The 57305-nt window shown below is 69.4% G+C and carries 39 protein-coding genes, 1 tRNA gene, 1 other RNA gene and 22 pseudogenes (2 of these 63 only partly in view); 31 read left to right on the plus strand and 32 right to left on the minus strand.

Annotated elements, in window-relative coordinates:
* The 3 genes from KAE78_RS13960 to KAE78_RS13975 form a co-directional block, all read right to left on the minus strand.
* Window positions 1-28 carry the 5' end (the start) of a pseudouridine-5'-phosphate glycosidase gene (locus KAE78_RS13960; RefSeq protein ID WP_223171241.1) on the minus strand. The gene continues 881 nt to the left of window position 1, outside the view, so the window shows 28 of its 909 coding nt (coding positions 1-28); its start codon is at window positions 26-28; the stop codon falls past the left edge of the window.
* 135 nt (window positions 29-163) lie between these two features.
* Window positions 164-781, minus strand: a complete 618-nt coding sequence (locus tag KAE78_RS17975) for an HNH endonuclease family protein (protein WP_262927872.1) — start codon at window positions 779-781, stop codon at window positions 164-166.
* The gene (locus KAE78_RS13975) at window positions 664-2076 is read right to left on the minus strand and encodes a DUF262 domain-containing protein (RefSeq protein WP_223171242.1); all 1413 of its coding nucleotides are present in this window, start codon (window positions 2074-2076) and stop codon (window positions 664-666) included. The genes KAE78_RS17975 and KAE78_RS13975 overlap by 118 nt, the downstream gene beginning before the upstream one ends.
* Window positions 2077-2254: 178 nt before the next feature.
* Here KAE78_RS13975 and KAE78_RS13980 point away from each other — a divergent pair, with 178 nt between their 5' ends.
* Together KAE78_RS13980 and KAE78_RS13985 are read left to right on the plus strand one after the other, a co-directional pair.
* Complete coding sequence (locus KAE78_RS13980) at window positions 2255-3028, plus strand: hypothetical protein (RefSeq protein WP_223171243.1); 774 nt, start codon at window positions 2255-2257, stop codon at window positions 3026-3028.
* A gap of 204 nt (window positions 3029-3232) precedes the next feature.
* Window positions 3233-3736, plus strand: coding sequence for a DUF3145 domain-containing protein (locus KAE78_RS13985; RefSeq protein ID WP_223171244.1), 504 nt, complete (start codon window positions 3233-3235; stop codon window positions 3734-3736).
* 141 nt (window positions 3737-3877) lie between these two features.
* On the opposite strand, the pseudogene KAE78_RS17980 reads toward KAE78_RS13985, so the two are convergent.
* The 8 genes and pseudogenes from KAE78_RS17980 to KAE78_RS14030 all read right to left on the minus strand — a co-directional run bounded on the left by KAE78_RS17980 (window position 3878) and on the right by KAE78_RS14030 (window position 12971).
* Window positions 3878-5116 (minus strand): annotated as a pseudogene (locus KAE78_RS17980) (beta-ketoacyl-[acyl-carrier-protein] synthase family protein).
* Between the two features lie 82 nt (window positions 5117-5198).
* Window positions 5199-5447, minus strand: a complete 249-nt coding sequence (locus tag KAE78_RS14000) for an acyl carrier protein (RefSeq protein ID WP_223171245.1) — start codon at window positions 5445-5447, stop codon at window positions 5199-5201.
* Between the two features lie 61 nt (window positions 5448-5508).
* Window positions 5509-6510, minus strand: a complete 1002-nt coding sequence (locus KAE78_RS14005) for a beta-ketoacyl-ACP synthase III (RefSeq protein ID WP_223171246.1) — start codon at window positions 6508-6510, stop codon at window positions 5509-5511.
* A pseudogene (locus tag KAE78_RS14010) lies at window positions 6507-7426 on the minus strand (ACP S-malonyltransferase). Before KAE78_RS14010 ends, KAE78_RS14005 begins: the two are co-directional and overlap by 4 nt.
* Before the next feature lie 87 nt (window positions 7427-7513).
* Window positions 7514-8682: pseudogene (locus KAE78_RS14015) on the minus strand (PucR family transcriptional regulator).
* 48 nt (window positions 8683-8730) lie between these two features.
* Window positions 8731-11455 (minus strand): annotated as a pseudogene (gene aceE / locus KAE78_RS14020) (pyruvate dehydrogenase (acetyl-transferring), homodimeric type).
* 158 nt (window positions 11456-11613) lie between these two features.
* A complete protein-coding gene (locus KAE78_RS14025) occupies window positions 11614-12726 on the minus strand; it encodes a glycosyltransferase family 2 protein (protein WP_223171247.1) in 1113 nt (370 codons plus the stop codon).
* Complete coding sequence (locus tag KAE78_RS14030) at window positions 12663-12971, minus strand: glycosyltransferase family 2 protein (protein ID WP_262927680.1); 309 nt, start codon at window positions 12969-12971, stop codon at window positions 12663-12665. The genes KAE78_RS14025 and KAE78_RS14030 overlap by 64 nt, the downstream gene beginning before the upstream one ends.
* A gap of 85 nt (window positions 12972-13056) precedes the next feature.
* On the opposite strand from KAE78_RS14030, the gene KAE78_RS14035 reads away from it, so the two are divergent.
* Window positions 13057-13129 (plus strand) — tRNA-Val (locus tag KAE78_RS14035).
* On the opposite strand, the gene KAE78_RS18905 is transcribed toward KAE78_RS14035, so the two are convergent.
* Window positions 13089-14057: an EamA family transporter gene (locus KAE78_RS18905; protein WP_317451930.1), complete on the minus strand. Its 969-nt coding sequence runs from the start codon at window positions 14055-14057 to the stop codon at window positions 13089-13091. The genes KAE78_RS14035 and KAE78_RS18905 overlap by 41 nt on opposite strands.
* Window positions 14058-14126: 69 nt before the next feature.
* Between KAE78_RS18905 and KAE78_RS14045 the strand changes: the two genes are divergently transcribed.
* Window positions 14127-14987: a LysR family transcriptional regulator gene (locus tag KAE78_RS14045; protein ID WP_223171248.1), complete on the plus strand. Its 861-nt coding sequence runs from the start codon at window positions 14127-14129 to the stop codon at window positions 14985-14987.
* A gap of 7 nt (window positions 14988-14994) precedes the next feature.
* Here the strand turns inward: KAE78_RS14045 and KAE78_RS14050 are convergent, their stop codons facing one another.
* Both KAE78_RS14050 and KAE78_RS14055 read right to left on the minus strand, forming a co-directional pair.
* A complete protein-coding gene (locus tag KAE78_RS14050; protein WP_223171249.1) occupies window positions 14995-16014 on the minus strand; it encodes a zinc-dependent alcohol dehydrogenase family protein in 1020 nt (339 codons plus the stop codon).
* Window positions 16015-16028: 14 nt separating this feature from the next.
* Window positions 16029-16868 (minus strand): aldo/keto reductase, encoded by an 840-nt coding sequence (locus KAE78_RS14055; RefSeq protein WP_223171250.1) that lies wholly within the window; start codon window positions 16866-16868, stop codon window positions 16029-16031.
* 55 nt (window positions 16869-16923) lie between these two features.
* On the opposite strand from KAE78_RS14055, the gene KAE78_RS14060 reads away from it, so the two are divergent.
* From KAE78_RS14060 to KAE78_RS18910, 4 genes and pseudogenes are all read left to right on the plus strand, one after another.
* Window positions 16924-17544, plus strand: a complete 621-nt coding sequence (locus KAE78_RS14060) for a zinc ribbon domain-containing protein (protein WP_223171251.1) — start codon at window positions 16924-16926, stop codon at window positions 17542-17544.
* Complete coding sequence (locus KAE78_RS14065; RefSeq protein WP_262927681.1) at window positions 17541-17654, plus strand: hypothetical protein; 114 nt, start codon at window positions 17541-17543, stop codon at window positions 17652-17654. Before KAE78_RS14060 ends, KAE78_RS14065 begins: the two co-directional genes overlap by 4 nt.
* Entirely contained in the window at window positions 17651-18127 is a 477-nt protein-coding gene (locus KAE78_RS14070) for a reverse transcriptase-like protein (protein WP_223171252.1), read from the plus strand. Before KAE78_RS14065 ends, KAE78_RS14070 begins: the two co-directional genes overlap by 4 nt.
* A gap of 4 nt (window positions 18128-18131) precedes the next feature.
* Window positions 18132-19881: pseudogene (locus KAE78_RS18910) on the plus strand (bifunctional 3'-5' exonuclease/DNA polymerase).
* Window positions 19882-19950: 69 nt separating this feature from the next.
* Here the strand turns inward: KAE78_RS18910 and KAE78_RS14080 are convergent.
* From KAE78_RS14080 to KAE78_RS14090, 3 genes are read right to left on the minus strand one after another with little or no spacing between them, the layout of a single operon-like run.
* Entirely contained in the window at window positions 19951-20958 is a 1008-nt protein-coding gene (locus tag KAE78_RS14080) for a DUF4012 domain-containing protein (RefSeq protein WP_223172507.1), read from the minus strand.
* Window positions 20907-21650 (minus strand): hypothetical protein, encoded by a 744-nt coding sequence (locus KAE78_RS14085; RefSeq protein ID WP_223171253.1) that lies wholly within the window; start codon window positions 21648-21650, stop codon window positions 20907-20909. The genes KAE78_RS14080 and KAE78_RS14085 overlap by 52 nt, the downstream gene beginning before the upstream one ends.
* Window positions 21651-22322: a cell wall protein gene (locus KAE78_RS14090; protein ID WP_223171254.1), complete on the minus strand. Its 672-nt coding sequence runs from the start codon at window positions 22320-22322 to the stop codon at window positions 21651-21653. It abuts the gene before it with no gap.
* Window positions 22323-22515: 193 nt separating this feature from the next.
* On the opposite strand from KAE78_RS14090, the gene rnpB reads away from it, so the two are divergent.
* Window positions 22516-22872: RNase P RNA component class A (rnpB, locus tag KAE78_RS14095), an RNA gene on the plus strand.
* 182 nt (window positions 22873-23054) lie between these two features.
* Here rnpB and ppgK read toward each other — a convergent pair.
* Window positions 23055-23705, minus strand: a pseudogene (gene ppgK, locus KAE78_RS19960) (polyphosphate--glucose phosphotransferase); the annotation flags it as partial.
* A 66-nt stretch (window positions 23706-23771) separates the two neighbouring features.
* On the opposite strand from ppgK, the gene KAE78_RS14105 reads away from it, so the two are divergent.
* The 3 genes and pseudogenes from KAE78_RS14105 to KAE78_RS14115 all read left to right on the plus strand — a co-directional run bounded on the left by KAE78_RS14105 (window position 23772) and on the right by KAE78_RS14115 (window position 28312).
* The gene (locus KAE78_RS14105; protein WP_223171255.1) at window positions 23772-23993 is read left to right on the plus strand and encodes an SPOR domain-containing protein; all 222 of its coding nucleotides are present in this window, start codon (window positions 23772-23774) and stop codon (window positions 23991-23993) included.
* A 3-nt stretch (window positions 23994-23996) separates the two neighbouring features.
* Window positions 23997-25332: pseudogene (glnA, locus tag KAE78_RS14110) on the plus strand (type I glutamate--ammonia ligase).
* Window positions 25333-25339: 7 nt separating this feature from the next.
* Window positions 25340-28312: pseudogene (locus KAE78_RS14115) on the plus strand (bifunctional [glutamine synthetase] adenylyltransferase/[glutamine synthetase]-adenylyl-L-tyrosine phosphorylase).
* 6 nt (window positions 28313-28318) lie between these two features.
* Here KAE78_RS14115 and KAE78_RS14120 read toward each other — a convergent pair.
* Complete coding sequence (locus KAE78_RS14120) at window positions 28319-28690, minus strand: hypothetical protein (RefSeq protein ID WP_223171256.1); 372 nt, start codon at window positions 28688-28690, stop codon at window positions 28319-28321.
* A 114-nt stretch (window positions 28691-28804) separates the two neighbouring features.
* Window positions 28805-30228: pseudogene (gene glnA, locus KAE78_RS14125) on the minus strand (type I glutamate--ammonia ligase).
* Between the two features lie 124 nt (window positions 30229-30352).
* Here glnA (KAE78_RS14125) and KAE78_RS14130 point away from each other — a divergent pair.
* Window positions 30353-30781 carry an RDD family protein gene (locus tag KAE78_RS14130; RefSeq protein WP_223171257.1) on the plus strand — a complete coding sequence of 143 codons (429 nt, stop codon included), beginning with the start codon at window positions 30353-30355 and terminating at the stop codon, window positions 30779-30781.
* Window positions 30782-30785: 4 nt separating this feature from the next.
* Here KAE78_RS14130 and KAE78_RS14135 read toward each other — a convergent pair whose 3' ends face one another.
* Complete coding sequence (locus KAE78_RS14135) at window positions 30786-31265, minus strand: ATP-dependent zinc protease (protein ID WP_223171258.1); 480 nt, start codon at window positions 31263-31265, stop codon at window positions 30786-30788.
* 24 nt (window positions 31266-31289) lie between these two features.
* Here KAE78_RS14135 and KAE78_RS14140 point away from each other — a divergent pair, with 24 nt between their 5' ends.
* Window positions 31290-32477 (plus strand): RimK family alpha-L-glutamate ligase, encoded by a 1188-nt coding sequence (locus tag KAE78_RS14140; protein WP_223171259.1) that lies wholly within the window; start codon window positions 31290-31292, stop codon window positions 32475-32477.
* A gap of 15 nt (window positions 32478-32492) precedes the next feature.
* Here the strand turns inward: KAE78_RS14140 and KAE78_RS14145 are convergent, their stop codons facing one another.
* The gene (locus KAE78_RS14145; protein ID WP_223171260.1) at window positions 32493-33203 is read right to left on the minus strand and encodes a DUF4191 domain-containing protein; all 711 of its coding nucleotides are present in this window, start codon (window positions 33201-33203) and stop codon (window positions 32493-32495) included.
* Between the two features lie 131 nt (window positions 33204-33334).
* On the opposite strand from KAE78_RS14145, the gene KAE78_RS14150 reads away from it, so the two are divergent.
* A complete protein-coding gene (locus KAE78_RS14150; RefSeq protein ID WP_223171261.1) occupies window positions 33335-34618 on the plus strand; it encodes a hypothetical protein in 1284 nt (427 codons plus the stop codon).
* A 12-nt stretch (window positions 34619-34630) separates the two neighbouring features.
* On the opposite strand, the gene sucB is transcribed toward KAE78_RS14150, so the two are convergent.
* The 3 genes and pseudogenes from sucB to KAE78_RS14165 form a co-directional block, all read right to left on the minus strand.
* On the minus strand, window positions 34631-36361 hold the full coding sequence (sucB, locus tag KAE78_RS14155) for a 2-oxoglutarate dehydrogenase, E2 component, dihydrolipoamide succinyltransferase (protein WP_223171262.1): 1731 nt from the start codon (window positions 36359-36361) through the stop codon (window positions 34631-34633).
* A 65-nt stretch (window positions 36362-36426) separates the two neighbouring features.
* Window positions 36427-37795, minus strand: a pseudogene (gene lpdA, locus KAE78_RS14160) (dihydrolipoyl dehydrogenase).
* Window positions 37795-39268, minus strand: a pseudogene (locus tag KAE78_RS14165) (leucyl aminopeptidase). Before KAE78_RS14165 ends, lpdA begins: the two co-directional pseudogenes overlap by 1 nt.
* Window positions 39269-39380: 112 nt before the next feature.
* On the opposite strand from KAE78_RS14165, the pseudogene KAE78_RS14170 reads away from it, so the two are divergent.
* From KAE78_RS14170 to KAE78_RS14180, 3 genes and pseudogenes are all read left to right on the plus strand, one after another.
* Window positions 39381-40330, plus strand: a pseudogene (locus tag KAE78_RS14170) (proteasome assembly chaperone family protein).
* A 169-nt stretch (window positions 40331-40499) separates the two neighbouring features.
* Window positions 40500-41786 (plus strand): RNA polymerase sigma factor, encoded by a 1287-nt coding sequence (locus KAE78_RS14175; RefSeq protein ID WP_223171263.1) that lies wholly within the window; start codon window positions 40500-40502, stop codon window positions 41784-41786.
* Window positions 41786-42479 (plus strand): annotated as a pseudogene (locus KAE78_RS14180) (coenzyme F420-0:L-glutamate ligase). Before KAE78_RS14175 ends, KAE78_RS14180 begins: the two are co-directional and overlap by 1 nt.
* Before the next feature lie 25 nt (window positions 42480-42504).
* Here KAE78_RS14180 and KAE78_RS14185 read toward each other — a convergent pair.
* A complete protein-coding gene (locus tag KAE78_RS14185) occupies window positions 42505-42984 on the minus strand; it encodes a sugar-transfer associated ATP-grasp domain-containing protein (protein WP_223172508.1) in 480 nt (159 codons plus the stop codon).
* Between the two features lie 6 nt (window positions 42985-42990).
* Between KAE78_RS14185 and KAE78_RS14190 the strand changes: the two genes are divergently transcribed.
* Window positions 42991-43140: a hypothetical protein gene (locus KAE78_RS14190; protein ID WP_223171264.1), complete on the plus strand. Its 150-nt coding sequence runs from the start codon at window positions 42991-42993 to the stop codon at window positions 43138-43140.
* Between the two features lie 64 nt (window positions 43141-43204).
* Here KAE78_RS14190 and KAE78_RS14195 read toward each other — a convergent pair whose 3' ends face one another.
* On the minus strand, window positions 43205-43534 hold the full coding sequence (locus KAE78_RS14195) for a hypothetical protein (protein ID WP_223171265.1): 330 nt from the start codon (window positions 43532-43534) through the stop codon (window positions 43205-43207).
* A gap of 382 nt (window positions 43535-43916) precedes the next feature.
* On the opposite strand from KAE78_RS14195, the pseudogene KAE78_RS19965 reads away from it, so the two are divergent.
* The 5 genes and pseudogenes from KAE78_RS19965 to KAE78_RS14210 form a co-directional block, all read left to right on the plus strand.
* Window positions 43917-44306, plus strand: a pseudogene (locus KAE78_RS19965) (sugar-transfer associated ATP-grasp domain-containing protein); the annotation flags it as partial.
* A 128-nt stretch (window positions 44307-44434) separates the two neighbouring features.
* Window positions 44435-44656: a sugar-transfer associated ATP-grasp domain-containing protein gene (locus KAE78_RS19970; RefSeq protein WP_411155959.1), complete on the plus strand. Its 222-nt coding sequence runs from the start codon at window positions 44435-44437 to the stop codon at window positions 44654-44656.
* Window positions 44657-44696: 40 nt separating this feature from the next.
* Window positions 44697-45344: an alanine racemase C-terminal domain-containing protein gene (locus KAE78_RS14205; RefSeq protein WP_223171266.1), complete on the plus strand. Its 648-nt coding sequence runs from the start codon at window positions 44697-44699 to the stop codon at window positions 45342-45344.
* Complete coding sequence (locus KAE78_RS19975; protein WP_411155960.1) at window positions 45332-45673, plus strand: alanine racemase; 342 nt, start codon at window positions 45332-45334, stop codon at window positions 45671-45673. The genes KAE78_RS14205 and KAE78_RS19975 overlap by 13 nt, the downstream gene beginning before the upstream one ends.
* A gap of 17 nt (window positions 45674-45690) precedes the next feature.
* Window positions 45691-46382, plus strand: a pseudogene (locus KAE78_RS14210) (alanine racemase).
* Window positions 46383-46402: 20 nt separating this feature from the next.
* On the opposite strand, the gene KAE78_RS14215 reads toward KAE78_RS14210, so the two are convergent.
* Window positions 46403-46621, minus strand: coding sequence for a hypothetical protein (locus KAE78_RS14215; protein ID WP_223171267.1), 219 nt, complete (start codon window positions 46619-46621; stop codon window positions 46403-46405).
* A 178-nt stretch (window positions 46622-46799) separates the two neighbouring features.
* Here KAE78_RS14215 and KAE78_RS14220 point away from each other — a divergent pair.
* Window positions 46800-48879: pseudogene (locus KAE78_RS14220) on the plus strand (type IIA DNA topoisomerase subunit B).
* A gap of 59 nt (window positions 48880-48938) precedes the next feature.
* Here KAE78_RS14220 and KAE78_RS14225 read toward each other — a convergent pair.
* A pseudogene (locus tag KAE78_RS14225) lies at window positions 48939-51378 on the minus strand (DNA topoisomerase (ATP-hydrolyzing) subunit A).
* Window positions 51379-51602: 224 nt separating this feature from the next.
* Here KAE78_RS14225 and KAE78_RS17990 point away from each other — a divergent pair.
* Window positions 51603-52598: pseudogene (locus KAE78_RS17990) on the plus strand (alkaline phosphatase family protein).
* A gap of 12 nt (window positions 52599-52610) precedes the next feature.
* On the opposite strand, the gene KAE78_RS19980 reads toward KAE78_RS17990, so the two are convergent.
* On the minus strand, window positions 52611-52898 hold the full coding sequence (locus tag KAE78_RS19980; protein ID WP_411155961.1) for a hypothetical protein: 288 nt from the start codon (window positions 52896-52898) through the stop codon (window positions 52611-52613).
* Window positions 52895-53629 (minus strand): septation protein SepH, encoded by a 735-nt coding sequence (gene sepH / locus KAE78_RS14240; protein WP_411155962.1) that lies wholly within the window; start codon window positions 53627-53629, stop codon window positions 52895-52897. The genes KAE78_RS19980 and sepH overlap by 4 nt, the downstream gene beginning before the upstream one ends.
* 188 nt (window positions 53630-53817) lie before the next feature.
* Between sepH and KAE78_RS14245 the strand changes: the two are divergent.
* Window positions 53818-54107: pseudogene (locus KAE78_RS14245) on the plus strand (DUF4193 domain-containing protein).
* Between the two features lie 15 nt (window positions 54108-54122).
* On the opposite strand, the gene KAE78_RS14250 reads toward KAE78_RS14245, so the two are convergent.
* On the minus strand, window positions 54123-54596 hold the full coding sequence (locus tag KAE78_RS14250) for a DUF3093 domain-containing protein (RefSeq protein WP_223171269.1): 474 nt from the start codon (window positions 54594-54596) through the stop codon (window positions 54123-54125).
* Window positions 54597-54607: 11 nt separating this feature from the next.
* Here KAE78_RS14250 and dut point away from each other — a divergent pair, with 11 nt between their 5' ends.
* The 4 genes and pseudogenes from dut to KAE78_RS14270 form a co-directional block, all read left to right on the plus strand.
* Window positions 54608-55084, plus strand: a complete 477-nt coding sequence (gene dut, locus KAE78_RS14255) for a dUTP diphosphatase (protein ID WP_223171270.1) — start codon at window positions 54608-54610, stop codon at window positions 55082-55084.
* Window positions 55081-55666 (plus strand): annotated as a pseudogene (locus tag KAE78_RS14260) (DUF3710 domain-containing protein). Before dut ends, KAE78_RS14260 begins: the two are co-directional and overlap by 4 nt.
* 40 nt (window positions 55667-55706) lie before the next feature.
* A pseudogene (locus KAE78_RS14265) lies at window positions 55707-56424 on the plus strand (DUF3159 domain-containing protein); the annotation flags it as partial.
* Window positions 56425-56520: 96 nt separating this feature from the next.
* A pseudogene (locus KAE78_RS14270) lies at window positions 56521-57305 on the plus strand (aconitate hydratase); it runs 2114 nt beyond the window's last position.

The following is a 57305-nucleotide window of genomic DNA, read 5'->3' on the forward strand; positions in this document are numbered from 1 at the left end:
CGTCGCCGATGCGAAGGATGTCGGTCATGCTGACAGCATCGCATGTCGTGATCCGCGGCCGCCGTGCCGCCGCGGCACTACATCACATTGCCGATGTAGGAGTACTTGACGAAGACCTCGCTGGCGATGCCCGACTCGATGAGGACTCCCTGGAGGGCGCCCATCATGTAGTTGGAGTCCCAGCCCATGTAGAGGAAGTGGCCGTCGCCGAGCTCGTCCCACTGGCCGTTCCATGCCATGTCGTCGTAGATCGGGCCGCCGCGGCGTGCGCTGTACGCGATCGCGGATGCACGGTCGTCGGTCCAGGCGCGGCGGAACACCCGGTTGAACAGGTGCTTGACGTCCTTGACCTCCCAGTGCTCGCCGCGGTACTCGACGTAGGCGAACTCGCGGTCCCAGCCTGCGGGCCAGCCGCGCCGGCGCACGGCGTCGAGGACGGGGTGAGGCCGTCGTCGTCGATCTCGGGCAGCGCGGGGCGCGCCCAGATCCGCACGAGGTCGTCGGTCAACGCCACGGTGCGGGCGGAGATCGCCGCCGTTCCCCAGGCGTCGTACTCCGCCAGCGCCGCGGTGGCCGGAACCGCGCTGCGGGTATAGGCCTCGGCGCGCTTGTCGGGGAAGGAACCGCCGAACACGCGCTCGGCGAGGGGCTGCTCGAGCAGCGTCAGGTTGCCGAGCGTCGGCGCGAGTGCGCGATGACTGTTCTGCTCGTCCTCGCCGAGGTCGGTCCATGAGCGCGTCCCGTCGCCGGACCACGAGTCGCCGGGTGCGAGCGGGACGATGTGCTCCACGTCGAAGCCGTCGAGCGCGTCCACCTCGAGCAGTCGGCCGAGCACATAGGCCGGATGCGGGAGCGCGCCGTACTTGAGCACGGCGCGGACCCGCTCGTCCGAGGGGGTGATCCGTGCGACCGCGCGCATGAGCGCATCCCGGCCCTTCGCGTGCGCGCGGCAGAGCCGGGCGATGAGCCGCTCCGTCGGCAGCCCGACGATCGTGCGGCGCAGATACAGCGCCTGGATCCACTCGAGCACCTCGATGAGGTCGTCGCGGGTGATCGCTCCCGCGCGGTGATCGTGGTAGACGCGCATGACGAGGGGAAGGCGGCACGGCCGAAGGTGCCGATGAAGGCGAGCTGGCGGCGGATGCCGGCATCCGACTCCAGAGACGGATCCAGGAGGATCCGGTAGATCTCGGCGTACTCGCGCCAGATCGCGGCATCCGACCTCAGGCGCTCCAGGTCGAAGCGCGGGAAGCTCTGCCGGAAGGCGCTGTACACGCCGTGCTCACCGGCGGCGGCGACCTCGCGCCCGGTCGTCATGACCAGATAGTGACGCCAGAACGTGCCGATCGTCTCGCCCGTGGCGCGCTCGATCGGCAGCCAGTACTCCTCTTCGATCGCCAGCTGCTCGGCGTGCGACAGGCCCATGAGCACGTAGTTGTGGATGAGCTCGTGGTCGCGCAGCGGCTCTCCCGTGGAGTTCAGGCTCTCGAAGATCTGCTGCGCGTTGGCGGCGGCTCCGAGCGTGATCGAGACGTGCTCGAGCCTCTGCAGACCGCGCCAGATGCGCGGCGCCTCGTCGGCGTGCACCTGGCTGCGAAAGAAGGCGTAGTTGTCGTCGAAACGCGATTCGCGGTCGCTCTCGTCGCGCTCGAGCACGACCGACTCGTACAGTTCCGCCCAGGCGTGATGCGGGCGCAGTTTGGTGCGGTCGGGGTCATCGGCCCTCACGAGCACGCGTCGCAGCTCGGCGGCCATCTCGGGGTCGCTCTCGCGCACCGAGTGGTGGAGAGCGGCGATGAGGAGCATGAGGGTCGTGATGCGCTGCTGCCCGTCGATGAGGATGAGGTCGGCATCCGTCGGGGAGCTCTCCCGCGCGGAGAGGATGGAACCCAGGAAGTGGCGGTGGGCGTCGTCCTCGTCCGCCACCGCGCGGATGTCGCCGAGCAGCTGCTCGCAGCCTCCGATGTCCCACCGGTACTGGCGCTGATAGACCGGGACGACGATCGTCGTGGAATCCTGCGAGAGCCATTCGATCGTGCCGACGGCGGTCGCCTCGACGTTGGTGGCGCTGGTCATGCTCGCGGGTCGTCCTCCTCGGTGCTGCGGCCTCTCGAGGGGTGGCCCCGGACGCCGCAGACAGTCTATTCGGATACTCACGGCCGTTCCCGAGGCGAGCGGGAATGTCGCTGTTAGGCTTACCTAAGCGGGCCTGTTAAAACGTGCTGGCCCCTGTGGAAAGGACATGAGGAACCTCATGGGATACATCAAATCGGCTGCGCTCGAGGACAAGGGATTCGTCGTTCTCGACAGCTACAACAAGGAAGTCGACCCGAAGGAATGGCTCGACATCGAGTACGTGGACTGGAAGTCCTCGGGTGACACCCGCTTCGCGCCGCTCGCGAGCGCCAAGGGTGAGATCGAGTGCAACGGCTTCTGGAACCACAAGCCGCCGCGGACCGACAAGGACGGCGTCTGGATCGATTCGCAGACCGCCATCGCGCCGACCCTGACCGAGCGCGCCAAGGAGCCGGGCGCCAACGTCGGTCGCTGCCGCATCATCGAGCTGCAGCCCACGCCCTACGGCGAGTGCCTCTACAACCTCCACCAGGACGACAACAACCGACTGAACCCCGACGGCACCGGGTGGGTCGTCCGCGGCTTCTTCAACCTGACCGACGACAAGGACAGCTACTTCGTCCTGCGCGAGAACCGCACCGACCCGAGCATCGAGTACCGCATCGCGCTCCCCGCAGGAGCCCAGCTCATCGTCGACACGCAGCGCCTCTGGCACGCGGCCACCCACAACGGCACTGAACCGCGCTACTGCCTGATCACCTCGTGGACCTCCGGTCCCGAGCTCGACGCCTACATCGAGAAGTACAACGGCACCGACGACGTGCCCAATGTCGAGGTCCCGCAGGACGTGCTCGAGGCCGGCTACGCCGAGCAGGCCCGCAAGGATGCCGCGCGCGCGGCCTACTACGCCGCCAAGGGGCAGCAGGTCAAGCAGGCCATGAGCGAGGCCTGATCCTCGCACGTCTCGCCAGGAGGCCTCGACCCGTGCGGTCGGGGCCTCCGCTCGTGAGCCGTGCGGCCGGAGGCGCGGAACGCGCCGAATCACACTCTTGTCATTCCGGCATCCGATGAGGGATAATCACCGTATAACCGCATAGCACGCCACTCTCGTGGAACAGGTCGTTGGGGAAGACGCACCTGAAGAAACGGAGAGATCATGGCGACGGCACAGGCACGCGGAGTGGTGTTCATCCACTCCGCCCCTCGCGCGCTCTGCCCCCACCTGGAGTGGGCGGTCGGACGCGCTATCGGTCGTGCGGTGAATTTCGACTGGAGAGAGCAGCCGGTCCTGAGCGGCGCTCAGCGCGCCGAGTTCTACTGGGACGGCCCGGCCGGCACCGGTGCGGCTCTGGCCACGGCGATCCGCGGCTGGGAGCACCTGCGGTTCGAGGTGACCGAGGACCCGACGCCCCGCAGCGACGGGGGACGCTGGCTGCACACGCCCGATCTGGGCATCCACTACGCCCAGACGGATGCCGCCGGCAACATCGTCATCGGCGAGGATCGTATCCGCTATGCCATGGAGATCGCCGCCGGCAACGTCGTCGAGCTCCAGCGCGAGCTCGACATCGCCCTGGGCGCCGCCTGGGACGAGGAGCTGGAGCCCTTCCGCCACGCCTCCGACGACGCGAGCGTCGTCTGGCTGCACAAGGTCGGCTGACATGACTTGAGGCGGCAGAGGCGCGACTACCGGACGTCGGCAGGGAGAACCCCGGCTGCCGGGAAAGCGAATCGCGCCGCCTCACACGACGAAGGCCTCGCCCGGATCCGTCCGGGTCGAGGCCTTCGTCGTGAGCGGGTCTCAGCCGGTGTAGTCCGTGAAGGCGACGACGGCGTTGTGCCCGCCGAATCCGAAGGAGTTCGAGATCGCCAGCTGCGGGCCGTCGTCCAGTGGCTGCGGCGCACTCGACAGACGGAACGGCACCTCGGGGTCCTGTTCGGTGAGGTTGATCGTCGGGGGCGCGACGCGGTCTCGGATCGCGAGGATCGTGAAGACCGCCTCCAGTGCGCCGGTGCCGCCGAGCAGGTGACCCGTGGACGCCTTGGTCCCCGAGACGGGGATCTCGTCGACGCGATCGCCGAAGACGGCCTTCAGCGCGGTGTACTCGTTCGGGTCGCCGACGGGCGTCGAGGTCAGGTGGGCGTTGACGTGCGTGACCTCGTCGGCGCTGCGGCCGGCGGTCTCCAGTGCTTCGCGCACGGCCCGGGCGGCGCCGGTGCCCTCGGGATCGTTCGCGGTGATGTGGTACGAGTCGGCGGTGACGCCGCCGCCCACGATCTCGGCGTAGATCTTCGCACCACGCGCCTTGGCGTGCTCCTCGGTCTCGAGGATGAGCACGGCGGCGCCCTCGCCCATGACGAAGCCGTCACGGGTGACGTCTCCGGGACGTGAGGCGGTGGCGGGGAGTCGTTGCGGCGCGACAGGGCCTGCATCGAGGAGAACGACGCGATCGTGACCGGATGGATCACCGACTCGGTACCACCGGCGATGATGACATCTGCCAGACCCTCGCGCAGGTGTTCGAGGGCGCCCACGAGGGACTCGGTGCTGGATGCGCAGGCGCTGGCGACCGTGCGTGCGAAGGCGCGCGCGTGGAAGTGCAGCGAGAGGTTGCCGGCGGCGGAGTTCGGCATCAGCATGGGGACCGTCATCGGGAGGACCCTGCGGGGGCCCTTCTCGCGCAGCGTGTCCCAGGCGTCCAGCAGCGTCCACAGGCCGCCGATGCCGGTCGCGAAGTCGACGCCCAGGCGGTCGGGGTCGACCTCGGGCTGCCGGCATCCGCCCATGCTTCGAGCGCGGCCACCAGCGCGAACTGCGAGGAGGGATCCAGTCGCTTGGCGACCGGCCGCTCGAGAACGGTGTCGGGCCTCACCTTGGCCTGTGCGGCGAAGGTGACGGGCAGGTTGTACTGCTCGACCCAGTCGTGCTCCAGCGTGCTGGAGCCCGACTCTCCGGCCAGGAGCGCGGCCCAGCTTTCCGGGGCGGTGCCGCCGATCGGGAGGAGGCACCGATACCGGTGACGACGATGCGCTTGGTCATGCAGCTGATCCTTCGTGAAAGAGCAAGGGAGGCGACGTGGATGCCACCCCGGCCGTGGGCCGGGAGTGGCATCCGCTCGTCGTCACTCCTGGTTGGAGGCGATGAAGTTGACGGCGTCCGCGACGGTCTTGAGGTTCTTGACCTCGTCGTCGGGAATGGTGACGCCGAACTTCTCTTCCGCGTTGACGACGATCGTCATCATCGAGATCGAGTCGATGTCGAGGTCGTCGGTGAACGACTTCTCGAGGGCGACCTCGTCCGCGGCGATGCCGGTCTCGTCGGTGACGAGCTCAGCAAGACCTGCGAGCACCTCTTCGTTGGTGAAAGCCATGAGTTTTCCTCTTTCTTACGGGTGTGTACCGGTGAACAGTCTAGGGAACGGGCGGGGTCTGTCAGGGGAGGACGACGACCTGCGCCGCGAAAACCAGCCCGGCACCGAAGCCGATCTGCAGCGCGAGACCGCCGGAGAGCTCCGGGTTCTCCTCGAGCAGGCGGTGGCTGGCGAGCGGGATGGAGGCGGCGGAGGTGTTGCCGGTGGTTTCGATGTCGCGGGCGATGACCGTCGTCTCGGGGAGCTTGAGCTGCTTGGCGAACTCGTCGATGATGCGCAGGTTCGCCTGGTGCGGGATGAAAGCGGCGAGATCGGATGCCGTGACGCCGGCCTTCTCGAGCGCCTGGCGCGCAACCTTGACCATCTCCCAGACGGCCCAGCGGAACACGGTCTGCCCCTCCTGGCGGAGGGTCGGCCAGGGCACCTCGCCGTCGCGGAACTGGGTCAGGGTCGCGTTCATGCCGACGGCGTCGGCCTTCGAGCCGTCCGAGCCCCAGACCGCAGCCCCGATGCCGGGCGTGTCGCTCGGTCCGACGACGGCGGCGCCGGCGCCGTCACCGAGAAGGAAGGAGATGCTGCGGTCGGCGGGGTCGACGATGTCGGAGAGCTTCTCCGCGCCGATGACGACCGCGTAGGTCGCGGCGCCCGAACGGATGAGGGCGTCGGCCTGGGTCATCGCATAGGCGTAGCCGGCGCACGCGGCGTTGACGTCGTAGGCGGCCGCGGGGTTCGCGCCGATGCGGTCGGCGACGATCGCCGACACCGACGGACTCTGCTTCGGGTTGCTGATCGTCGCGACGATCACCAGATCGATGTCCTCCGGGGCGACGCCGGACCTGGCGACGGCCTCGGCCGCGGCGTCCGTGGCGAGATCGATGGCAGAGGTCTCGGCGACCGCACGGGTGCGCGTGACGATGCCGGTGCGCTGGCGGATCCACTCGTCGCTCGAGTCGATCGGCCCGATCAGGTCGTCGTTGGGGACGGCGACCTCGCCGCGTGCCGCCCCGTACGAGTAGATGCGCGTGTGCGCGGCACCCTGGTCCTGCTTCAGCGTCGCACTCATGCGGCTTCTCCGTTCAGCAGCGCGACGGCTGCGTCGAGGTCATCGGGGGTCTTGACGGCGACCGTCGGCACACCGCGCAGGCCGCGCTTGGCGAGGCCGACGAGGGCGCCGGCGGGAGCCAGCTCGATCAGGCCCGTCACGCCGGCCGCCGCGAAGGAGTCCATGCACAGATCCCAGCGCACGGGCGAGGAGACCTGACCGACCAGCAGATCGAGGGCGGCGGCACCGCCGTCGACCACGGACCCGTCGCGGTTGGTCCACAGGGTGATGTCGGGGTCGGATGCCGAGACGCCGTCGACTGCCGCGCGCAGCGCCGCCACGGCCGAGGCCATGTACGAGGTGTGGAAGGCGCCCGCGACCTGGAGCGGGATCACGCGCGCGCCGCGCGGGGCTTCGGCCGTGAGCTCGGCCAGGGCGGGCAGGGCGCCGGCGACGACGAGCTGACCTCCGCCGTTGTAGTTCGCGGGGAGAGCTGAAGCTCTTCGAGGCGGGCGAGGACGTCCTCCTCGCTACCACCGAGGACGGCGCTCATGCCCGTCGGGGTCTCGGCTGCCGCATCCGCCATCGCACGCCCGCGCACGCCGACCAGTCGCATGCTGTCTTCGTCGGAGAGGACGCCGGCCTGCACCAGGGCGGCGAGCTCGCCGACCGAGTGTCCGGCCACACCGTCGGCGCGGCGTCCTGCGCGCTTCTCCAGTTCGGTGGCCGCCACGAGGCTCGCAGCGACGATGAGCGGCTGCGCGACCCGCGTGTCGCGGATGGTGTCGGCATCCGACTGCGTGCCGTGGGCGATCAGATCGACCTGTGCGGCGTCGGAGTAGGCGGCGAGCTTCTCGGCGGTGGAATCCAGTTCGAGCCACGGGGCGAGAAAGCCCGGCGTCTGCGAACCCTGACCAGGACTGACGATGACGATCACCTGTTCAGTCTGCCAACGATCGAAAGTGCGTGCTGGCTGGACCATCACAATATTGCAAAGTTCCGTTGTGGGGATCGCACAGATGCCTCAGCGAGAGCGACGCGGCAGCGGACGTTTGCGCACCGGCTCGGTGCCGATCGACCCCAGGATGAGCGCCGTCTGCAGGATCAGCGCCTCCCGTGGTCCGGTGGCGTCCCACCCGATCACCTCGGAGACGCGCTTGAGACGGTAGCGCACCGTGTTGGGGTGGACGAAGAGCTCCCGGGCCGTGGCCTCGAGGGAGCGGCCGTTGTCGAGGTAGCTCCACAGGGTGGTCACCAGGTCGGTGGAGTGCGCCTGCAGCGGGCGGTAGATGCGGTCGATGAGCGTCTGCTTCGCCAGGGGGTCGCCGGCGAGGGACCGCTCGGGAAGCAGATCGTCGGCCTCCACCGGTCGCGGAGCGCCGCGCCAGGCGCGGGCGACGGCGAACCCGGCCAGCGCGGCGCGCGCACTCTGTCCGGCATCGACGAGCGCGGAGGCTGCTGGTCCGACGACGACGTGCCCGGGGCCGAAGGACCCTTCCAGGCGCGTGGCGATCTCGCCGAAGGTGAGTTCGTCAGCAGATTCGGCCCCCGGGGCCTGAGCGCGTCCGACGACCAGCACGAGGCGGGAGCCCTGCACGCCGATCAGCACGTCGACGGACAGCTTGCGCGCCGTGCGACGCACCTGGTCGACGTCGAACTGCGGGGGCGTCGTACCCACGATCACGCAGACCTCGCCGTGGCCGTGCCAGCCGAGGGCCGCGATGCGGCTGGGGAGCTCCTCATCGGCCTCGCCCGTGAGGATCGAGTCGACGACGAGGGCCTCCAGACGCGCGTCCCACAGTCCGCGTGCCTCGGCCGCCCGCGCGTACACGTCGGCGGCGGCGAAGGCCACTTCGCGCGAGTACAGCAGGATCGCCTCGCGCAGGCTGTCGTCCCTGCCGCGCACACGCTCCTCGGTCACCTCGACGGTGACCCGGATCAGCTGCAGCGTCTGCTGCAGGCTCACGCTGCGCAGCAGCTCGCGGGGGCTGCGGCGAAGATGTCCGCGGCGATCCAGGGCGTCGAGGTCGGGTCCTCGTACCACTGGATGAACGACGTGATGCCGGCCTGGGCAACGAGACCGACCGCGGAGCGGCGCGCCGGAGGCATGTCGCCGTACCAGGGCAGCGACTCCTCCAGTCTCTGGATCGTCGCCGTGGCGAGATCACCGGAGATACGGCGCAGCCATGCCAGCGTCGCAGCCTTGTCCGCCGATGCGGTCGGGGAGGCGTCACCGGCGGCTCAGCTCTCACCGCCGGCGTTGCCCGTGGTGCCGGCGTTCACGTCGTGCAGACGGTACTTCTCGATCGCCTGAGCGACGAGAGCGCGATCGACGATGCCTTCCTCGGCGAGGGACAGCAGCGTGCGCACGACGATCGACGGCCCGTCGATCTTGAAGAAGCGCCGCGCCGCCGCACGGGTGTCCGAGAAGCCGAAGCCGTCGGCGCCGAGCGTCGCGAAGCGCTGCGGGACCCAGGGACGGATCTGGTCCTGCACGGCGTGCATGAAGTCGCTCACCGCGACGACCGGACCCTCGGCGCCCTGGAGCTTCTGCGTGAGGTACGCGGTCTGCGGCTCCTCGTCGGGGTGCAGGAGGTTGTGCTCATCGGCGGCGAGGCCGTCGCGGCGCAGCTCGGTCCAGGAGGTGACCGACCAGACGTCGGCGGTCACGCCCCAGTCGTTCTTGAGCAGCTCCTGGGCCTCGAACGCCCACGGCACACCGACGCCGGAGGCGAGCAGCTGGGCACGGGGACCGTCGCCCTCGCCGACGGAGACGCGGTGGATGCCGCGCAGGATGCCCTCGGCATCGACGTCCTCCGGCTCGGCGGGCTGCACGAGCGGCTCGTTGTAGACCGTGATGTAGTACATGACGTCGGGATCCGGGTGGTTCCCGCCGTACATCCGCTCCAGGCCGTCCTTGACGATGTGCGCGATCTCGTAGCCGTAGGCCGGGTCGTAGGAGACCGTGGCCGGGTTGGTCGCCGCCAGCAGGTGCGAGTGGCCGTCTGCGTGCTGCAGGCCCTCACCGGTCAGGGTGGTCCGGCCGGCGGTGGCTCCGATGATGAACCCGCGCGCCATCTGGTCGCCCGCCGCCCACTGGGCGTCGCCCGTGCGCTGGAAGCCGAACATCGAGTAGAAGACGTAGACCGGGATGAGCGGCTCGCCGTGGGTGGCGTAGGACGTCCCGGCGGCGGTGAACGCGGCCAGTGCTCCGGCCTCGTTGATGCCCACGTGCACGATCTGCCCCTGCGGGCTCTCCTTGTAGGCCAGCAGCAGCTCGCGGTCGACCGAGGTGTAGTGCTGCCCGTTCGGGTTGTAGATCTTCGCGGTCGGGAAGAACGCGTCGATGCCGAAGGTGCGGGCCTCGTCCGGGATGATCGGCACGATGCGGTGGCCGAAGTCCTTGGCACGCAGCAGATCCTTGAGGAGACGCACGAAGGCCATCGTCGTGGCGATCTCCTGGGTGCCCGATCCCTTCTTGGGAAGGGCGTAGGCGGAGTCGTCCGGCAGCGTGAGGCCGACATGGGTCGACCGGCGCTCGGGCAGGAATCCGCCCAGGCCCTTGCGGCGCTCGAGCATGTACTGGATCGTCTCGTCCTGCTCGCCCGGGTGGTAGTACGGCGGAAGGTACGGGTTCTCCTCGAGCTGCGCGTCCGAGATCGGGATGTGCATGGCGTCCCGGAACGTCTTGAGGTTCTCGAGCGTCATCTTCTTCATCTGGTGCGTGGCGTTGCGGCCCTCGAAGTGGGGACCCAGGCCGTAGCCCTTGACCGTCTTGGCGAGGATCACGGTGGGCTGGCCCTTGTGCTCCTGCGCGGCCTTGAAGGCGGCGTAGACCTTCCGGTAGTCGTGGCCGCCGCGGCGCAGCGCCCAGATCTGGTCGTCGCTGAGGTCGCGGACCAGAGCGGCGGCGCGCTCGTCACGGCCGAAGAAGTGCTCGCGCACGTAGGCGCCCGATTCGGCCTTGTAGGTCTGATAGTCGCCGTCGGGGGTGACGTTCATGATGTTGAGCAGGGCGCCGTCGCTGTCGCGGGAGAGCAGGTCGTCCCACTCGCGCCCCCAGATCACCTTGATGACGTTCCAGCCGGCGCCACGGAAGAACGACTCCAGCTCCTGGATGATCTTGCCGTTGCCGCGCACCGGGCCGTCCAGGCGCTGCAGGTTGCAGTTGATCACGAAGTTCAGATTGTCGAGGCGCTCGTTGGCGGCGACCTGGAGCTGACCGCGGCTCTCGACCTCGTCCATCTCGCCGTCGCCGAGGAACGCCCAGACCTGCTGGTCGCTCGTGTCCTTGACGCCGCGGTTGGTGAGGTACTTGTTGGTCATCGCCTGGTGGATGGCGTTGATCGGACCGAGGCCCATCGAGACGGTGGGGAACTGCCAGTAGTCCGGCATGAGGCGCGGGTGCGGATACGAGGGGATGCCGTGGGAGCCTGCGACTTCTCCTGACGGAAGCCGTCGAGCTGGGCTTCAGTGAGGCGACCCTCGAGGAAGGATCGTGCGTAGATGCCGGGGAGGCATGTCCCTGGATGAAGATCTGGTCGCCGCCGCCGGGGTGGTCGGCGCCGCGGAAGAAGTGGTTGAATCCGACCTCGTAGAGCGCGGCGGAGGAGGCATAGGTCGAGATGTGCCCGCCGACGCCGATGCCGGGTCGCTGTGCGCGGTGCACCGTGACCGCGGCGTTCCAGCGGATCCAGGCGCGGTACCGACGCTCGAGCTCCTCGTCACCGGGGAACTCGGGCTCGTTCTCCGCGGCGATCGTGTTGATGTAGTCCGTGGTCGGGACCATCGGCACGCCGAGGTGGAGCTCCTTGGACTTCTTCAGGAGGCTCAGCATGATCTCGCGCCCGCGCCCCGGATCCTTCGCTGCGACGAGCTCCTCGAGCGACTGCTGCCACTCGCGCGTCTCGTCCGGATCGCTGTCGTGAGGTCCCTGCGAATACGGATCCTGGTCGTGAACGGTCACAGAGCGAACCTTTCGTCGTGATGGCAGATCATGCCAAGGAAACGGGATGCGTCGTGGGAAGCCTTGTCGGCTCGGCACAACGAACGCGGAACTCAGCCTAGCCCCTTCGCAGGCATCGGCACGGCGGCGGCGGAGCGGGATCGACCTCGCCGCGTGGATCAAGACCTCAGATCGAGGCTGACGCCGGCCTGACCGGCCGAGAGGATCCGCACACCGGCGCGCGTCTCGTCCAGGGGAGAGGCCGAGACGATGCGCACGCGGCTGCCGCTGCTCGCGCGGCCGTCACCGGCGACGGTCCACATCGCGACGCGATCGCCGCCGTAGCGCAGAACGTCGGCGAGGGGAAGTCGAAAGCGGAAGCGGTGCGGACCCTCGGCATCGACGCGCTCTCCGGTGATCGCCGTCTCCGCCGACGATCGGTATCCCGCCAGAAGGAGCGTGGCGGTGGAGCCTTCGCCGAAGAGCGGCCTCCGCGTCTGCGGAGCGAGCTCGACGATGAGCTCGAGCGCGCCGTCGTCGGCGGCGGATCCGGTGAGCGTCGCCAGATGAGCGAGCTGTCGCTCGGCGCGGACGAGTCTGTTCATCCCCCGGAGATCGCCGTCGCGCAGGAGCGCGATCTTGCGCCGATCCGTCGGGTGCACGTGGGCGGCATCGGAGGCGGGAGGGACCAGGTCGCGCAGAAACGCCCGGTGGAGCGAGACCCACTCGCGTCGGCGCAGCGGATGGGTGAGGCGCCAGCGGCGGGGCGTGTAGAAGCGCAGCCCCTGGCGTCCGAAGAACTCGGCGATGAGCCGGGTCGCGCGATCCTGATCGGGGATGCCCTCGCGCAGCGTGCCGGCGATGACCCGGCAGGAGTCCACGTACTTCGCCGGGCGGAAGGAGCGGCTGGAGATGTTCTCACCGCGGCCTGCGGCGAAGAAGTAGAGGGTCCGATGTCCGCAGTAGGCGATGCGGCGCGCGCGCACGTAGGCCCGGGTCATGAAGATCCCGTCCTCGAGACGCACCTCGCCCTCGGGGAAGCGCAGCCCGTGGCGCTCGATCATCTCGCGGCGGATCAGTTTCTGCGGGGTGAGCGTCTCCATGGCGCGTCCGAGTTCGATGTCGCCATGCGGGTGCCGGAGGAACAGCGGCACGATCCTGCGTCCGCCCGTCCCGCGGAGGCGGGGGATGACGACGTCCACAGGTTCTGGCGAGTCGGATTTCTGCGTCATCTCCAGCATCTCCCGCAGCGCGCGCGGATCGAGGGTGTCGTCGCCGTCCAGGAAGAACACGAACTCGCCGCGGGCACGATCCAGTCCCGGTTCCTCGGAGTTCCCGGCCAGCCGCTGTTGCGCTCATGGAGCACCGTGACCCTGTCGTCGCGCTCGGCGAAGTCATCGAGCAGTTCGCCGGAGCCGTCCGTGGAGCCGTCGTCGACGACGATGAGCTCGAGATCGCGCATATCCTGCGCGAGTGCCGATTCGAGCGCTTCTCGCAGGTGGGGCATCTCGTTGTACACCGGCATGATCACGCTCACGACGGGTGCGGGCTCTGCACGCTCAGGGGGCACAGGCTCAGGCTAGCGTCGGACGGGCCGAAGCGCCGGGTAATATTCCTGTGAGGGGCCTTTAGCTCAGCTGGTAGAGCGCCACGTTTACACCGTGGATGTCGTCGGTTCGATCCCGGCAGGGCCCACTTCAGTCCGTTCTCGACGCACGACCCCGGATGCGCGACCCCACGTCGACACGACGACGTTGCTGGTGACGATGAGCGCGATCCCGGTGATCTCGGCCGCATCGAGTCCCTGGCCGAGCATGAGCCAGCCGATCGCGGCGGCCCAGACCGGGGCGATGCTGGAGAGCGCGCCGAACAGGGCCGCGGGGACGCGCCGGAGGATGAGCATGTCGGCGGCGTAGGGGATGGTCGACGCCAGCACTCCGCAGGCCGTCGCGAGCAGGAGCGCGCCGATGGTCGGTGGGTGGAAGGCGAACCAGAGCCCCGCGATCGGCACCCAGATCGCGCCCGTGAGCAGACTGGCCACGGCGGTGCCCTGGAGGCCGGGCAGGTGCTGTCCGAGTGAGCGGTTGAGGAGGATGTAGCAGCCCCAGCATCCGGCGGCCACGAGGGCGAGGGCGATTCCGAGGAGGTCGGTCGTCGCGCCGGGCTGGGTGATCATGACGATGCCGGCGCCGGCCAGCAGTGCGCATCCGACGTGCAGGAACGACCGCGCACCGAGGATCGCCACGGTGAGAGGGCCGAGGAACTCCAGCGTCATCGCCAGCCCGAGCCCGATGCGCTCGACGGCGGCGTACAGGCAGAAGTTCATCAGGCTGAAGACCACGACGAGGCCGAGGATCGGCATCCACTGGTCGCGACTGAGCCCGCGCAGACGCGGCCGCACCACGGGGGTGAGCACGAGCGCGGTGATCACCTGCCGGACCGCGACCACGCCGACCGGGCCGATGACGGGGAACGCCAGGGCGCCGAGGCCCGCGCCGACCTGGTTCGAGGCGGAGGCGCCCAGGAGCATGGCGATGCCCGCGAGGCGCTGCCGAGGCGTCGCCGTCGCCGCGGACAGCGCGGGCGCGACGGCAGGCCGTGCATCGGTGTCGCGGGTCTCCATGGGCACGAGGCTAGGACGGCGGTCATCATTCGCCTAGTGCATATTTTGCAGTTGCCATACGATTTGGTTATGGACTGGAACCTCCGGGAGCTGCGGGTCTTCGTGACGGCCGCAGAGACCGGATCCTTCACGGATGCCGCAGCCGAGCTGTTCATCTCCCAGGCGGCCGTGTCGCGCACCATCGCCGCGTTCGAGCGGACCGTGGGCGAACGCGTCCTGCGCCGCATCCCGCGCGGCTGCGAGCCCACCCACACGGGCCGCCTCCTGCTCCCTCACGCCCGTCGCGTGCTCGCCGAGGCCGATCGCTTCAGCGACTTCCTCCGCGACCGTCACGGGGTGCTGCGCCTCGGCTACGCCTGGGCGGCACTCGGGCGTCACACGGCCCGTCTGCAGCGGGAGTGGGCGACGCGCGCCGTCGACAGCGACCTCGAGCTGATCCGTCACAACTCGCCGACGGCCGGCCTCGCCGAGGGGCGGTGCGATGTCGCGGTCGTCCGCCGCCCGCTGGACGACGCCCGCTTCGACTCGGTCGTGATCGGCCTCGAGCGCCGCCTGGTGGCGTTCGCCTCGGATGACTCGCACTGGGCGCGGCGGCGGCAGCTGAGCCTGTCGGAGTTGGCCGAGCGCACCGTCATCATCGATCCGCGCGCGGGCACGACGACCGAGGCGCTCTGGGCGGGCCTGGACCGGATGCCGCGCTTCATCGAGTCGACGGACGTCGACAGCTGGCTCGACGCCATCATCGCCGGACGCGGCATCGGCACGACCGCAGAGGCCACGGCGCATCACCATGCACGCCCGGGCGTCACCTATCGCCCGGTCAAGGATGGGCCGCGCATCCCGGTGCGGCTCGCCTGGTGGCGCGATCAGCAGCCCCGCGGCCTCGGTGAGCTGATCGATGCGGCCACGGCGCTGTACGCCGACGGCTGAGCGGGATTCAGGGCGTGAGCAGCACCTTGATCGCCCGGCGCTCGTCCATCGCCGCATAGCCCTCAGCCGCACGCTCCAGCGGGAGGGTGAGGTCGAAGACGCGGCCCGGGTCGATCTTGCGTTCCCAGATGAGCCGGATGAGCTCGGGCAGGTACTGCCGCACCGGCGCCGGCCCGCCGTGCAGGTGCACGGTGGAGTAGAACAGGGAGCGCCCGGACAGCTCGACGCCGTGCGAGACGCCGACGAAGCCGACGTGTCCGCCGGGGCGGGCGGAGCGGATGGCCTGCTTCATCGACTCCTGGGTTCCCACGGCCTCGATCACCGAGTGCGCACCGAGACCGCCGAGCAACTCCGTGACACGGGCGACGCCCTCCTCACCGCGCTCTTCGACGATGTCGGTGGCGCCGAACTCCCGCGCGAGGGCCTGCCGGTCGGCGTGCCGCGACATCGCGATGATGCGCTCCGCGCCCAGATTCTTCGCCGCGAGGATCGCCAGAAGGCCCACCGCACCGTCGCCCACCACGACGACGCTCTTCCCCGGTCCTGCCTGGGCGGCGACGGCGCCGAACCAGCCCGTTCCGAGCACATCCGAGGCTGCCAGCAGGGAGGGGACGAGGTCGGCCTCGGGAGCGCCGGGGGTGGCGACGAGCGTCCCGTCGGCCAGCGGCACGCGGATGCGCTCGGCCTGCGTGCCGATCGACCCCATCGGCACGACGTGCACGCACCGTGACTGGTAGCCGGCGCGGCAGATCTCACAGGTGTTGTCGGATGCCATGAACGACCCGATCACAAAGTCGCCGACCTCGATCGTGGCGACATCCGGGCCGATCTCCTCGACGACGCCGACGTACTCGTGGCCCATGGGCGCATCGGCGACCACGTCCGCACCGCGGTAGGGCCAGAGATCCGAGCCGCAGATGCAGGTGGCGACGGTGCGGATGACGGCATCCGTCGGTTCGATGATCCGGGGATCGTCACGATCGACGACGCGTACGTCGCCGGGTCCGGCCATCACGACACCGCGCATGGGAGTCCTTCCGCTCAGAGCTCTTCGTGGGTGGCCGGGTCGCCGTCGAACAGGCGCCCGTCGGGTCGGCCGAGCGCCGTGATCGCGTCGACCTCGGCGGCGTCCAGCGCGATCGCGGCCGCGGCGAGATTGGCGGCGCGGTGCTCGGGCGACGAGGCCTTCGGGATCGAGACCACGCCCCGGGCGATGTGCCACGCGAGGACGACCTGGACGGGCGAGGCGTCGTGTGCGGCGGCGATCTCGAGGACGACCGGTTCGTGGACGATGTCTCTCGCCTTGCCGAGCGGGCTCCACGCCTCGGTGATGATGCCGCGTTCGGCGTGGTACTCGACCGCCGCTTCCTGAGGGAAGTAGGGGTGGATCTCGATCTGGTTCACGACCGGTCGGATGCCCGTCTCCCGTTCGATCCGCTCGAGATGCTCGGGCAGGAAGTTCGACACCCCGATCTGACGGACGATGCCGCGCTGCTGCGCCTCGACGAGCGCGGTCCAGGCTTGGACGTATTCGTCGCGTCGCGGATTCGGCCAGTGGATCAGATGCAGGTCGAGCGCGTCCAGACCGAGCCGGTACACGCTCTCCTCGATGCTCGCGCGTGCGCGGGTCGAGGCGTGATGACGACCCGGCAGCTTGGAGGTGACGATGACCTCGTCGCGGGGGACGGCGGCATCCGACACACCGCGACCGACGGCGCCCTCGTTCTCGTAGTTGAACGCCGTGTCGACCAGGCGGTAGCCGGATTCGAGGGCAGTCGCGACGGCGGTGGCGCCCTCGGCACCGCGCAGACCGTAGGTGCCGAGTCCGATCGCGGGGAGGGTGAAGCCGTTGTGCGCGGTGAACAGCGGAAGGGAGGACATGGACGCTCCTTCGAATCGTCCCCTCAGCCTACCCAGCACCGCTAAGTTGGAAAGTGTGAACGCGAGTCCCGAACACCAGCGCCTCCTGCTCGACATCGCCGAGATCGATCGGAAGCTCAGTCGCGCCGAGAAGGCCCGCACCAACCCCGCGCAGGGCCCGCGCATCAAAGAGCTCGCGGCGCAGCGTCAGGAGCAGGTCCGCGAGCTGACGCAGCTGACCGGAGTCCTGGAGGACGCCCGCGCGGAGCTCACCCGCTTGGAGTCGGATGTCGCACTCGTCGAGCAGCGTCGGGACCGCGACGCGCAGCGGCTGGCGACGACCAGCAGCCCCAAGGACGCCCAGGCGCTCGAGCACGAGCTGGCGAGCCTGGCGAAGCGTCAGAGCGACCTCGAAGACGCCGAGCTTGAGGTGATGGCCCGCGTGGAGGAGGCCGAGGCGGCTGTCGCCGCGCAGCAGGCGAACATCGACCAGACCACTGCCGAGGGCACGGAACTGACCTCCGCGGCCAAGGCCGCGATCGCCGCAGCGACGGCGGAGGGGAACAGCTGTCCCGGGACCGGACGGCGCTCGTCGCCGCGGCTCCGGCGGATCTCGTCGCGGAGTACGAGCGCCGGGCGGCACGCGGTGTCGGAGTCGGCCTTCTGCGCCGCGGCACGTGCGAAGGCTGCCAGATGATGCTCTCAGGCACCGACATCAGCAAGATCCGACAGGCCGCACCGGACGCGGTGCTGTCGTGCCCGGAGTGCGGCGGCATCCTCGTACGCACCGAGGAATCCGGGCTATGAGCCGGCGTCTCCTCGTCGAGGCGGACGGCGGTTCTCGCGGAAATCCCGGGCAGGCGGCGGGCGGCGCCGTCGTCATCGATCCGGATGGCGGCGAGCTCCTCGCCGAGGTCGGCGTGTACGTGGGGATCGCGACGAACAACGTCGCCGAGTACCAGGGCATGATCGCCGGGATCGCCGCGGCCTTCGCCCGTGACTCCGCGGCGTCCGTCCGCGTGCGCATGGACTCCAAGCTCGTCGTCGAGCAGATGTCCGGACGCTGGAAGATCAAGCACCCCGACATGCGCGAGCTCGCTCGCACCGCCCACGAGCTCATCGCCGGGCGCGATGTCACCTTCGAATGGGTCCGACGGGAGGACAACGCCCGCGCCGATGCCGTCGCCAACGAGTCGATGGATCGCCGGGAGAGCTTCCAGCGCGACCACGACGGGGTGACGCCTGCGGCATCCGACCCCGATGGACCGACCCTCTTCTGAGCCCATGGGCATCGTGCCGGCCTCGGGTGAGGCCGCGTCGACGGCGCCGCACGGGGAACCCGGTGCACTGCTGATTCCGGAGCGTTCGTCGGACGATGCGGTCGTCGTCACCGTCGTGGAACTGGATTCCGCAGGCGCCGAGATCGCTCGGGCGCAGCACGAGCCGGCGGAGGCGATCGCCGCCGTGCGCGCCGCAGAGGCCTCGGGCCCGCCACGCTGGGTGCTGCGCCGCACCGGGGAGCTCCTCCCCATGCTGCTGCGGGCGGGCGTCGTCGTCAGCAAGGTCTGGGACCTGGACCTCTGCCACGAGATCATCCGCAACGCCGACCGCACGGACCGACCGCTGCCGCCCTGGACGCGCCCGCCCGTGGAGGAGCAGTCTGCGGAGCCGGCGCTCTTCGAGCTGTCGGAGGCGGCAGATGAGGCTACCGGAGACGACATCGAGACGGATGCCGCGGCGAGCCTTGCGCAGTTCCGCGCCCAGCGGGAAAGAGCGGCTCAGGATCCGCGGCTGCTGCTCCTCTGCCATGCGGAATCCGCCGGCGCGGTCGTCGCCGAAGAGATGCGTGTCGCCGGCGTGCCCTGGGACGCCGGCGTGCATGACGAGTTGCTCACGCGGATGCTCGGACCCCGTTCGTCGGCGACCGGGGTCCCGGCGCGGATGGCCGAGCTCGCGGCGGAGGTGCGGATGCATCTGGACGACCCTCGGCTCAACATCGACAGCCCGCCCAAGCTGCTGCGCGCTCTGCATCGGGTCGGCATCCTGGTCGGCTCCACGAGCCGGTGGGAGCTTGCCGAGCACGAGCATCCGGCGATCGAGCCGCTGCTCGCCTACAAGAAGCTGTCGCGCCTCCACACGGCGAACGGCTGGGGTGGCTGGCGGAATGGGTGCACGAGGGCCGGTTCCGGCCCGTCTACGTGCCCGGCGGCGTGGTCACCGGGCGATGGGCCTCGTCCGGCGGCGGCGCGCTCCAGCTGCCTCGCAGTCTACGTCCGGCCGTGCGAGCGGATCCCGGCTGGAGGCTCATCGTGGCCGACGTCGCCCAGCTCGAGCCTCGTATGCTCGCCGCGATGTCCGGCGATCTGGCCATGGCGGAGGCCGCGCGCGGCACCGATCTCTACGAGGGCGTCGTGGCCTCCGGGGCGGTGACGAACCGCGAGGAGGCGAAGTACGCCGTGCTCGGGGCGATGTACGGTGCGACGTCGGGCACGGGTGGGCAGCTCGTCCCTCGGCTGCGTCGGGTGTTCCCGCGCGCCATGCGTCTTGTCGACGATGCCGCTCGGAGAGGGGAGGACGGCGGCACGGTGACGACCTGGCTCGGGCGCACGGCACCGCCTCCCTCGCGCGAGTGGCTCGCCGTGCAGCAGCGGGCGAGCAGCGCGGACGCGAACGCCGGCGACGAGCAGCGGGCACGACGGCTCGCCGCCGAGCGGGGCGCTTCACCCGCAACTTCGTCGTCCAGGGCACCGCCGCGGAATGGTCGCTGATCTGGCTCGCCGAGATCCGGCATCGTCTCGCGCAGCTGCCGGCCGCGGAGACGGCCGCCGCGGCATCCGGTCCGGTGTTCGCGCACCGTGCGCATCTGGCCTTCTTCCTGCACGACGAGGTCATCGTGCACACCCCCGCCGAGCAGGCGGAAGCCGCGGCCTCCGCGGTCCGGGAGGCCGCCGCGACGGCGACACGGCGGCTCTTCGGCGGCTTCCCGCTGGAGGTTCCCCTGGATCTGCGCATCGCCGAGACGGCGCAGAAGTGATGCGGATCACCCGCAGGGGTCTGCGGCGATCCTGACGTCGGGGCGTTGAGGAGGGGGTGTGCACGATGGTCAGGTGCTCGGCATCCGCCGACGGGATGAGGAAGCGGTACTCCAGGGAGCCGCTCTGCCCGGGGAGAGCAGCAACTGGGCGCTGACGGAGGGGTGACCGGCGTCGACGGCTGTCGTGATCTGTGCGGGGGCGCCGTTTTCGGACACGGCGCCGAAGAAGGCGCCGACCGGTGCCGCGACGGTGATCTTGGTGCCGATGTCGCCCGCGGGAACCCCGTAGTAGCCGCCTCCGGTGACGCTGACGGGAAGGCTCGCGACGGAAGGGTCTCCGTCGTGATGCAGCGTCACCGTCACGACGACCTCGCGGTGCGCGTCGTCGCGGCATGATCCGAGCGCGGCGGTGATCTCGGTGCGCAGCAGCCGTGCCATCTTGCCGCCGGTGCGGTCGTTGAAGTAGACGGCGAACGCACCGTCCCCGGCCGCGGCCTGACGTGCGGACGGACCGCCGAGCGTGCTCGAGGCGAGGACGGCCGCGGTGTCCGCATCCGCGCTCCAGACGGTCAGGCTGCCCGCGGCGGCCGGCTCCGCCAGAGCGCGCAGGAGGGCCATGGGCTCGACGTCCCCGGCGACGAGCTGATCGACGAGCGCGATCACCGCCGACTCGAAGAGGTCGGTCTGTTCGCCCGGATCGAGCGTTCGGTAGGGCTCGACCAGCAGCGTCTCGATCATGTTCTCGGCGGTGAGCGGTTCCTGCCCACCCAGCGGGATCGGACCGGTCACCGAGAGCAGGGCGCGGAGCACCGCGGGATCGACGGAGATGATCGTGTCAGGCGGGCTCCCGGTCAGATCGTCCCACCAGTGCGATACGAGAGCCGCGGTCGTCTCGAAGTCGGCCGCCATGGACGCGTTCTGCACGTAGCGGCCGAGGACGTTGCCATAGAGCGCCACGGTGCTCTCGGGCACGTCGAGGATCGGCTCTGCGAAGTGGGGGAAGATCGAGGAGTCGGCCTGCCGGGTCAGGGTGAGCGCGCCGGCATCCGCACGGAGCTCGGCGAAGGATCCGGAGATGCCGCCCCCGTGCGGAGCTCGGCCGTGTTCTGGAACATGATGAGAATGGTCTGAGGCTCATCGAGCCCGAGAACCGTGGGGATCACTTCGCTGGCCGCGGCTGCGCCGCTGATCATCGGCTGCAGCTCGCCGAGCGCGTCCTGCAGGGAACGGATGCCGCCGGCGACCGGAGAGAGAAGCGTCGTCGTGTCGATGCCGTGGATCGCGGCGGACGCGCTCTCGACGGTCGCCGTCGCCTCCACGAGATCGTCGGAGAACTCGCGGAGCAGCGCGACATCGACGATCGCGCCCTCGGACCTCTCCTGGAGACGCTGACCAAGGTCGCCGGCGAGCGGCACGATCGGTGCCAGCGCGTTCACCTGCGCGCCGGCGATGCGGATGGCCGCGAGGTCGTCGCCCAGCAGGGGAAGCGCCTCCGCGGCGCGCCAGAGCGGATCGGAGGTGAGCTCGGCGGCGCGGCGGCTGTGATCGGTGAACTCGGGGGCCAGCGCGAGGAGCGCATCCGCGTCGCCGCGGGCGGCGGCATCGCGCACGTCACCGGCGAGCGGGACGAGTGCCTCGAACTCGCCTTTGGCGAGCAGGGCGCGCGCTCCTACCCAGGCGACGGCAGCGACGAGCGCGAGGGCGACCCCGACGACGGCGAGCACGATCCAGCGGCGCGGGCGTCGCGCCGCTGGATCAACGACAGCCATTCAGGACCGCGTGGAACGGCGATGCGAGATCAGCAGAGCCGCACCGCCGAGGAGAGCGACGCCGCCGACGAGCACGATCGGCAGGATCGCGGCGTTGAGGCCGGTCGCAGCCAGTCCGTCTCCATCGACATCGCCGCCGGTGCTGCCGCTGAGCACCTCACCGGACGGGCCCGAAGCGCAGTTCGGCGTCGCGGGCGGGTACGACAGCGGTACCGACAGCGATGGGTTCACCTCGATCGTGGCGGTGATGCTTCCGCGCGTCCACGCGAAGTTCCCCGTGGTCTCGACCCAGGTGCCGTTCTCGAACACCCAGCCGGGCCAGCCGTTCGCCTCGCCGTTCGCGTCGATCGAGGCACCGGGCCAGAGGACGCGTCCGGAGAGGGCGCCGTCCTGCAGCGACCCCAGCGGGATCGTCGTGCTCTGGCCGCTGCCGCTGAGCACGAGGCTCACCGCGGCGTTCTCGGTTCCGGGCTCGGGATCGTTCAGGACCACGTCGAAGTTGATCCATGCGACATCGGCCTCACACACCCCGCTGGCCGTGGAACCCGCGAGCGTGGGCTCGCCGGGCGGCGGCGGAGTGTATCCCTCGTCGGTCTCTCCGAAAGCTGCGGTCGGTGCGCTCAACGCGAGCGCTGCTCCGAGCGCAAGCGCGGCAAAAACACTCTTCTTCATCTGTGCCTCCCCAATAGGCATTGACGCGAGCCAACTCCCCAGTTGCCCGCAAGTTCTCACTATACGCCGCCGAGGGCCTGCGCGGGGAGTGAATTTCACGCGCTTCGTCATACTCGGCCTGTTTCCGCTGGATCACCGGCTCGACGGTGCCCGGCGGGGTCCCAGCCGCATCCGATACGATCGGCAGCAGGAATGGGTCGGCCGGACGGTCGCGTTGCGGGTGACCGCACCGAGGAACGTCCGGGCTCCACAGGGCAGGGCGGTGGGTAACACCCACCCGGAGCAATCCGCGAGACAGTGCCACAGAGAGTAGACCGCCCCGGCGACGGGGTAAGGGTGAAAGGGTGGGGTAAGAGCCCACCAGGGCCGTGGTGACACGGCCCGCTCGGTAAACCTCGCCCGGAGCAAGGCCAGACAGAGGATGACGACGCTGCCCGCCGAGTCCTCGGGTAGGCCGCTGGAGCGGCACGGCAACGTGTCGCCGAGAGAGATGACCGTCGAAGGGGCGTACGCCCCGGAACAGAACCCGGCGTACAGGCCGGCCCATTCCCTCTCCGATGGAGCATGCTGCTCGCGTTCAGAGCACGTCGGCTGCGCGGTCTCGTCGCGAAGGGGCCGCGCGCCCGGAGAGGGCGTGGGATCAGTCCGCCGCGAGCGAGGCCGCGCCGATGATCCCGAGGAGTTCCGGTGGATCGCCGGGATGATCGGGGTGTTCAGCTTCAGCAGCGGCAGGAAGCTCTCGGGGTGCTTGGACACGCCGCCGCCGACGACGAAGAGGTCGGGCGAGAAGAGGAACTCCACATGGCTGTAGAAGACCTGCAGCCGCGCCGCCCAGTCCTCCCAGTCCAGTTCGTCGCGCTCCTTGGCCGAGTAGGCCGCCCAGCGCTCGATGGAGTCGCCGTCGTGGTCGAGGTGGCCGAGCTCCGTGTTGGGCACGAGCACGCCGTTGTAGAGGAAGGCGGAGCCGATCCCGGTGCCGAGCGTGGTCAGGATCGTCAGACCCTTCGCACCGCGGGCGGCACCGTGGCGCACCTCGGCGACGCCGGCGGCATCCGCGTCGTTGACGAAGTGGATGTTGCGCCCGAGGCCCTTCTCGAAGAACTTCTCCGCCTCGAAGCCGACCCACTTCTTGGAGATGTTCGCCGCGGAGAGGGTGCGTCCGTCCTTGACGATCGCGGGGAAGGCGACCCCGAGAGGAAGCGAGGACTCGGTGACCTCGAGCGTGTCGAGCACGCTGAGGACCGCGGCGAGCACGTCGTCGGGCGCGGCTCCCTTGGGTGTGGGGACCTTGATGCGGTCTGATTCCAGGGTGCCGCGGTCGAGATCGACGAGTCCTGCTTTGATCCCGGTACCGCCGATGTCGACGCCGATCGCATGTGCCATGTTCACAGCCTAGCCAAGAGCGGCGCGCCACTAGGATCGTGTCAGGCGCTCACGATCGGAGATGCGATGTCCAACGGCGAAGAGAAGTACTGGTACAACCTGGCCACGGGCGAGGTCGAGCGCGGCTTCGAGTCGCCGGCCATCGACCGTGCCGGCCCCTTCGACAGCGCGGAGGAGGCGGCGCGGGCACCGGAGATCCTGCGGGAGCGCTCGAAGGCCTGGGCCGAGGAAGAGGCCGCGGAAGACCAGTGGGGCAGTGCCGCGGGCGCTGCCGACGACGGAGAGTAGGGAATGGACAAGCAGCGGGATTTCGTCCTCCGGACGATCGAAGAACGAGGCGTGAAGTTCGTCCGCCTCTGGTTCACGGATGTCATCGGCACGCTCAAGTCGGTCGCGATCGCGCCGGCCGAGGTCGAAGGCGCCTTCGCCGAGGGGATCGGTTTCGACGGATCCGCGATCGAGGGCTTCACACGCGGCTTCGAATCGGATCTGCTCGCCCAGCCCGACCCCACGACGTTCCAGACCCTGCCGTGGCGCGGTGAGATCGATCCGACCGCACGGATGTTCTGCGACCTGACCACGCCGGACGGTCAACCGGCGGTCGGCGATCCGCGCAACGTGCTCAAACGCGCGCTGGCCAAGGCCGCGGATGCCGGATTCACCTTCTACACGCATCCGGAGATCGAGTTCTATCTGCTCAAGTCCTCGAAGTTCGGCCAGGACGGGCCCGAGCCCGTCGACTCGGCCGGCTACTTCGACAACGTGCCCGGCGGGACCGCGCACGACTTCCGGCGCCGTTCGGTGCGCATGCTCGAAGATCTGGGCATCTCGGTGGAGTTCAGCCATCACGAGGCCGGGCGCGGCCAGAACGAGATCGATCTGCGCTATGCGGACGCCCTCACCACGGCCGACAACATCATGACCTTCCGCACGGTCATCAAAGAGGTCGCGATCGAGCAGGGCGTCTACGCGACGTTCATGCCCAAGCCCTGAGCGATCAGCCCGGCAGCGGCATGCACACGCACATGTCGCTCTTCGAGGGCGACCAGAACGCCTTCTACGAAGAAGGGGCGAAGTACCAGCTCTCCAAGACCGGACGACACTTCATCGCCGGGCTTCTGCGGCACGCGAACGAGATCGCGGCCGTGACCAACCAGTTCGTCAACTCCTACAAGCGGCTCTGGGGCGGCGACGAGGCGCCGAGCTTCGTCACGTGGGGGCACACGAACCGTTCGGCTCTCGTGCGCGTGCCGATGTACAAGCCGAACAAGAGCCAGTCCTCGCGTGTCGAGTATCGCGGGCTCGACTCGGCCACCAACCCCTATCTCGCCTATGCGCTGCTGCTCGCGGCCGGGCTCAAGGGCATTCAGGAGCAGTACGAGCTCCCGCCCGAGGCCGAGGACAACGTCTGGTCGTTGACGGATGCGGAGCGGCGCGCCCTCGGCTACGGCTCGCTGCCGGCGAGCCTCGACCACGCGCTGGAGTACATGGAGAACTCCGAGCTCGTCGCCGAGACGCTCGGCGAGCAGGTGTTCAACTACGTGCTGCGCAACAAGCGCAAGGAGTGGGAGGGTACCGTGCGCAGGTTACCCCGTTCGAGCTGAAGAACAACCTCGAGATGCTCTAGCGGCGCGATGGCCCGCCCCGACGCTTCCTTCTCCCTCTCCGCCCTCGCAAGGCGGGGCTTCGCCGAACTCAGCGAAGCCTCCGCCATGCTCGACGAACTCGCCCAGCTCACGGGCGTGCCCCGCGATGAGCTGCTCGGCGATCTCGAAGCCGCCGATCCGGATGCGGCGCTGACCGGCCTCGTCCGCGTGGCGAGGCGCGATCCTAAGGCGCTGGGGGCGCTTCTGGGGAGGCGGAGACGCGCGGACGACTCTGGCAGGTGTTCGGCGCCTCGCCGGGACTCGCGGCCTTCTTCCTGCGGCATCCCGCCGAGATGTCGGTGCTGAGGACGGTCGGTCATGTGCTGCCGAGCGCCGAGACGCTGCGCGAACGCCTGCTCGGGGCGGTGGGCGCGGACGAGGGCTTCGCCGCATCCGGGAGGAATCCAGCTGGGATCTCCTGCGCGTCGCCTACCGCCGCTCGCTCGCAGAGATCGCCGCGATCGACATCGCCCTGCCCGATGCGGCGGCGTCGATCCGCGAGCTCACGGCCGCGCTGTCGGATGCCGCATCCGCCGCTCTCGAAGCATCCCTCGCGGTCGCACGCACGCGGGTCGCCGCCTCCGTCGGTCACGACGTCGTGGCCGCGACCCGGTTGGCGATCATCGGCATGGGAAAGGCCGGCGCGCGGGAGCTCAACTACGTCAGCGACGTGGACGTCATCTTCGTCGGCGGCACGAGCGACGAGTCGGTCGCCTCGGAGTCGCGCGCGATCGACATCGCCACCAAGCTCGCCCGTGAGACGATGCGCGGGCTGTCCGGCATGGCCGTGGAGCCTCCGCTCTGGGAGGTGGACGCCGCGCTGCGCCCCGAGGGCAAGCAGGGCGCGCTCGTGCGCTCGCTCGCCTCGCATGTGGCCTACTACGACCGCTGGGCCAGCAGCTGGGAGTTCCAGGCGCTGCTGAAGGCGCGGCCGATGGCCGGCGACGTCGGGCTCGGCGAGGAGTATGTCGCCGCGATCGTCCCCAAGGTCTGGACGAGCGCCGCCCGCGACGACTTCGTGGAGAGCGTGCAGAGGATGCGGCAGCGCGTCACCGATCACATCGATCCCGAGGATGCGCCGTACCAGATCAAGCTCGGCGAGGGCGGACTGCGCGACATCGAGTTCACCGTGCAGCTGCTGCAGCTCGTGCACGGGCTCACCGACGAATCGCTGCGCACCCGCGGCACGCTGGAGAGCCTGGACGCCCTCGTCACCGGCGGATACATCGGGCGGATGGATGCGGCCGCCTTCGCGCGTCACTACTCCCTGCTGCGTCTCATGGAGCACCGTCTGCAGCTGTGCGAGCTCTCGCGCACCCATCTGCTCCCGCGCACCGAGGAGGGGCTGCGCGTGCTCGGTCGGGCGACCGGCCATGCCGACAGCGCCCAGGGCATGAGCGAACTGTGGGAGCGCACCCGGCGCGAGGTGCGCGAGATCCACACGAAGGTGTTCTACCGGCCGCTGCTGGCGGCCGTCGCCGGTCTGCCGGAGGAGGAGCGGACGCTCTCGACCGATCAGGCCCGCGACCGTCTTGCGGCCATCGGCTTCCGCGACCCCGCAGGCGCCCTCGGGCACATCCGCGCCCTGACGAGCGGTCTGAGCCGGAAGGTCACGATCCAGCGGCACCTGATGCCCGTCATGGTGCGCTGGTTCGCCGACGGCGCCGACCCCGACTACGGTCTGCTGGCCTTCCGCCGGATCAGCGAGCGTCTGGGGGACACCCCTGGTTCCTCCGGGTGCTGCGGGATTCCGCCGGTGCGGCGGAGCGTCTGACGCGGCTGCTGTCCTCCTCGCGGTACATCGGCGAGCTCATGGAGTGGATCCCCGAGTCGGTGGCGTGGCTCGATGCCCCGGAAGCGCTGCGGCCTCGTGGCGCTGCGGCGCTCGATGAGGAGGCGCGGGCGATCCAGACCCGTCACGACGACGTGAAGGATGCGTCGAAGGCCGTGCGGGCGCTCCGGCGCAGGGAGCTGCTGCGCACGGCGATGGCCGGTGTTCTGGGCGTCCTGACGATCGAGGAGGTCGCCACGGCGCTCACCGAGATCACCGAGACGACCATCCAGGCGGCGCTGCGCGCGGTGCTGCGCGATGTCGTGCCGGCCGAGGACGACGCCCTCGACTTCGCCGTGATCGCCATGGGCCGCTTCGGCGGGTCGGAGCTGGGGTTCGGGTCGGATGCCGACATCCTCTTCGTCTTCGACGCCAACGGCGTCGACTCGCAGCGGGCGCAGACGCTCTCGGCCAAGGTTGTCGCGCAGCTGCGCGAGCATCTCACCGACAACCGGGTTCCGCTGGAGCTGGACGCCGGCCTGCGGCCCGAGGGGCGCAACGGCCCCATGGTGCGCTCACTGGACGCCTACACCGAGTACTACCGACGCTGGTCGCTCTCCTGGGAGGCGCAGGCGCTCTTGAGGGCGCGCGGTGTCGCGGGAAGCCACAAGCTCATCGACCGTTTCACGACGCTGGCCGACTCCGTGCGCTATCCGGCCGCGCTGACGGCGACCGAGCTGTCCGAGATCAAGAGGATCAAGGCGAGGGTCGAGGGCGAGCGGCTGCCGCAGGGCGCCGACCCGCGCCGTCACCTCAAGCTCGGTCCCGGCACGCTCAGCGACGTCGAGTGGCTCGTGCAGCTGTTCCAGCTGCAGCATGCGCATCGGATGCCGGGACTGCGCACGACGTCGACCCTCGGCGCCCTCGAGGCGGCGGTGGAAGGTGAACTGCTCACCGAGGAAGAGGCCCGTTTGCTGCGGGAGGCGTGGCTGCTCTCGAGTCGGCTCCGCTCGGCGATCACCATCCTCACCGGGCAGACCAGCGACACGTTGCCGGCCGACCGTCGCCTTCTTGACGGCATCGGCCGCATCCTCGGCTATCCGCCGCGTTCGGCGACCCAGGTCGACGAGGACTACCACGCGGTCACCCGGCGCTCCCGCCGGGTCTTCGAGAAGCTCTTCTACGGCTGACCGTCGTCACCCGGAGGGTCGGGCGTCGACCGGCACCGTCTGCGACATGTCGGTCCAGACCTCGGTCATCTCGATGATCCTGTTCCCGTCCAGCAGGACGAAGGTCGCGCAGGCGTAGTGCTCCAGCCCGTTCCCGCCGCGTCCGGTCACATGCGAACGGCAGGCGGCGCGATCGTCGGCGCCGAGGATCTCCTCCACGCGCAGCCGGTCGAATCCGGGGTACTCGGCGTTGAGTCGGATCCAGGCGGTGCGATCGAACTGCTCTCCGGTGTGGACATAGCGGCAGGAGAAGCCGGGGTGCAGATACTGTTCGAGGTCGCCCCAGCGGCGTTCGTCGATCGCCGTCATGAGTTTCGTCAGTACATCGGCGGCAGGCATGCATCCCAACCTACCGCCGAGGCCGGCGCCGGATCGCAGGAGGCGCCGCCGCATCCGAGGGACACGATGAGGCCCGCCCCGGAACCGGGACGGGCCTCATCGCTGCTGTGTGCGTCAGACTCCGTAGTACAGCTCGTACTCGAAGGGGTGCGGACGCTGCGCGATCGGCAGGATCTCGTTCTCGTACTTGTACTCGATCCAGGTCTCGATGAGCTCCTTGGTGAACACGCCGCCCTCGAGCAGGAAGTCGTGGTCCTCCTCGAGCGCCTTCAGCGAGTCCAGCAGCGAGTTCGGCACCTGGGGATGTTCTTGGCCTCCTCCGGGGGAAGCTCGTACAGGTCCTTGTCGATCGGCGCCAGCGGCTCGATGCGGTTCTTGATGCCGTCCAGGCCCGCCATGAGCTGCGCGGCGAAGGCGAGGTAGGGGTTGCCCGAGGCGTCCGGCGCGCGGAACTCGATGCGCTTGGCCTTGGGGTTGGAGCCCGTGATCGGGATACGGATGGCCGCCGAGCGGTTTCCGGCCGAGTAGACCAGGTTGACCGGCGCCTCGAAGTGCTTGACGAGACGGTGGTAGCTGTTCAGCGTCGGGTTGGTGAAGGCGAGCACGGCGTGTGCGTGCTTGAGCAGGCCGCCGATGTACCAGCGAGCGGTGTCGCTGAGCTGGCCGTAGCCGGCCTCGTCGTAGAAGAGCGGCTTGCCGTCGTTCCAGAGCGACTGGTGGGTGTGCATGCCCGAGCCGTTGTCGCCAAAGAGGGGCTTCGGCATGAAGGTGGCGGACTTGCCCCACTCCTCGGCGGTGTTCTTGACGATGTACTTGAACTTCAGGATGTCGTCGGCGGCGTGCACCATCGTGTCGAACTTGTAGTTGATCTCGCCCTGGCCTGCGGTGCCGACCTCGTGGTGCGAGCGCTCGACCTCGAGACCGGCGTCGATGAGCTTGAGCACGATGTCGTCGCGCAGGTCGGCGTGCTTGTCGACGGGGGAGACGGGGAAGTAGCCGCCCTTGAATGCGGTCTTGTTGCCGAGGTTTCCGCCCTCTTCCTTGCGGCCGGTGTTCCACGCGGCCTCGTCGGAGTCGACCTTGTAGAAGCTGTGACCGGCGGTGACGCTGTACCGCACCTCGTCGAAGATGTAGAACTCCGCCTCGGGAGCGAAGAAGGCCGTGTCGGCGATCCCGGTGGAGGCGAGGTACTTCTCGGCCTTCTTGGCGACCTGACGCGGGTCCTTGCCGTAGATCTCGCCGGTGCGGGGGTTGTAGATGTCGAAGACCATGATCAGCGTCTTCTCCGCGCGGAAGGGGTCCAAGTACGCGGTCGAGACGTCGGGGATCAGCTGCATGTCCGACTCGTGGATGCTCGCGAACCCACGGATCGAGGAGCCGTCGAAGAGCTGTCCATCCGTGAAGAAGGCCTCGTCGACAGCTGATGCCGGGATGTTGAAGTGCTGCTGCACGCCGGGCAGGTCGGTGAAGCGGATGTCGACGAACTTGACGTCGTTCTCCTTGATGTAGCTGAGGACCTCGGAGGAATCGCTGAACATTTTTTGGGCTCCTGAATCGGGAGAGGGCGGGCTGGAAGGCCACTCAGCACACTAGGGGGAGGGGTTTCCCCGGAGTGACCGCTATGTTTCGAACTTATTACACAGCCGTCGATAGGCTGGACACATGACGCGTGCCGAGAACAGCTATCCCGGAGAGCGCCTCGGTCTCCCCGAATCTGGTCCCGGCAGCATCGCCCACCTCGGGCGGCGCGTCATCGCCCTCATCCTGGACTACTCGGCGGCGACGATCCTCGCGGTCGCCTTCTTCGGCTACGACCCCTGGGCTCTTCCCGGTGAGGCCGGCTGGACGCACTTCGCGCCGATGCTCGTCTTCGCCGCGATGCAGATCGTGTTCATCCCCACGATCGGCGGCAGCCCCGGGCATCGGGTGCTCGGCATGCGGCTGATCCGCGCGGGAGGCGGATGGACGGGGCTCTGGCGACCGATCGTGCGCACCGCGCTCCTGCTGCTGGTGATCCCTGCCGTCGTCTGGGACGCCGATCATCGCGCTCTGCACGACAAGGCCGCAGGCACGGTCCTCGTCCGGGCCTGAGGCTCTATGCCCGGCCGCGGTTGCGGCGACGCGTGTGCTTCGGCGCCCTCCCGCCCACGAAGGATCTCGATGGGTCCACGAGGAAGCCCTGGCGGAGCGTCTGACGGCCGATCAGCATGCGGAAGCCCATCTCGTCGCGGTTGGTCAGGGTGACCTCCGCGGTCACGTCGTGGCCTGCCAGCCGCAGCGGCAGCAGCACGACGACGCGTCGCTGGGCGTGCCCGGAAGAACTGCGGACATCACGGCGATCATGCACCGGGCACTCGATCTCGGTGATGTCCTCGCGGCTCTCCTGCCAGGGGCGCACCTGGAAGCGCACCCACTCCTCGCCGTCCCGGGTGAACTCGACGATGTCGAAGGCGTGCAGGGAAGAGCTGCGGGCGCCCGTGTCGATCTTCGCCTTGATCCACTCGATGCTCGTTCCGGGCAGACTGACCCACTCGCGCCACCCGATCAGCGTGTTTGAATTGGAGGACCGACTCACCCCTTCATCCTGGCAGGAACCCCCGTGAAACTCGCCGTTCTCTCCCGTGCGCCGCAGTCCTACTCCACGCAGCGGCTTCGCGCGGCCGCGCTGCAGCGCGGCCACAGGGTGAAGGTGCTCAACACGCTGCGCTTCGCGATCGACCTGACCGCCGACGAACCCGACCTGCACTACCGTGGCAGGCAGCTCAGCGACTACGACGCGATCCTGCCCCGCATCGGCAGCTCGATCACCTACTTCGGCACGGCCGTGGTGCGTCAGTTCGAGCAGATGGACGTGTACACGCCGAACACCGCCAACGGGATCAGCAGCGCGCGGGACAAGCTGCGCGCGAATCAGATCCTCTCCCGGCACAACATCGCGATGCCGCCGACGGCGTTCGTGCGCAATCGTGCCGATGTGCGGCCGGCGATCGAGCGGGTCGGGGGCGCCCCCGTCGTCATCAAGCTTCTGGAGGGTACTCAGGGGATCGGTGTGATCCTGGCGCCGCAGGTGAAGGTCGCCGAGGCCATCATCGAGACCCTGCACTCCACGAACCAGAACGTCCTCATCCAGAAGTTCATCGCCGAGAGCCGCGGGCGCGACATCCGCGCGCTCGTCGTCGGCGACCGCGTCGTGGCGGCGATGCGTCGCGTCGCGGCGGGCGACGAGTTCCGCTCCAATGTCCACCGCGGCGGCACGGTCGAGCCGGTCGAGCTCGACCCCGTCTACGAGCAGACGGCCGTGCGCTCCGCCCAGATCATGGGACTGCGCGTCGCCGGCGTCGACATGCTCGAGGGCGAGGACGGCCCCCTGGTCATGGAGGTCAACTCCTCACCGGGGCTGCAGGGCATCGAGACGGCGACGAAGCTGGATGCAGCGGGAGCCATCATCGACTACATCGCCAATCAGGTGGGATTCCCGGAGATCGACGTGCGTCAGCGCCTGACCGTCTCCACCGGCTACGGCGTCGCGGAGCTGCTCGTGCACTCGGACGCCGACCTGGTCGGCAAGACGCTGGGGGAGTCGGGCCTGTGGGAGCGCGACATCACGGTGCTGACTCTGCATCGGGGCGTGCAGGTCATCCCGAACCCCCGAAAGAACGTCGTCCTCGAAGCCGAGGATCGGCTGCTGTGCTTCGGCAAGCTCGAGGAGATGCGCTCGATGATCCCCGAGAGGCGCCGTCGCCGAGCGCGGGTGCGCCGGCTGCCGAAGCAGCCGTTGGCCGAGTAGAGCGCCGAGCCGGAGTCAGCGCGGGCGGGGCGCGCGCATCTTCGTCGGGTCGATCCCCTTCGGGATCGGCAGCGACGCGAGCGACTGCGAGACGGAGTCGACGCGGCGGATGACCGCGGCCATCGTCGCCTTGTCGAGCGCCTTCGGAAGCTTCTTGATCGTCTTGGAGAGCTGGGAGATGTGCACGTCGTCGTCGCCGTCGCCGACGTAGAGGACCGTCACGGGCACGCCGTGGGCGACGCGCTGCGCCTTGGAGCGCTCTTCGTTGACGAGACGGGTCAGACGACCTCGGGCGCCCTCTCCGACGATGACGATGCCGCCTCGGCCGATCGCGCGGTAGACCGCCTCCTGGGTCTTCGGGTTGATCCCGACGGGCATCTCAGAGGCCTGCCACCTGCGACCGAGGCTCGTGGAGACGACGTGTCCGGCGGCACCGGGCATGCCGTCGAGCTTCTTGTACATGACCTTGGTCGACAGACGCGTCATGAGGAACAGCGCGGCCAGGAGGCCCACCATGAGGCCGGTGATGCCCCACAGCAGCAGGTTCCACCAGCGCAGCGGCGGGATCAGGTAGCCGACGACGAGGCCGAGACCGATGCCGAGCAGCACGAAGGCGGCCTGCATCCACGGCATCCAGGTGTAGACCTCGCGCGTGAACCGGAAGAGGGACTTGATCTGCGAGAAGAAGCCGGGACGCTTCTCTGGTTCGGGTGCGCGCTTTGCCATGCATCAAGGATACCGAGTCAGATCGGATGCCGAGTCCGGGCTCTTCTCCACAAGAAGGGTTTTCCTCTCATCCGTCCACAATCGCCCGGATCCCGCCCCATCGACGCTCGGCTTCGCGTGGGATGAGGAGCATGACTGCATCCACCGCCATCTGGATTCGCTCCCATCGCGTGATCCGACGTCTGCCGGTCGGTGAAGGGCCGTTCGCAGGGACGCTCGTCACCGACGGGGACGGCGTCGCCGTCGCCGTGCCCTCGGACTGCCCCGCGGCCTCGTCCTCGTGGCGCTGGGCAGGAGCGGAGCACATCGCCGCACCGCACGACATCGCCCTGGCGGAGCACGGCGGCGAGGTGCTTCTGCCGTGGTGCAGCGAACCCGTCGGCACCTTCCTCGCGCGGCGTGCCGCCGCATCCGAACCTCTTGCCCCGGGCGAGATCGGCACACTCGTCGTCAGCATGCTGCGGGGCCTTGCCGAGCTGGGCGCGGACGCGGCATCCACGTCCGGGCGATGGTGGCTCACTCATGAGGTGCGGCCGGTTCTCGTGATCGAGGAGGGGCAGCGCGCGACCGAGGCCATGGCCGAGGTGATCACCCGGATCGTCGAGATGGCCTCGGACCGGCGGCTGTCCCGGGTGCTGAACGATCTCGTCACGGCGCTGGAGCATCCGCGAACCCTGGCCCGCGAGGGGGAGCGCTGGGAGGCGGAGGTGCTCGAGTGCGCCGCGCCGCGCCCGCTCCGGACCGACGTGTACGCCCCTGCGGTGGTCCGCGGACTGGATCGGCCGCGGGATCGCCGCGGCGAGACCTCGGTCGGCGGAAGCGATCGGATGCCGTGGAAGGACGCCCTTCTCGCGCGGACGGACTCCCTGCGCATGCGGCTTCGCGCGGTTGCGGCGCGGATGCCGGTCGGCGAGCGTTCCGCGGGCTCACCGCGCTCCCGACGGCCGCTCGTCGTCGCCGCCGTGGCCGCGACGGCGGTGATCATCGGGGGCCTGTTCTGGCCGGGATCCGGAGAGGAGCCTTCGGCGGTCGCGCGAGAGGTCTCTGCCGCCGACGCCCCGTTGCTGCCCGCCGAGGAGGCGCCGGAGGCCGTCGCCCCTGCGGAGGTGCTGGCCGACGCGGCGGACCCGCTGGGGGCGTTGCCGCTGCTGCTGGATGCGATCGTGGGATGCGCTCAGCGTGCGGTCGAGGAGTGTCCGGAGGCCGTGGCCGAAGGCTCCTCGGTGCCGATCGACGCGGTCGCCGAGCGGGCCGTCGCACGAGAGGTGTCGACGCTCGTCGAGGACTACGGGGACGTCGCGGCGCTGCGATTCTCCACGACCGACGACGAGCCGGATCTCATCGTCGTGGTCTCCCGCAGAAACGACATCTGGCTGGTCCGGGACGTCTACGACGCCCTGGACCAGCCAGAGTGAGGGTGATGCGGCTCAGACGCCCAGCTGACCGGCGAAGTCGGCCGCCTGCAGGCGGGCCTTGACCGCGCCGAGGAAGCGGGCGGCATCCGCTCCGTCGATGATCCGGTGATCGTAGGAGATCGCCAGGTACACGTAGGAGCGCACGGCGAAGGCATCGACGCCGTCGACGCTCACGACACCCGGGCGCTTGACGACCGTGCCGGTGCCGAGGATCGCCGACTGCGGCTGGAAGACCAGCGGCGTGTCGAAGAGTGCCCCGCGGGAACCCGTGTTGGTGACCGTGAACGTTCCGCCGGCGAGCTCGTCGGGCTTGAGCTTGTTTTCGCGCGTGCGCGCCGCGAGATCAGCGATCTCGTGAGCGATCTGGGCGAGGTTCTTCGTGGCGGCATCACGCAGCACCGGGGTGAGCAGGCCGCGCTCGGTGTCGACCGCGATCGAGATGTTCTCGGTGTCGGGGTAGACGATCTTGTCGCCGTCGACCGTGGCGTTGATGATCGGGAACGCCTGCAGCGCTTCCGCGGCGGCGAGCGTGAAGAACGGCAGGAACGACAGCTTGTCACCGGTCTTCTGCTGGAACTCGGCCTTCACGCGGTCGCGGTAGGCGGAAAGCGCCGTGACGTCGACCTCGACGACCGTCGTGAGCTGCGCGGTCTGCTGCAGCGATGCGACGGCACGTTCGGCGACCACCTTGCGCAGGCGCGACATCGGCTGCGTCGTGCCGCGCAGGGGCGAGACCTCCAGAGGAGCGGGCGCTGCGGGAGCCGCGGCGGCCGGTGCGGCCCCCACGCCTTCTGCCGCCTTGAGGACGTCTTCCTTGCGGATGCGTCCGCCGACACCGGTGCCGGACACGGTGGTCAGGTCGACGCCCTGCTGGGCGGCGAGGCGGCGCACGAGCGGCGTGACGTAGAGGTTGTCGCTCTCGGTCGGCAGGCTCAGCTTCGGAGCCGCGGGTGCGGCAGGGGCTGGAGCGGCTGCCGGCTCTGCGGCCTGGGCGGGCGCGCTCTCCTCGGCTTCCGCCGCGGGCGACGGCTCGGCGGCTGCCGGCGCCTCCGCGGCAGGAGCGGCCTCTGCGGCCGGTGCGGCAGGCTCCGCGGGTGCGGCAGGAGCGGCGCCGGCGGCACCGACACGGGCCAGCACGGCGCCGACCTCGACGGTCTCGTCCTCGGAGACCAGGATCTCCTGGATGACGCCGGCCACGGGCGAGGGGATCTCGGTGTCGACCTTGTCGGTGGAGATCTCCAGCAGCGCCTCGTCGACGGCGATCTCGTCGCCGACCTGCTTGAGCCAGCGGGTGACCGTGCCCTCGGTGACGCTCTCGCCGAGCTCGGGGAGGGTGATGTCGGTCGCGTCGCCGCCACCGGAGGCCGGTGCGGCCGCGGGCTGCTCTGCGGCAGGCTCCGGCGCGGGGGCTGCCTCGGGCTCTGCGGCCGGTGCGGTCTCGGCGGGCGCGGCCTCGGCCTCAGCAGGTGCAGCGTCGGCAGCAGGCGCGGCATCCGATGATCCGCTGCCGTCGCCGATGCGCGCGAGGATCGCGCCGACCTCGACGGTCTCGTCTTCGGCGACGACGATCTCCTCGAGCACGCCCGAGATGGGCGAGGGTATTTCGGTGTCGACCTTGTCGGTGGAGATCTCCAGCAGACCCTCGTCTGCCTGGACGGTCTCGCCGACCTGCTTGAGCCAGCGGGTGACCGTACCCTCTGTGACGCTCTCACCGAGAGCCGGGAGGACCACGGGTGTGCTCATGTCGGAGTCTCCTTCAGGAAGTTTTGTGACGTGTTCAGCTTAGTGACCAGAATGGCGGCACGCATTCACAGCGCGTGCAGAGGTTTGCCCGCGAGGGCGAGGAAAGCCTCACCCAGGGCTTCGCTCTGGGTGGGGTGTGCGTGGATGAGGGGGCGATGTCTTCGGGGTGCGCCTCCCAGCTGACGGCGAGCTGACCCTCGGTGATCAGCTCACCCACGCGGTCGCCCAGCAGATGCACGCCCAGGACGGGGCCGTCCTTCTTGCGCACGACCTTCACGAGCCCGCCCGTGCCGATGATCTCGCTCTTGCCGTTGCCGGCGAGGTTGTAATCGTAGGAGACGATCGCGTCGGCGCCGTGCTCTGCCGCCGCCTGCTCCTCGGTGACGCCGACGGAGGCGACCTCCGGGCTGGAGTAGGTGACCCGGGGATCTGGCTCTCGGGCACGCTCACCGGTTCCAGCCCGCGATGCGCTCCGCGACGGCGATGCCCTGGAGGAAGCCGCGGTGGGCGAGCTGGAGCCCGGGGGTGATGTCGCCCACGGCCCAGACGTGCTCCACAGAGGTGCGCAGGTCCTCGTCGACGACGACGAAGCCGCGGTCGGTCGTGACGCCGGCCTCTTCGAAGCCGAGCCCTGCCGTGGCCGGCCCGCGGCCGACGGCCACGAGAAGGTAGTCGCCGGTGAACTCGGTGCCGTCGTCGAGCGTGACGGTGACGCCGTTCTCGTCCTGCGTGGCGGTGCTCAGCGGCTTGCCCAGCGAGTAGGTGATGCCGCGGCGGCGGAAGGCGCGCTCCAGGCCCTTGCTGAGGGCGACATCCTCATTGGGGACCAGATCGGGGAGCGCCTCGATGATCGTGACCTCGGCGCCGAAGGAGTGCCAGACGCTGGCGAACTCGACGCCGATCACTCCGCCGCCGAGGATGAGCACGCGCCCGGGATCTCGTCGAGCGCGAGGGCCTCCTCGCTGGTGAGGAAGCGGCCGCCGATCTCGATGCCGGGGATCGTGCGGCTGTACGAACCGGTCGCGAGAACGACGTCCTTGCCGACGTAGACGTCGTCACCGACGACGACACGGCGCTCCGCGTCCAGGCGGCCTTCGCCGGCGACGGTCGTGATGCCGCGGGCCTTGATGAGGCCCTCGAGACCCTTGAACTTCTTCGCGACGATGCCCTCGCGGTAGCTGCGCACTCCGGCGGCATCGATGCCCTGGAGGGTCGCGGTGACGCCGACGGATGCGGCGGTGCGCACGTTCTCGGCGATCTCGGCCGCATGCAGCAGCGCCTTGGTCGGGATGCACCCGCGGTGGAGGCAGGTGCCGCCCACCTTGTCCTTCTCGATCAGCGCGACGCTCTTGCCGAGCTCCGCGGCGCGAAGGGCTGCGGCATAGCCGCCGCTGCCCCGCCCAGGACGACGAGGTCGAATTCGTGCGTGGTCATCATGCCTCCGTGGTCGATGCTTCGGCGAACGCGATGATCGATCGGACCATCGCGCCGGTCGCGCCCTTGTCGGTGAAGCCGTAGGGGCGCCCTTGTGGTTGCCGACCCCGGCGATGTCGAGGTGCACCCAGGGGATGCGTGCGGCGTCGTCGCCCTCACCGGTGCGGCCGATGAAGTGGCGCAGGAAGAGCCCGGCGAACAGCGAACCGCCGGCGGGGTCGCCGACCTTGGCGTTCACGAGATCGGCGATGGGGACTCGAGCTCGTCCACCATGTGCTCGGGGAGCGGAAGGTGCCAGGCGAGCTCATCGGCGGACTCCGCGGCGGCGAGGAACTCGGCGACGGCGTCGTCCTCGCCCATGACGCCGACGTGGCGTGTGCCGAGGGCGACGGTGATCGCGCCGGTGAGCGTGGCGACGTCGATGATGACGTCCGGGTTCTCGCGGCTCGCCGCGGCGAGGCCGTCGCCCAGGACAAGGCGGCCCTCGGCATCCGTGTTCAGCACTTCGACGGTCGTGCCGTCGAGGAGCCGCAGCACGTCGCCCGGGCGCGTGGCGCGGCCGGAGGGCATGTTGTCGGCGATGCAGAGCCACGCGGTCACGCGCACGGGCAGGCGCAGGCTCGCGATCGCGCGGAACGCGGCGAGGCTCGTCGCGGCACCGCACATGTCGTACTTCATGCCGACCATGCTGCCCGCCGGCTTGAGAGAGAGACCGCCGGTGTCGAAGGTGATGCCCTTGCCGACGAGCGCGATGTGCCGGTTCGCCTGCTCGGGCGCGTAGTCGAGGCGGACGAGCCGCGGCGGGCGGTCGGACCCCTGTCCGACGCCCAGGATGCCACCGTAGCCCTCCTCGGCGAGGGCCTTCTCGTCGAGGATCGTGACGGAGACGTCGAGTCCTTCCACGCTCTCCTCGGCGCGCGTGGCGAGGTCGTTCGGTCCGAGCCACTCGGCGGGGGTCGAGACGAGGTCCTTCACGAGCGCGACGGCGTCGCCGACGGTCTGCGCCCGGGCGATCTCCGCGTCGCCGAGTGCGTCGGCGTGCAGCAGCACGGCGCTCGCGCGCGGGCGAGCGGGGTCGCTGCGGTAGCCGTCGAAGCGGTAGCCGCCGAGGACGGCGCCTTCGGCGGCGGCGGTGGCGTACTCCTCGAGCCCGGCGGAGAGGCCGACCGAGACCGTCTCGAAACCGGTGAGCGAGCGGATGCCGGCACCGACCGCTTCGCGCACGGCGGCGGCCGACGGCGTCTTGCCGACACCCACGACCGCGAGCGGCACCTTCGTGACCTCGGGCGCGTGCACCCGGGCGAAAGCGGACGCCCCACCGGTGAAGCCGATGGCTCCGAGTGTCTCGGAGAGGCCGGGATAGGCGGAGACCGCGTCGGGGAAGGACTCGAGGTCGGCCAGTACCAGCAGGGCGGCATCGGCCTGGGTGTCGATGAACGGGTGGTCAGCGCGAGACAACGCAGGAAGCGACATGCTTCCATCCTAGGTTTCCCTCGCCGGAGTCGGCGCCGTGGGCGGGGCGGGTGTTCGCTGACAGCGAGGGACCCGCGCGCCTCGTGCCCATGGCGCCTCGTAGCATGGAGGCATGCCCATCTCCGGAGAACTCTTCGAGCGTGTCGTGAACGCACCCGCGGTGCCGAAAGGACTCCCGCTCGTGATCCTCCTGACCGGATTCACGGATGCCGGCTCGGCCGTCTCGGGTCTCATCGACCATCTTCAGGACACGACGGATCCGAAGCCGGTCGCCGTCTTCGACAACGACGTGCTCCTCGACTACCGCGCGCGTCGCCCGGTCGTGCAGTTCGATCAGGACCACCTGACCTCCTTCGCCCCGGCGCGGCTCGAACTCGCCGTCGCGCACGATGCGATCGGCCAGCAGTTCCTGCTTCTGTCCGGATACGAGCCCGACTTCGCCTGGAACGCCTTCGTCGACGCCGTCCTGGAGCTCGCGGACGAGTTCGAGGTCTCGGGATGAGCTGGGTGCACGCGATCGCGATGCCCGTGCCGCACACCCGGCCGCTGGGCACGACCGTGAGCGGCAACCGGGCGGAACTCATCGCCGCGCACTCGGTGTGGAAGCCGCGCACGCAGGTCCCCTCCACCGCGGGGCACCTGCTGGAATTCCGCTTCGCCGAGCGCGGCGAGGCGACGGTGGGCTTCGTCCTCCTCATCCCGCACTATCTGGCCGAGACCTCGTATCCGCAGGCGGTGCTCACGGCTGCCGATCGGCTCATGAACGCCACCGGTCTCGTCCTGGCTATGGATGCGGTGCGAGGCGAGAACGACGACTATCTCGCCCGCGTCGACGAGCAGGTGCAGGGCAACGACGAGCTGCTGCAGATGCTGCACACCCTCGAGGAGCGCCACGACGCCTACATGGCGGGCTACAACGCGCCGGACGCCGAGCACGGGTTCGGCGACGCACCCTTCACGGAGCGGAACCTGCCGAGCGCCGACGAACTCGCCGCAGAGCTGGAGAGATACCTCGCGTCGCGACCCCCTGGCGATGATGAGAGCAAGTCCTCACGCGGCTGATTCTTCTCGGATCACGAATATGCGGCATCCGGCGACTCCGATAGGCGTAGGGTGTGCGATAATGGTTCTCTGACCCGTTGTCAACCACTGTGCTCGGCACGAAGACTTGACAAGGGTCTTACTAGTGTCCGAAATTCTCCGGGGCCCCGCACCCCGTGAAAGGCGAAACGTGACTCCTGCCGCGACCAAGAAATCACGGACGACCTCCAGCAAGACTTCTGCCGCCGACGACGCGGCCACCCAGACCGACGCCGCCGAGCCGGCGGAGAAGCCCGCCACCAAGGCGAAGTCCGCCGCGAAGACGACGGCGAAGACCGACAAGCCCGCTGCCAAGGCTCCGGCCAAGAAGAGCACGGCCGGGCGCCGCAAGAAGGCCGACGACGAGACTCCCGTCGACGCGCCCGACGCCGAGGTCGAGGCCGAGGACAACGACGAGGAGGAGGCCAAGCCGGCCTTCACCGAGCCGCTGCCCACCGGTGCGATCGTCCTGACCTCCAAGGACGAGGACGACGTCCCCGTCTACTCGACGCAGATCACCGGCGCCACGGCAGACCCGGTCAAGGACTACCTCAAGCAGATCGGAAAGGTCGCGCTGCTGAACGCGGCCGAAGAGGTCGAGCTCGCGATGCGCATCGAAGCGGGCCTGTTCGCCGAGGAGAAGCTGTCGACGATGTCGGCCGCCGAGAAGTCCAGCGAGCTGGGCCTGGACCTGCAGTGGGTCGCCCGCGACGGCCAGCGCGCCAAGTCGCACCTGCTGGGCGCGAACCTGCGTCTGGTCGTCTCGCTCGCCAAGCGCTACACCGGCCGCGGCATGCAGTTCCTGGATCTCATCCAGGAGGGCAACCTCGGTCTCATCCGCGCCGTCGAGAAGTTCGACTACACCAAGGGGTTCAAGTTCTCGACCTACGCCACCTGGTGGATCCGACAGGCGATCACGCGCGCGATGGCCGACCAGGCCCGCACGATCCGCATCCCCGTGCACATGGTCGAGGTCATCAACAAGCTCGCCCGCGTGCAGCGCCAGATGCTGCAGGATCTGGGCCGCGAGCCCACGCCGGAAGAGCTCAGCCGCGAACTCGACATGACGCCCGAGAAGGTCGTTGAGGTGCAGAAGTACGGTCGCGAGCCGATCTCGCTGCACACGCCGCTCGGTGAAGACGGCGACAGCGAGTTCGGCGACCTCATCGAAGACACCGAGGCGGTTGTTCCCGCCGACGCCGTGGGCTTCACGATGCTGCAGCGCCAGCTCGAGCAGCTGCTGGAGTCGCTCTCCGAGCGCGAAGCGGGCGTGATCCGCATGCGCTTCGGCCTCGGCGACGGGCAGCCCAAGACCCTCGACCAGATCGGTGACACCTTCGGCGTGACGCGTGAGCGCATCCGCCAGATCGAGTCGAAGACGATGGCCAAGCTGCGTCACCCGAGCCGCTCGCAGTCGCTGCGGGATTACCTCGAGTGATGCCGGAGGCGAACAAGGGCAAGGCCCTCTCGGTCGAGGTCGACGGTGTCTCCTACCAGCGCATCCCGATCCGCACGCGTGTCGTGATGCCCGGAGACGACCTCGACGCCGTTGTCCGGGAGTACTCCGCCGAGCATCTGCAGGACGATGACCTGCTGTTCGTCACGGAGAAGATCGTGGCGATCACGCAGGGGCGGTCCTTCCTCCTCGACGAGATCCAGCCGCGACCGCTGGCCCGCTTCCTCTCGAAGTACGTCACCCGTACGAGCTACGGGATCGGCCTCGGCATGCCCGAGACGATGGAGATGGCGCTGCGCGAGTGCGGCACGCCGCGCATTCTCTTCGCCGCCGCAGTCTCCGCCGTCACGAAGCTCTTCGGGCGCCGCGGCGACTTCTACCGGATCGCCGGTGACAAGGCCCGCTCGATCGACGGTCCGACCGCGCACACCATCCCGCCGTACAACCAGGCGGTCGTCCTGGGGCCGGAGAAGCCCGTGCAGGTCGCGGCACGGCTCAAGGGTCTGCTCGGGGCAGGATCCAGGTCGCGGTCGTCGACATCAACGACATCGGCGGGAACATCCTCGGCTCGACGCTGCCGAAGGCGGAGGAGCAGCGGCTGACGCGCATCCTGGCGGACAACCCCTCGGGCAGCGACACGAGTCCACTCCGCTGGGGATCATCCGCACAGCGTGACCGTGTGGCGGCCTGCGGTCGCCGCTCAGCGCTTGTCGACGATGTCGGCGCCGATCGCCTCGCGGTAGCGGTGCAGGAGGCCGGTGCGGATGCCGGAGGCCGAGGGCTTCATCTGGAACACGCTGGAGTTGTGGTTGGCCTCGATGAGAGCGGGACCCTCCTGCGTGATGGCGATGTCCCACCCGACATAGGGGATGGTCGGGAGGCGCGTGGCCGCGTCGGCGACGAGCTCGACGACCTTCTGGTAGTGCGGCACGTGCAGGCCCTGGATCGGCGTTCCCGTGACCGGGTGCTCGCGATAGATGTTCGACTGCTTGTCGACGCCGGGATAGAGGGCGACGCCGTCGTCGTCGAGCATCGTGAACATCCCGCCCGAGGCGAAGTTGTCGATCACCGCGCCGTTGCCGATGCGCAGCACCGAGGCGATGACGTGCAGCTTCTCGGCGGGGTCGCGGTAGGTGATCATCCGGACCGTGTTGACGCTGTCGGGGTAGAGGGCGGCCAGGTCGTCGTGCTGACGGAGGACCTCCTCGAGGAGGGTCTGATCGGCGGCGACGAGTGCGGCCCGCCACGCGGCGACGTCGTCGATGCCGGCGGTCTCGTGGATCGCGATCCCCGCCCGCCCTCACCTGCCGCAGGCTTGGCGATGACCCGGGGGTGACGACGCACGAAGGCCTCGAGGTCCTCGTCGGATGCCGCGGCGGCATCGATCCAGTCCCTTCGCGTCAGGTCGGCGAAGTCGGTGAGGAAACGCCGCTTGTCGCCGAGGATGACGGCGGACTCGGGGCGTTGAGGGTCTTGTTGAGGCGGAAGGCCTTGGGGTGGGTCATCCAGGTGGCGCGTTCGCGCGCCGAGAGGAGCCGGATGTCCCAGACGACGTAGTCGCGGAAGCCCATCTCGTAGCGGATGGAGCACCAGAGCATGTCGGCGATGATCACCGGAAGGGGTGCTGTGGAGACTTTCTTCACCTGATGGGCGAGCTCCAGCAGTTGGGTCGGATTCAGCCGCCTCGCCCGCTTGAAGAGGTACCCGATGCGCAACCGCTTCTGATCCACCGACCCAGGCTAACACGCACCGTCCCGGCGGTTTCGCGGCGGGGACGACTACTATGGACGTTCTGGCAGGTCCATGTCGAAAGGTTCCCCTCTTGTCTCGAGACGTCGCATTCACGGCGCGCCTGAAGTACTTTCTGAAGCGACTGACCTCGTTCACACCGGGCGGGTGTGGGCCTTCGCGACGCAGATCGCCGAGGAGCAGGGCAAGTGGGCGCCGAAGGTCTTCGTCGACATGCTCATCTGGTCCGCATTTCATGACACCGCATACATCGACTACTACGAGGCCGACTTCGCGCTGCTGACCAAGAGCGAGCGCAGGACGTTCATGACCTCGCTCGTGCAGCACCATCTGGCCAACGCGCTCAACGACCCGCACGACGTGATGCAGTTCCAGAACAAGATCGCCTTCAACCGCCGCTTCGCCGAGTACCTGGGGCGCGACTGGCTCGATCTGGAGGAGACCGACGTCGAGGCCTTCCGCGCCTTCACCGAGGCGAACCCGGTCATCATCGCCAAGACACCCGTCGGGCGCGAGGGCAAGGGCGTCTTCCGCTACGACACCGCCGAGGTGACGGACCTGGCCGCCTTCCGCGCGGAGCTGCTCGAGAAGGGGCAGCGGCTGATCGAGCAGCCCATCGTCCAGCATCCCTACCTCGCCGAGTACTGCGCCGGAACGGTGAACACCACCCGCGTCGTGTCGTTCTTCGACGGAGAGACCGTGCACATCCTGATGGCCGCGCAGAAGTTCGGCCGGGGCGCCGTGAGCGACCAGTTCACGTGGGGCGGCTTCTTCACGATGATCGACGAGAACGGGCGCTCCTTCGGCCCGGGCACACCGGCAAGCACAAGAGCCGCTACGAGACGCATCCCGACTCCGGCAAGTCGATCGTCGACTTCCAGGTGCCGCTGTGGGATCAGGTCGTCGACATCGTCACGCGCGCCGCTCAGGAGGTGCCCACGGTTCCCTACGTCGGCTGGGACGTCGTGGCGGGTCCGGAGAAGCCGGTCATCATCGAGGGCAACTGGACTCCCGGACTCTACGAGACGCGGGTGAGCGCCACCGGCATCCGCACCGGCTCCCGGGCGAAGCACCGCCCGGCCATCGAGGCCAGCCGTCGGTGATCCCTCGCCGGAGCCTCCCGCGCGCGCTGATCTCCCGGGCGTGCTCCGCACGAACGCGACGGCGGCGGTCCAGCGCGGCGGCACCGTCGCCGATCTCCGCGGCGATGCGTTCGGGCACGGCGTGGCGGAGGTCGCCCCGATCGTCCATGACGCGGGCGCACGGGCACTCCTCGTCGGTTCCGGACGAGTCGCCGAGGCTCTGCGGCGGAGCGGGCTGCCGGCGATCGTCGAGGGCGAGCCGGACATCGACGGCGATGCGCTCTACGGGCTTCCCGGAAGCGGACTCGACCCCGTCATGAGACTGAGCGGGCAGGTCCTCTCGACGAAGCCGTTGCGTGCCGGGGAGGCGGTGTCCTACGGCTACACGTATCGTGCGACCGTCGACACGACGGTCGCACTCGTGACCGGCGGGTATGCGCAGGGCGTCGTCCGGGCGCTGGGGAACCGCGTGCGCGTGCAGGTCGGGGGAGAGCTCGTCCCGATCGTGGGTCGGGTGGCGATGGATGTCTGCGTCGTGGATCTCCAGGCGCCGTCACCCGCTGTCGCCGACGGCACGGAGGTCGTGTTCTTCGGCGGATCCGGGCCGGTGAAGGACGGACTTGCGGCGTGGGCGGAGGCGACCGGCCTCTCGGCCGCGGAACTGATCACGGTCGCCGGTTCCAAGGCGGTGCGCGAATGGGAGCACTGATGCCTCCGACGCTGGAGATCTCCCGGGCGCGCTTCCTCCAGAACATCGCCGCCGTCCAGGCGCGCATCGCGCCCTCGACGCTCATGCTGGCCATGAAGGACGACGCCTACGGTCACGGTGTGGACTGGGCCGTGGATGCGGCGATCGCGGCGGCGGAGCCGGTGACCTCCTTCGGCGGGTACGACGTGCCGACGGCGCTGCGTATCCGCCAGCGCGCCGCAGACGCCTCGGTGTTCGCCTGGGTCACCTCGGCGGACGCGGAGATCGCCGCGGCGCTGGAGGCCCGCATCGATCTCGGGGTGGGACGGCGGAGTACCTTCGCCGGGTGATCGACACAGCGCGCGCCATGGGACGCGTGGCACGGGTGCATCTGAAGATCGACACCGGACTGCATCGCAACGGCATCCGCCCGAGGACTGGTCCGCGGTGGTCTCCGAGGCGATGAGCGCGCAGCGGGCGGGTCTGATCCGCCTGGCCGGCGTCTGGAGTCATCTCGCGGAGGCCAGCGATGCGGAGGACGATCAGTCCGCGGAGGAGTTCCGGACCGCTGTCGCGATCGTGCGCGATGCAGGGGGTGACCCCGAGGCAGTGCATCTGACCGCATCGGCGGCGTCCTGGTGGCGTCCGGAGCTGCGGGGGAGCGTCTGCCGCATCGGCGCCTTCTGCTACGGGATCCGCTCGGCCCACGGACCGCAGATCCCCGGCGTGCTGCCGGCGGCGACTCTGCGTGCATCCGTGGTCGATGTGCGCGGCGGCGAGGCCGTTCTGGGCATCGGGGCGCTGCACGGGCTGCCGTCGTCGCTGACCGGCGCGTTCGTGGGCACCCCGCGCGGAGCGCGTGCCCTCACCCGCATCGATGCGGCGACATCCGTCGTCGGGGACGGCGCAGGTCTGCGCATCGGCGATGCAGTGAGCATCTTCGGCCCCGGCGCTCAGGGCGAGGGCGATGCCACCTCGCTCGCGGAGCGGATCGACACCGTCGGTGAGGAGATCGTCACACGGCTCACCGCGGAGGTGGAGCGGGTCGAGCGACCCTGATCGCGTGCGTGTCGCGCTCCTCAGGGAGCGTCGACGAGGCGGGCGGTCTCATCGTGCCAGGTGCTGGCGACCGCGCGCAGCTTCTCCTCGTACTTGCGACCGTGGTGCGCGCAGAAGAGGAGCTCGGAGCCGTTGACCTCGGCGGCGATGTACGCCTGGGCGCCGCAGGAGTCGCAGCGGTCGGCCGCGGTGAGGCGGAACTCGACGGTGACGGCCTCACGTTCAGTCGTTGCGTTCATCTCACTGCCTCCTTCGTCTCGGGCTCCTGTGGAGTGTGCTCAATACAACCACGGTTCGCCTGGGGGTATGCCCGGGATGCGGCGTGTTTCGCTCACCGCGTACGCCATGCCGTCCAACGGAGGGACCCAGGGAGTGTCGGCGGCCAGTCGTGCTGCGGGGGAAATAGGATTGACCCTTGTGACTGCCGAGTATTCCGCCCACCACCTCCAGGTCCTCGAGGGACTCGAAGCGGTCCGCAAGCGCCCGGGCATGTACATCGGCTCGAACGGCTCTCCCGGTCTCATGCACTGCCTCTGGGAGATCATCGACAACGCCGTCGACGAGGCGGTGGCCGGCAACGGCGATCGGATCGAGGTGATCCTCCGGTCGGACGGCAGCGTCGAGGTGCGCGATCACGGTCGCGGCATACCCGTCGACATCGAGCCGCGAACAGGACTCAGCGGTGTCGAGGTCGTCTTCACCAAACTGCACGCCGGCGGCAAGTTCGGCGGCGGCTCGTATGCGGCATCCGGAGGCCTGCACGGCGTCGGCGCCTCGGTCGTCAACGCGCTCTCCGAGCGACTCGAGGTGCAGGTCGACCGCGGAGGCAAGACCTGGGCCATGTCGTTCCATCGGGGCGAGCCCGGCACGTTCGCCGACGGCGGGAAGGGCGAGCTGCGTCCGGATGCGCCCTTCACGCCCTTCGAGGAACAGAGCGAGCTGCACGTCGTCGGCAAGGCGCCGCGCGGCGCGACCGGCACGCGCGTGCGCTACTGGGCCGATCAGCAGATCTTCACCAAGGACGCGACCTTCCAGCTTCCCGAACTGGAGACCCGCGCCCGGCAGACCGCCTTCCTCGTCCCGGGCTCGAGATCGTCATCCGCGACGAGCGCGGCGAGGAGGTCGTGGAGACCTCCCACCGCTACGACGGCGGGATCGCCGAGTTCGTCGAGTTCCTCGCCCCGATGCGCCGCTGACCGACACGTGGCGCATCCAGGGCAGCGGCACCTACAAGGAGACGGTGCCCGTGCTGCAGGCGAACGGCACGATGGCATCGACCGAGGTGGAACGCGAGTGCAAGGTCGACATCGCGGTGCGCTGGGGCACCGGGTACGAGACCGTCACGCGCTCCTTCGTGAACATCATCGCCACACCCAAGGGGGCACCCATCAGCAGGGCTTCGAGCAGGAGCTGCTGAAGGTGCTGCGCGCGCAGGTCGATCAGAACGCGCGACGGCTCAAGGTCGGCAACGACAAGGTCGAGAAGGACGACGTGCTCGCGGGCCTCACGGCCGTGCTCACCGTCGAGGTGCCCGAGCCGCAGTTCGAGGGCCAGACCAAGGAGGTGCTCGGAACCCCGGCGGTGCGCCAGATCGTCGCGCAGGTGCTGCGCAAGGAGCTGGGCGCCCGGTTCTCCTCAACCAAGCGCGACGACAAGAACCAGGTCTCCCTGCTGCTGGACAAGGTCGTCTCGGAGATGAAGGCGCGCGTCGCGGCGCGTACTCACAAGGAGACGCAGCGCCGCAAGAACGCGCTGGAGTCTTCGTCGCTGCCCGCGAAGCTCGTCGACTGCCGGACGAACGACGTCGCCCACTCCGAGCTGTTCATCGTCGAGGGCGACTCCGCGCTCGGCACCGCCAAACACGCGCGCAACAGCGAGTTCCAGGCTCTGCTGCCCATCCGGGGCAAGATCCTCAACGTGCAGAAGGCGTCGGTCTCCGACATGCTCTCCAACGCCGAGTGCGCCTCGATCATCCAGGTGATCGGTGCCGGCTCCGGCCGGTCCTTCGATCTGTCCGCGGCCCGCTACGGCAAGATCATCCTCATGAGCGACGCCGACGTCGACGGTGCGCACATCCGGACGCTCCTGCTGACGCTCTTCTTCCGTTACATGCGGCCGCTCATCGAGGACGGCCGCGTCTTCGCCGCCGTGCCGCCGCTGCATCGCGTCGTCGTGATCAACCCGGCTCCAAGCCCAACGAGACGATCTACACCTACAGCGAGCAGGAACTGCACACGCTGCTGGCCAAGCTCCGCAAGGCGAACAAGCGCTGGCAGGAGCCGGTGCAGCGCTACAAGGGCCTGGGTGAGATGGACGCCGAGCAGCTGGCGACGACGACGATGGACCGCTCAGGGCGCCTGCTGCGGCGCGTCCGCATGCAGGACGCCGAAGACGCGGGTCGTGTGTTCGAGCTGCTCATGGGCAACGAGGTCGCCCGCGGCGCGACTTCATCGTGCGCTCCTCGGATCAGCTCTCGCGCGAGGCGATCGACGCCTGAGCGGAGGCCTTCCGCCGTCGAACCCGTGCCGCGAGACGGAGCGGCGTGGGTCGCTCCGCTCAGCCGAGTGTGCGACCGACCGTGCCGATGACCGCGTCCAGCGGCTGTCCGGAGCCGTCGCGGCGCGCACCGGCCTCCGGAAGAGCGCGCACGGCGCCGTCGGGGCCGGTCGCGTAGGCGGGGCGGGGCCGACCCAGGCCAGCGTCAGCCGGTCTTCGCCCTTGAGGAAGGCGTGTGCCCGGACGCCGCCGGTGGCACGACCCTTCGCCGGGTAGTCGGCGAAGTGCGAGACCTTGGCCCTGCCGGCATCCGTTCCGGGGATGATCGACTCGGAGCCGGAGACCGTGACCACGACCGCCTCGGTCTGCGGGGCGACGACCGCGAAGTGGACGACGGATGCCGCGCCGCCGAGCTTGATGCCCGCCATACCTCCGGCGGCGGCGCCCTGCGGCCTGACCGCCGAGGCGGCGAAGCGCAGCAGCTGCGCGTCGGAGGTGACGAAGACCAGTTCGGCGTCGTCGGCGGCGTCGGCGGCACCCGCGACGGTGTCGCCGGGCTTGAGGCCGATCACCTCGACCTCGGGACGCACCGGCAGAGCCGAGGGGACGAAGCGTTTCACCACGCCCTGGGCGGTCCCGATCGCGATCGGCGTGTCGGAGTCGAAGCGCACGAAGGCCAGCACCCGCTCCCCGCGGTCGGTCAGGCCGAGATAGTCGTGGATCGGGGTTCCTGCCGCCAGCTGCACCGATGTCGCCGGCACGGACGGCAGGTCGACGGGGGAGAAGCGCAGCACGCGCCCCGCGGTGGTGAGGGCGCCGAGCTCGCCGCGGACCGTCCCCTCGGCCGTGGCGAGGATCGCATCGTGCTTGCTGCGTCGTGCGGGCGCCGACAGGGTCGCGTCCTCGGGGAGCTCGACGCGCACCGCGCGCCCGGTCGTGGAGAGGACGAGGAGAGTCGGGGCATCGGCGATCTGCAGATCGGCCTCGCCCGCCTTGGCGCGTCGCGGAGCGGCGGGCTTCGCATTCATCAGCAGTGTGCGGCGGGGCGTGCCGTAGGCCTCGGCGGCGGTGTCCAGCTCCTGCGCCACTTGCGCGCGCAGGAGGGCGTCGTCGGCGAGCAGCTCGCGCAGCCGCGCGATCTCGGCCTGCAGTGCATCACGTTCGGTCTCGAGCTCGATGCGGGAGAACTTCGTCAACCGGCGCAGGCGCAGCTCGAGGATGTAGTCGGCCTGCAGGTCGCTGAGGTCGAAGACCTCGCGCAGCCTTGTGCGCGCCTGCTCGGCGTCGTCGGACGAGCGGATGAGCTGGATGACCTCGTCGATGTCGAGGATCGCGACCAGCAGTCCTTCGACGAGGTGGAGGCGCTCTTCGCGGCGGGCGAGGCGGTACCGGCTGCGCCGGGTGATGACCTCGAGGCGGTGGCCACGTAGACCGAGAGCAGCTCCTTGAGCCCGAGCGTGCGGGGCTGACCGTCGACGAGGGCGACGTTGTTGATGCTGAAGGAGTCCTCCAGCGGGTGAAGCGGTACAGCTGTTCGAGAACGGCGTGCGGATCGAAGCCCGTCTTGATGCCGATCGTGATCTTCAGACCGTTCTGCCGGTCGGTGAGGTCGGTGACGTCGCTGATGCCCTGCAGTTTCTTGGACTGGACGGCGTCGCGGATCTTCTCGATGAGCCGCTCGGGCCCGACCATGTACGGCAGCTCGGTGACCACGATGCCCGTCCGCCGCGGTCCGAGCGGCTCGATGGAGGTCTTGCCGCGCACCTTGAAGGCGCCGCGGCCGGTGGCATAGGCGTCCTTGATGCCGTCGAGCCCATGATGATGCCGCCGGAGGGGAAGTCGGGTCCGGGCACGAACTCCATGAGCTCGTCCAGGGTGGCCTCCGGGTTCTCCAGCAGATGCACGGCCGCGGCGACGACCTCGATGAGGTTGTGCGGGCCATGTTCGTCGCCATGCCGACGGCGATGCCGGCCGCGCCGTTGACGAGCAGATTCGGGAAGGCGGCGGGAAGCACCGAGGGCTGCTGGAACTGGCCGTCGTAGTTGGGGATGAAGTCGACGACGTCCTCGTCGAGGTTCTCGGTGAGGGCGAGGGCTGCGGGCGCCAGGCGCGCCTCGGTGTACCGCGATGCGGCGGGGCCGTCGTCGAGAGAGCCGAAGTTGCCGTGCCCGTCGACGAGGGGGACGCGCAGGGCGAAGGGCTGGGCCAGACGCACGAGCGCGTCGTAGATGGGGGAGTCGCCGTGGGGGTGGAGCTTTCCCATCACCTCGCCGACGACGCGGGCGCTCTTGACGTGGCCGCGATCGGGCCGCAGGCCCATCTCCGCCATCTGGTACAGGATGCGCCGCTGCACGGGCTTGAGGCCGTCGCGGGCGTCGGGGAGCGCTCGCGAGTAGATCACCGAATAGGCGTACTCGAGGAAGGATCCCTGCATCTCGCTGGAGAGCTCGATGTCCTGGATGCGCTCCTGGACAGGTTCGGGCGACGGGGTGCGGGGCATGGGCTCCTGCCAACAACGAGAGACGACACGATGGACGCGCCCCGGAGCTCGGGTCTGAACGAGGCGATCCGGACACGGCCTGTGCGAGACTGTCCCGGATGCCAATAATGCTACCGCCCGCTCCCGCATCCTCCCGGAGCGTCGTCGGGGTGGCGGGCGACCTCCTCGCCGCGCTCCGCGGGGAGTCGACCTGGCTCGCGCCGGCGCGATCGGTCGTCCTGGTGGTGGTCGACGGGCTCGGCGCGATCGCGCTGCGTGCCCATGCCGGGCACGCGCGGACGCTGTCGGCGGCGATGGGGAAGCGCGACGTCGGCCACACGGTCTTCCCGAGCACCACCGCCTCGGCACTGACGAGCATCCTCACCGGTGTGCAGCCCGGCGAGCACGGACTCGTCGGGTTCCGGGTGCGCGATCCGCGCCGCGACGCGCTGTTCAACCAGCTCACGGACTGGGAGAAGGCCGGGATCGATCCGCTCACCTGGCAGGGTTCGCCGACCGTCTTCGAGCGTGCGACCGCGGAGGGGAGGGATGCTTTCGCCGTGGGTGTGCGCGAATACGCCGGGAGCGGCTTCACCCGCGCTGTGCTGAGGGGGCGGGGTTCGTCCCGCCGATTCGCCCGCTGAGCGCGTCTCCCGCGCCTACGAGCTCGCCGCGACGCACCCGGCTCCGTCGTCTACTGCTACCTCCCGGAGGCCGACAAGGCCGGACACAAGCACGGGATGGACTCGCCGCGCTGGATCGCCGCGCTGGAGACGATCGACGCCGCCCTGTCGCAGCGGGTGCCCGCCGGGGTTGGCGTGCTCGTGACATCCGATCACGGGATGATCGACGTCCCCGCCCACCGGCACACGATCCTCATGCAGGGAGACGCCTGCTTGGACGGCGTGCGGCACATCGGCGGCGAGCCGCGCATGCTGCACGTGTACCTGGAGTCGGATGCCGCGCCCGCCGATGTCGCGCAGCGCTGGCTGTCCTCGCTCTCCGGAGTGGCCGAGGTCGCGACCAAGGCGGAGGCCGTCGCCGCGGGACTCTTCGGGCCGGTGGTGACCGAGGAAGCCGCGGCGCGCCTGGGCGATATCATCGTCGCCGCACGCGGGAACCGTGCGATCTATGACGGCACGGCCGAGGACCAGCGCGCCCAGGGGATGATCGGGCAGCACGGTTCGCTGACGCCGGAGGAGCGACAGGTGCCGCTCATCCGTCTCGGCGCCTTCGGGTGAGGGCCGGCCGGCTCAGTCGTCGGTCCGTGCGCCGAACACGATCTCGTCCCAGGAGGGCATCGCGTTGCGCCGACGCTTCCGGGCCGAGGAGGCATCCGCGAGCTCCGGTCCGGGTTCGGGCTCGGGTGCGTCCGGCTCGTCGTCCTCGAGTGCTTCGAAGAGCGCGATCGGGCTGTGCTCCTGCGTGTCGTTCTCTTCGTGCGAGGGCGCGGACTCGCGCTGTCCGCGTCGGCGGCGCAGCGCCTCGAGCAGGTCGGCGGTCTCCGCACTGGTCGTGACGTCTTCGGGGGCGCGGGTCATCGCGGCCTCCTGCACGGCGGCGTTCGCCCGCTCCGGCACGGGTGGCGCATCGGTGTCGGCCTCGGGATCGACGAGCGCACGCGGTCCGAACGCCCCGGAGTCGAAACGAGAGTCGTCCTTGTACGGCGAGGTGCGCTCGGTGTCGAGTGCGCGCAGTCGCGGGATGAGCCCGTCGGGGAGGGCGCCCTGGCGCGAGAGCTGGGTGGCGTCGGTGTTGAGGGCGCCAGCGTGCTGCTGCGCGGTTCGAAGCTCCAGCGGGCGTCATGGGCGACGTCGGATGCCGTGAACTCCAGCTTCACGGTCCAGCCGCGTTCGTCCTTCCAGCTGACCCAGCGCTCGTCGGTGGCCTCGAGGGAGGCGAGCTTGGCGCGGATGGCGGCGCCGAAGGTGGGCTGGGCCGCGGGCTCGACCTCGCTGCCCAGCAGCACGGGGACCGCGAGCGCCTGGCCGATGATGTGCTCCCGCTCGGCCACGACGGGTCCTTCGAAGCGGATGACGTCTTCGAGACTGATGCCCAGGAGCTCGGAGACCTCCGCGGAGGTGAGTCCTGAGCGGATGTGCGCCTGGATCTCCCGCGGGCTCACCGCGCTCACCGCATCCGACGTCCGCGCCTGGGCGCGTCGCATCTCGCGGCGCAGCACCTCGTCGATCGGGAGGGCGAAACGGGTGCCGGATTCCGTGGCCAGGACGAGGACGTTGTCCTCGGTGCCGACGATCGTGACGTTCTCCATACCAATGCCCTCTGGTGGGTTTGGGACCATGGTGCCACGCCGCTGTGCGAGCACCGGGAATAGACCGGGCGCGCCGTGAGTTTTCCTCCGCGGCCGAACTGCATTTGCGAAAAGACGTTCCGTCATGCAAACTATGGCCGCTGATTACCCGAATCATGCCCTCACCCACGAAAGCGGAGAACCGACGAATGGCAACCGACTACGACGCCCCCGCAAGAGCGACGACGACAGCGAGTCGATCGAAGCCCTCAAGGAGCGCGTCCCGGACAAGATGTCCGGCTCGGTGGACGTCGAGGACTCTGACAACCCGTCGAGCTTCGACCTTCCGGGCGCCGACCTCTCCGACGTCGAGCTCGACGTGGTCGTCCTCCCGGCGCAGCGCGACGAGTTCACCTGCATGAGCTGCTTCCTCGTCAAGCACCGCTCGCAGCTCGACCACGAGGGTGCGGACGGGCCGATCTGCACCGAGTGCGCCTGAGCGTTCGCGTCGCGCTCAGCGTGCCGCGACGCGTGCCCGTGAGATCGCCGCGACGAGGCGGTCCGGCGTGCGTGTCGAGATCGTCCAGCTCGGCACCGGATCGGCGGGATCGATGTTCGGAACGACCACCGCGCCGTCGACCCCGCCGCGGATCAGGTGCCACCCGCGTGCGTCCAGCCCGGCTCCGCGCACGTTCGCGGCCTCGTCGCCGGTGAAGCCCTGGGGCTCGCCGAGCCAACGGGCGTCGATGTGCGCGCGACCGGCGCGCAGCACCGAGCCCTCCACGCTGACGACGGGGGAGGCGAGCACGGCGGCGATCAGCACCGCGAGGGTCGCCAGGAGCCCGAGGACGAGGGCGAGCACCGAGCCGACGGGCAGGAACGACAGACTCACCATCGGACCGGCCAGTGCGATCGCCACGAAGAACGGCAGGCTGGGCGTGAGACGCTCACGGTAGCGGGGTTGGGTGTCGTGCGGTGAGTTCTGCATTAGCCTCAGGGGTGACCGATTCTGTGGACATCCCCATTATCGCCCCGGCCGTGCCGGTGTACGCCCATCCCGGTGACGCAGGGGCGGATCTGGTCTCGACCGAGACCGTCCGACTCGAGCCCGGAGCCCGGGCGCTCGTGGGCACCGGAGTGCGCATCGCCCTGCCCGAGGGATACGCGGCGTTCGTGGTCCCGCGCAGCGGCCTGGCGGCCAAGCACGGCATCACGGTCGTCAACTCTCCGGGCACCGTCGACGCCGGCTATCGCGGCGAGATCAAGGTCACGCTGCTGAACACCGACACCTCGAGCGCGTACGATGTGTCGGTCGGCGATCGCATCGCCCAGCTCATCATCATGCCGGTGACCCGAGCGCGATTCCTGCCCGTCGAGGAGCTGCCGGACAGCTCTCGCGGGGAGGGAGGCTTCGGCTCCACCGGGACCCAGTCGGCGGCGCAGGACGCCGCCGCACACGCAGGAAAGACATCATGACCGACGAGAACACCCCGAGCCTGAAGGCCGCACCGGCAGGCCGCGCCACCGACGGCCCTTCGACGAATCGGAGGCCAATCCGGTCCGCCCTACATCGACCTCGGCGGCATCAAGGTGCTGCCGCGCGAGGGTCTGAACCTGCGCCTCGAGGTCGAGGAGCAGACCAAGCGGATCGTCGCGGTCGGTCTGGACTACGCCGGATCGACCCTCCAGGTGCAGCCCTTCGCGGCGCCCCGCACCGGAGGGCTCTGGCACGAGACCCGTGAACAGATCCGCGAGCAGGTCCGTCAGCAGGGCGGTCGTGTCGAGGAGCGGGAAGGGCCGCTCGGCCGGGAGCTGCTCGCCGAGGTGCCCGCCGCCGCGGCACAGGGCTCTGGACTGCGTCTCGCACGTTTCGTCGGCGTCGACGGGCCGCGCTGGTTCCTGCGCGGAGTGATCGGCGGTGCCGCGACTTCCGATCTCGATGCTGCCGCACAGATCGAGGACCTCTTCCGGTCGATCGTCGTCGTGCGCGGCACGGTGCCCATGCCGCCGCGCGACCTCATCCCGCTCAAGATGCCGGCGACCCCGGGTTCGGCGTGAGCGAGGTCCGACCGGAGCCGGAGTCGGGGCCGGAGCAGACCCACCCGCGGACGCGCAGCCGGCGGCATCCGACGTCCTCGGTGCGGCGCTCGGCGCCGCCGCTCGGAAAGCGGGTCTCGACCCGGAGGGCGAAGCCGACACGCGCACCGTCGTGTGGTCGGCGATGGGCGGCTGGCGCGGGATCCTCGAGTCGGTCCTGCCCAGCCTCGCGTTCGTCGTGCTCTACACGCTCCGGCCGGATCCGCTGATCCTCTCGCTGGGCGTGTCCGTCGGCCTCGCCGCGGTGTTCACCGTGGTGCGCATCGCGCAGAAGTCGCCGCCGTCGGCCGCGCTGGGCGGGCTGATCGCCGCGGGTGCCGCCGCCGCACTGGCGCTGTGGACTGGAAGGGGGAGGACAACTTCGTCCTCGGCTTCTTCACGAATGCGATCTACGGCAGCGTGCTGCTCGTGTCCGCACTGATCGGCTGGTCGCTGATCGGCCTCGGCATCGGCTATCTCATGGGGAGGGCACCGCGTGGCGCTCCGACCGTCGGAAGCGCCGTGCCTTCTTCTGGCTCACGCTGGCCTGGTCCTCGCTGTTCTTCCTGCGTCTGGGCGTGCAGCTCCCGCTCTATTTCGCCGCCGACGTCACTGCGTTGGGCGTCGCCAAGATCGCGATGGGGCTGCCGCTCTTCGCACCCATGGTGGCGGTCTCCTGGCTTGTCGTGCGGGCTCTCTATCCGCGCGCTCCGGAGGAATCCGAGGACGCCTCCGCGTGATACGATTTATCTCGACATCAAGATAAATCATGTCCTCCCGCCCGCAGCGACGGGTAAGGTGAACCTTGCTAGCCGCAGGTGCCGAGGGCGAGGAAGATGGAAGCGACGAGTGCCTCCATCCGAGCAAAAGGAGACGGACCCGTGTCCACCGTGAACAGTTTCGGTGCGAAGAGCACCCTGACAGTCGGCAGCACCGACTACGAGATCTTCCGGCTCGACGCCGTCGAAGGCTACGAGAAGCTCCCGTTCAGTCTCAAGGTCCTCCTGGAGAACCTGCTGCGCACCGAAGACGGTGCGAACGTCACCAAGGAGCAGATCCAGGCGCTCGGCTCCTGGGACGCGAGCGCTGAGCCGAACACCGAGATCCAGTTCACGCCGGCCCGAGTCGTCATGCAGGACTTCACCGGCGTACCCTGCATCGTCGACCTCGCCACGATGCGCGAGGCGGTCACCCAGCTCGGCGGCGACCCCAGCAAGATCAATCCGCTCTCGCCGGCCGAGATGGTCATCGACCACTCGGTCATCGCCGATCTCTTCGGCTCCGAGAACGCCCTCGAGCGCAACGTCGAGATCGAGTACGAGCGCAACGGCGAGCGCTACCAGTTCCTGCGCTGGGGCCAGACCGCCTTCGACGACTTCAAGGTCGTCCCGCCGGGCACCGGCATCGTCCACCAGGTGAACATCGAGCACCTCGCCAAGGTGATCTACGACCGGGTTTCGACAAGCTCAACCACCGACGGCGGCGAGGTTCTTCGCGCGTACCCCGACACCTGTGTCGGCACCGACTCGCACACCACCATGGTCAACGGACTCGGCGTCCTCGGCTGGGGCGTCGGCGGCATCGAGGCCGAGGCCGCCATGCTCGGCCAGCCGGTCTCCAT

The sequence above is a fragment of the Microbacterium sp. NIBRBAC000506063 genome, from assembly GCF_017968845.1.
Lineage (GTDB): Bacteria > Actinomycetota > Actinomycetes > Actinomycetales > Microbacteriaceae > Microbacterium.

Bases quoted from the DNA above. Each gene is read 5' to 3' on its own strand.
- KAE78_RS13975 (WP_223171242.1), bottom strand. From the start codon at position 2,076: ATGACCAGCGCCACCAACGTCGAGGCGACCGCCGTCGGCACGATCGAA.
- KAE78_RS13980 (WP_223171243.1), top strand. From the start codon at position 2,255: ATGGGATACATCAAATCGGCTGCGCTCGAGGACAAGGGATTCGTCGTT.
- KAE78_RS13985 (WP_223171244.1), top strand. From the start codon at position 3,233: ATGGCGACGGCACAGGCACGCGGAGTGGTGTTCATCCACTCCGCCCCT.
- KAE78_RS14000 (WP_223171245.1), bottom strand. From the start codon at position 5,447: ATGGCTTTCACCAACGAAGAGGTGCTCGCAGGTCTTGCTGAGCTCGTC.
- KAE78_RS14005 (WP_223171246.1), bottom strand. From the start codon at position 6,510: ATGAGTGCGACGCTGAAGCAGGACCAGGGTGCCGCGCACACGCGCATC.
- KAE78_RS18905 (WP_317451930.1), bottom strand. From the start codon at position 14,057: ATGGAGACCCGCGACACCGATGCACGGCCTGCCGTCGCGCCCGCGCTG.
- KAE78_RS14045 (WP_223171248.1), top strand. From the start codon at position 14,127: ATGGACTGGAACCTCCGGGAGCTGCGGGTCTTCGTGACGGCCGCAGAG.
- KAE78_RS14050 (WP_223171249.1), bottom strand. From the start codon at position 16,014: ATGCGCGGTGTCGTGATGGCCGGACCCGGCGACGTACGCGTCGTCGAT.
- KAE78_RS14055 (WP_223171250.1), bottom strand. From the start codon at position 16,868: ATGTCCTCCCTTCCGCTGTTCACCGCGCACAACGGCTTCACCCTCCCC.
- KAE78_RS14065 (WP_262927681.1), top strand. From the start codon at position 17,541: ATGATGCTCTCAGGCACCGACATCAGCAAGATCCGACAGGCCGCACCG.
- KAE78_RS14070 (WP_223171252.1), top strand. From the start codon at position 17,651: ATGAGCCGGCGTCTCCTCGTCGAGGCGGACGGCGGTTCTCGCGGAAAT.
- KAE78_RS14085 (WP_223171253.1), bottom strand. From the start codon at position 21,650: ATGGCTGTCGTTGATCCAGCGGCGCGACGCCCGCGCCGCTGGATCGTG.
- KAE78_RS14090 (WP_223171254.1), bottom strand. From the start codon at position 22,322: ATGAAGAAGAGTGTTTTTGCCGCGCTTGCGCTCGGAGCAGCGCTCGCG.
- KAE78_RS14105 (WP_223171255.1), top strand. From the start codon at position 23,772: ATGTCCAACGGCGAAGAGAAGTACTGGTACAACCTGGCCACGGGCGAG.
- KAE78_RS14120 (WP_223171256.1), bottom strand. From the start codon at position 28,690: ATGCCTGCCGCCGATGTACTGACGAAACTCATGACGGCGATCGACGAA.
- KAE78_RS14130 (WP_223171257.1), top strand. From the start codon at position 30,353: ATGACGCGTGCCGAGAACAGCTATCCCGGAGAGCGCCTCGGTCTCCCC.
- KAE78_RS14145 (WP_223171260.1), bottom strand. From the start codon at position 33,203: ATGGCAAAGCGCGCACCCGAACCAGAGAAGCGTCCCGGCTTCTTCTCG.
- KAE78_RS14150 (WP_223171261.1), top strand. From the start codon at position 33,335: ATGACTGCATCCACCGCCATCTGGATTCGCTCCCATCGCGTGATCCGA.
- sucB (WP_223171262.1), bottom strand. From the start codon at position 36,361: ATGAGCACACCCGTGGTCCTCCCGGCTCTCGGTGAGAGCGTCACAGAG.
- KAE78_RS19975 (WP_411155960.1), top strand. From the start codon at position 45,332: ATGGGAGCACTGATGCCTCCGACGCTGGAGATCTCCCGGGCGCGCTTC.
- KAE78_RS14215 (WP_223171267.1), bottom strand. From the start codon at position 46,621: ATGAACGCAACGACTGAACGTGAGGCCGTCACCGTCGAGTTCCGCCTC.
- KAE78_RS19980 (WP_411155961.1), bottom strand. From the start codon at position 52,898: ATGACCCGCGCCCCCGAAGACGTCACGACCAGTGCGGAGACCGCCGAC.
- sepH (WP_411155962.1), bottom strand. From the start codon at position 53,629: ATGGAGAACGTCACGATCGTCGGCACCGAGGACAACGTCCTCGTCCTG.
- KAE78_RS14250 (WP_223171269.1), bottom strand. From the start codon at position 54,596: ATGCAGAACTCACCGCACGACACCCAACCCCGCTACCGTGAGCGTCTC.